The sequence below is a fragment of the Sedimenticola selenatireducens DSM 17993 genome, from assembly GCF_000428045.1.
Lineage (GTDB): Bacteria > Pseudomonadota > Gammaproteobacteria > Chromatiales > Chromatiaceae > Sedimenticola > Sedimenticola selenatireducens.
The window spans coordinates 109,064-166,734 of the sequence record NZ_ATZE01000013.1; the positions used below are offsets into that span (position 1 = coordinate 109,064).

Annotated in this window: 54 protein-coding genes (2 of these 54 running past the window's edge); 30 read left to right on the plus strand and 24 right to left on the minus strand. The window is 59.9% G+C overall.

The window, feature by feature from the left end:
• From A3GO_RS0112225 to A3GO_RS0112235, 3 genes are all read right to left on the minus strand, one after another.
• Positions 1-80, minus strand: the start of a protein-coding gene (locus tag A3GO_RS0112225; protein WP_029133628.1) for a cytochrome b. It extends 1,138 nt beyond the left edge of the window; only the first 80 of its 1,218 coding nucleotides appear in the window; its start codon is at positions 78-80; its stop codon lies beyond the left edge, outside the window.
• Entirely contained in the window at positions 80-664 is a 585-nt protein-coding gene (gene petA / locus A3GO_RS0112230) for a ubiquinol-cytochrome c reductase iron-sulfur subunit (protein WP_029133629.1), read from the minus strand. Before petA ends, A3GO_RS0112225 begins: the two co-directional genes overlap by 1 nt.
• Positions 665-861: 197 nt before the next feature.
• Complete coding sequence (locus tag A3GO_RS0112235; RefSeq protein WP_029133630.1) at positions 862-1,608, minus strand: Nif3-like dinuclear metal center hexameric protein; 747 nt, start codon at positions 1,606-1,608, stop codon at positions 862-864.
• Between the two features lie 82 nt (positions 1,609-1,690).
• Between A3GO_RS0112235 and A3GO_RS0112240 the strand changes: the two genes are divergently transcribed.
• Positions 1,691-2,836: a Do family serine endopeptidase gene (locus tag A3GO_RS0112240; RefSeq protein ID WP_029133631.1), complete on the plus strand. Its 1,146-nt coding sequence runs from the start codon at positions 1,691-1,693 to the stop codon at positions 2,834-2,836.
• Positions 2,837-2,922: 86 nt separating this feature from the next.
• Here A3GO_RS0112240 and hisD read toward each other — a convergent pair whose 3' ends face one another.
• From hisD to A3GO_RS0112290, 10 genes are all read right to left on the minus strand, one after another.
• Positions 2,923-4,221 carry a histidinol dehydrogenase gene (gene hisD / locus A3GO_RS0112245; protein WP_029133632.1) on the minus strand — a complete coding sequence of 433 codons (1,299 nt, stop codon included), beginning with the start codon at positions 4,219-4,221 and terminating at the stop codon, positions 2,923-2,925.
• Positions 4,222-4,267: 46 nt separating this feature from the next.
• Positions 4,268-4,912 (minus strand): ATP phosphoribosyltransferase, encoded by a 645-nt coding sequence (gene hisG / locus A3GO_RS0112250; RefSeq protein ID WP_029133633.1) that lies wholly within the window; start codon positions 4,910-4,912, stop codon positions 4,268-4,270.
• A gap of 38 nt (positions 4,913-4,950) precedes the next feature.
• Entirely contained in the window at positions 4,951-6,210 is a 1,260-nt protein-coding gene (gene murA, locus A3GO_RS0112255; protein WP_029133634.1) for a UDP-N-acetylglucosamine 1-carboxyvinyltransferase, read from the minus strand.
• A 142-nt stretch (positions 6,211-6,352) separates the two neighbouring features.
• Complete coding sequence (locus A3GO_RS0112260; protein ID WP_029133635.1) at positions 6,353-6,661, minus strand: STAS domain-containing protein; 309 nt, start codon at positions 6,659-6,661, stop codon at positions 6,353-6,355.
• A complete protein-coding gene (locus A3GO_RS0112265; protein ID WP_037375277.1) occupies positions 6,662-7,270 on the minus strand; it encodes an MlaC/ttg2D family ABC transporter substrate-binding protein in 609 nt (202 codons plus the stop codon). It abuts the gene before it with no gap.
• Positions 7,263-7,739 carry an outer membrane lipid asymmetry maintenance protein MlaD gene (gene mlaD / locus A3GO_RS0112270; RefSeq protein ID WP_029133637.1) on the minus strand — a complete coding sequence of 159 codons (477 nt, stop codon included), beginning with the start codon at positions 7,737-7,739 and terminating at the stop codon, positions 7,263-7,265. Before mlaD ends, A3GO_RS0112265 begins: the two co-directional genes overlap by 8 nt.
• A 3-nt stretch (positions 7,740-7,742) precedes the next feature.
• Complete coding sequence (mlaE, locus tag A3GO_RS0112275) at positions 7,743-8,522, minus strand: lipid asymmetry maintenance ABC transporter permease subunit MlaE (protein ID WP_029133638.1); 780 nt, start codon at positions 8,520-8,522, stop codon at positions 7,743-7,745.
• Entirely contained in the window at positions 8,516-9,337 is an 822-nt protein-coding gene (locus tag A3GO_RS0112280; protein ID WP_037375279.1) for an ABC transporter ATP-binding protein, read from the minus strand. Before A3GO_RS0112280 ends, mlaE begins: the two co-directional genes overlap by 7 nt.
• Positions 9,338-9,449: 112 nt before the next feature.
• Positions 9,450-10,076: a DUF72 domain-containing protein gene (locus A3GO_RS0112285; protein ID WP_029133640.1), complete on the minus strand. Its 627-nt coding sequence runs from the start codon at positions 10,074-10,076 to the stop codon at positions 9,450-9,452.
• A gap of 11 nt (positions 10,077-10,087) precedes the next feature.
• On the minus strand, positions 10,088-11,704 hold the full coding sequence (locus tag A3GO_RS0112290; protein ID WP_335340042.1) for an AmpG family muropeptide MFS transporter: 1,617 nt from the start codon (positions 11,702-11,704) through the stop codon (positions 10,088-10,090).
• 66 nt (positions 11,705-11,770) lie between these two features.
• On the opposite strand from A3GO_RS0112290, the gene pyrE reads away from it, so the two are divergent.
• Complete coding sequence (gene pyrE / locus A3GO_RS0112295) at positions 11,771-12,412, plus strand: orotate phosphoribosyltransferase (protein WP_029133642.1); 642 nt, start codon at positions 11,771-11,773, stop codon at positions 12,410-12,412.
• Positions 12,413-12,499: 87 nt separating this feature from the next.
• On the plus strand, positions 12,500-13,501 hold the full coding sequence (locus A3GO_RS0112300) for a DUF4124 domain-containing protein (protein WP_029133643.1): 1,002 nt from the start codon (positions 12,500-12,502) through the stop codon (positions 13,499-13,501).
• 144 nt (positions 13,502-13,645) lie between these two features.
• On the opposite strand, the gene slmA is transcribed toward A3GO_RS0112300, so the two are convergent.
• The 5 genes from slmA to coaBC form a co-directional block, all read right to left on the minus strand.
• Positions 13,646-14,236, minus strand: a complete 591-nt coding sequence (slmA, locus tag A3GO_RS0112305) for a nucleoid occlusion factor SlmA (protein ID WP_029133644.1) — start codon at positions 14,234-14,236, stop codon at positions 13,646-13,648.
• Between the two features lie 10 nt (positions 14,237-14,246).
• A complete protein-coding gene (gene argB / locus A3GO_RS0112310) occupies positions 14,247-15,143 on the minus strand; it encodes an acetylglutamate kinase (RefSeq protein WP_029133645.1) in 897 nt (298 codons plus the stop codon).
• 99 nt (positions 15,144-15,242) lie between these two features.
• Positions 15,243-17,762 (minus strand): phosphomannomutase/phosphoglucomutase, encoded by a 2,520-nt coding sequence (locus tag A3GO_RS26720; RefSeq protein ID WP_051302238.1) that lies wholly within the window; start codon positions 17,760-17,762, stop codon positions 15,243-15,245.
• Positions 17,763-17,888: 126 nt separating this feature from the next.
• Positions 17,889-18,347, minus strand: a complete 459-nt coding sequence (dut, locus tag A3GO_RS0112320; RefSeq protein ID WP_029133647.1) for a dUTP diphosphatase — start codon at positions 18,345-18,347, stop codon at positions 17,889-17,891.
• Complete coding sequence (gene coaBC / locus A3GO_RS0112325; protein WP_029133648.1) at positions 18,325-19,533, minus strand: bifunctional phosphopantothenoylcysteine decarboxylase/phosphopantothenate--cysteine ligase CoaBC; 1,209 nt, start codon at positions 19,531-19,533, stop codon at positions 18,325-18,327. The genes dut and coaBC overlap by 23 nt, the downstream gene beginning before the upstream one ends.
• Positions 19,534-19,659: 126 nt before the next feature.
• On the opposite strand from coaBC, the gene radC reads away from it, so the two are divergent.
• The 3 genes from radC to rpmG all read left to right on the plus strand — a co-directional run bounded on the left by radC (position 19,660) and on the right by rpmG (position 20,950).
• Complete coding sequence (gene radC / locus A3GO_RS0112330) at positions 19,660-20,334, plus strand: RadC family protein (protein WP_029133649.1); 675 nt, start codon at positions 19,660-19,662, stop codon at positions 20,332-20,334.
• Positions 20,335-20,546: 212 nt separating this feature from the next.
• Positions 20,547-20,783, plus strand: coding sequence for a 50S ribosomal protein L28 (gene rpmB, locus A3GO_RS0112335; RefSeq protein ID WP_029133650.1), 237 nt, complete (start codon positions 20,547-20,549; stop codon positions 20,781-20,783).
• 11 nt (positions 20,784-20,794) lie between these two features.
• Complete coding sequence (gene rpmG, locus A3GO_RS0112340; protein WP_029133651.1) at positions 20,795-20,950, plus strand: 50S ribosomal protein L33; 156 nt, start codon at positions 20,795-20,797, stop codon at positions 20,948-20,950.
• Between the two features lie 497 nt (positions 20,951-21,447).
• Here rpmG and A3GO_RS0112345 read toward each other — a convergent pair whose 3' ends face one another.
• A complete protein-coding gene (locus A3GO_RS0112345; protein ID WP_029133652.1) occupies positions 21,448-21,975 on the minus strand; it encodes a zinc ribbon-containing protein in 528 nt (175 codons plus the stop codon).
• Positions 21,976-22,227: 252 nt separating this feature from the next.
• Between A3GO_RS0112345 and leuS the strand changes: the two genes are divergently transcribed.
• From leuS to yihA, 22 genes are all read left to right on the plus strand, one after another.
• On the plus strand, positions 22,228-24,828 hold the full coding sequence (leuS, locus tag A3GO_RS0112350; protein ID WP_029133653.1) for a leucine--tRNA ligase: 2,601 nt from the start codon (positions 22,228-22,230) through the stop codon (positions 24,826-24,828).
• Between the two features lie 43 nt (positions 24,829-24,871).
• Positions 24,872-25,372 carry an LPS-assembly lipoprotein LptE gene (locus tag A3GO_RS0112355; protein ID WP_029133654.1) on the plus strand — a complete coding sequence of 167 codons (501 nt, stop codon included), beginning with the start codon at positions 24,872-24,874 and terminating at the stop codon, positions 25,370-25,372.
• 20 nt (positions 25,373-25,392) lie between these two features.
• Positions 25,393-26,418: a DNA polymerase III subunit delta gene (gene holA / locus A3GO_RS0112360; RefSeq protein WP_029133655.1), complete on the plus strand. Its 1,026-nt coding sequence runs from the start codon at positions 25,393-25,395 to the stop codon at positions 26,416-26,418.
• Between the two features lie 86 nt (positions 26,419-26,504).
• A complete protein-coding gene (locus tag A3GO_RS0112365) occupies positions 26,505-27,776 on the plus strand; it encodes a glutamate-5-semialdehyde dehydrogenase (RefSeq protein ID WP_029133656.1) in 1,272 nt (423 codons plus the stop codon).
• 39 nt (positions 27,777-27,815) lie between these two features.
• Complete coding sequence (gene nadD, locus A3GO_RS0112370; RefSeq protein ID WP_029133657.1) at positions 27,816-28,430, plus strand: nicotinate-nucleotide adenylyltransferase; 615 nt, start codon at positions 27,816-27,818, stop codon at positions 28,428-28,430.
• A 74-nt stretch (positions 28,431-28,504) separates the two neighbouring features.
• Positions 28,505-28,864, plus strand: a complete 360-nt coding sequence (gene rsfS / locus A3GO_RS0112375) for a ribosome silencing factor (RefSeq protein ID WP_029133658.1) — start codon at positions 28,505-28,507, stop codon at positions 28,862-28,864.
• Positions 28,865-28,892: 28 nt separating this feature from the next.
• Positions 28,893-29,864 (plus strand): helix-turn-helix transcriptional regulator, encoded by a 972-nt coding sequence (locus A3GO_RS0112380; RefSeq protein ID WP_029133659.1) that lies wholly within the window; start codon positions 28,893-28,895, stop codon positions 29,862-29,864.
• Between the two features lie 149 nt (positions 29,865-30,013).
• Entirely contained in the window at positions 30,014-30,241 is a 228-nt protein-coding gene (locus A3GO_RS0112385) for a hypothetical protein (protein WP_029133660.1), read from the plus strand.
• Between the two features lie 153 nt (positions 30,242-30,394).
• Positions 30,395-30,865, plus strand: a complete 471-nt coding sequence (gene rlmH, locus A3GO_RS0112390; RefSeq protein WP_029133661.1) for a 23S rRNA (pseudouridine(1915)-N(3))-methyltransferase RlmH — start codon at positions 30,395-30,397, stop codon at positions 30,863-30,865.
• Positions 30,866-31,063: 198 nt separating this feature from the next.
• Positions 31,064-31,651 (plus strand): Maf family protein, encoded by a 588-nt coding sequence (locus A3GO_RS0112395; RefSeq protein WP_029133662.1) that lies wholly within the window; start codon positions 31,064-31,066, stop codon positions 31,649-31,651.
• A gap of 9 nt (positions 31,652-31,660) precedes the next feature.
• The gene (gene rng / locus A3GO_RS0112400; RefSeq protein WP_029133663.1) at positions 31,661-33,115 is read left to right on the plus strand and encodes a ribonuclease G; all 1,455 of its coding nucleotides are present in this window, start codon (positions 31,661-31,663) and stop codon (positions 33,113-33,115) included.
• Positions 33,116-33,284: 169 nt separating this feature from the next.
• The gene (locus A3GO_RS0112405; RefSeq protein WP_029133664.1) at positions 33,285-37,643 is read left to right on the plus strand and encodes a YhdP family protein; all 4,359 of its coding nucleotides are present in this window, start codon (positions 33,285-33,287) and stop codon (positions 37,641-37,643) included.
• A 173-nt stretch (positions 37,644-37,816) separates the two neighbouring features.
• Positions 37,817-38,638, plus strand: coding sequence for a carbon-nitrogen hydrolase family protein (locus A3GO_RS0112410; protein WP_029133665.1), 822 nt, complete (start codon positions 37,817-37,819; stop codon positions 38,636-38,638).
• A gap of 144 nt (positions 38,639-38,782) precedes the next feature.
• Positions 38,783-40,225: a metalloprotease TldD gene (tldD, locus tag A3GO_RS0112415; protein WP_029133666.1), complete on the plus strand. Its 1,443-nt coding sequence runs from the start codon at positions 38,783-38,785 to the stop codon at positions 40,223-40,225.
• A 22-nt stretch (positions 40,226-40,247) separates the two neighbouring features.
• Positions 40,248-41,591, plus strand: a complete 1,344-nt coding sequence (gene pmbA, locus A3GO_RS0112420; protein WP_029133667.1) for a metalloprotease PmbA — start codon at positions 40,248-40,250, stop codon at positions 41,589-41,591.
• 477 nt (positions 41,592-42,068) lie between these two features.
• Positions 42,069-42,413 (plus strand): hypothetical protein, encoded by a 345-nt coding sequence (locus tag A3GO_RS0112425; protein WP_029133668.1) that lies wholly within the window; start codon positions 42,069-42,071, stop codon positions 42,411-42,413.
• Positions 42,414-42,478: 65 nt separating this feature from the next.
• Entirely contained in the window at positions 42,479-43,735 is a 1,257-nt protein-coding gene (locus A3GO_RS0112430; protein ID WP_029133669.1) for a 6-phosphofructokinase, read from the plus strand.
• 269 nt (positions 43,736-44,004) lie between these two features.
• A complete protein-coding gene (gene ppa, locus A3GO_RS0112435; protein WP_029133670.1) occupies positions 44,005-44,553 on the plus strand; it encodes an inorganic diphosphatase in 549 nt (182 codons plus the stop codon).
• A 270-nt stretch (positions 44,554-44,823) separates the two neighbouring features.
• On the plus strand, positions 44,824-45,357 hold the full coding sequence (locus A3GO_RS0112440; RefSeq protein WP_029133671.1) for a metallophosphoesterase family protein: 534 nt from the start codon (positions 44,824-44,826) through the stop codon (positions 45,355-45,357).
• Positions 45,354-45,836 carry a cyclic pyranopterin monophosphate synthase MoaC gene (moaC, locus tag A3GO_RS0112445; protein ID WP_029133672.1) on the plus strand — a complete coding sequence of 161 codons (483 nt, stop codon included), beginning with the start codon at positions 45,354-45,356 and terminating at the stop codon, positions 45,834-45,836. Before A3GO_RS0112440 ends, moaC begins: the two co-directional genes overlap by 4 nt.
• Before the next feature lie 137 nt (positions 45,837-45,973).
• A complete protein-coding gene (locus tag A3GO_RS0112450; protein WP_029133673.1) occupies positions 45,974-46,438 on the plus strand; it encodes a bacteriohemerythrin in 465 nt (154 codons plus the stop codon).
• A 70-nt stretch (positions 46,439-46,508) separates the two neighbouring features.
• Complete coding sequence (gene yihA, locus A3GO_RS0112455) at positions 46,509-47,135, plus strand: ribosome biogenesis GTP-binding protein YihA/YsxC (protein WP_029133674.1); 627 nt, start codon at positions 46,509-46,511, stop codon at positions 47,133-47,135.
• 289 nt (positions 47,136-47,424) lie between these two features.
• Here yihA and polA read toward each other — a convergent pair whose 3' ends face one another.
• Complete coding sequence (polA, locus tag A3GO_RS0112460) at positions 47,425-50,160, minus strand: DNA polymerase I (RefSeq protein WP_029133675.1); 2,736 nt, start codon at positions 50,158-50,160, stop codon at positions 47,425-47,427.
• A gap of 283 nt (positions 50,161-50,443) precedes the next feature.
• On the opposite strand from polA, the gene A3GO_RS0112465 reads away from it, so the two are divergent.
• Both A3GO_RS0112465 and A3GO_RS23735 read left to right on the plus strand, forming a co-directional pair.
• Positions 50,444-51,115: a haloacid dehalogenase type II gene (locus A3GO_RS0112465; RefSeq protein WP_029133676.1), complete on the plus strand. Its 672-nt coding sequence runs from the start codon at positions 50,444-50,446 to the stop codon at positions 51,113-51,115.
• A 15-nt stretch (positions 51,116-51,130) separates the two neighbouring features.
• Entirely contained in the window at positions 51,131-53,782 is a 2,652-nt protein-coding gene (locus A3GO_RS23735) for a bifunctional diguanylate cyclase/phosphodiesterase (protein ID WP_051302240.1), read from the plus strand.
• A gap of 20 nt (positions 53,783-53,802) precedes the next feature.
• Here A3GO_RS23735 and speA read toward each other — a convergent pair whose 3' ends face one another.
• From speA to A3GO_RS0112490, 4 genes are all read right to left on the minus strand, one after another.
• Positions 53,803-55,680 (minus strand): biosynthetic arginine decarboxylase, encoded by a 1,878-nt coding sequence (gene speA, locus A3GO_RS0112475; RefSeq protein WP_029133677.1) that lies wholly within the window; start codon positions 55,678-55,680, stop codon positions 53,803-53,805.
• A gap of 123 nt (positions 55,681-55,803) precedes the next feature.
• The gene (locus A3GO_RS0112480; RefSeq protein WP_029133678.1) at positions 55,804-56,337 is read right to left on the minus strand and encodes a DUF4124 domain-containing protein; all 534 of its coding nucleotides are present in this window, start codon (positions 56,335-56,337) and stop codon (positions 55,804-55,806) included.
• Positions 56,324-56,995: a GGDEF domain-containing protein gene (locus A3GO_RS0112485; RefSeq protein WP_157606803.1), complete on the minus strand. Its 672-nt coding sequence runs from the start codon at positions 56,993-56,995 to the stop codon at positions 56,324-56,326. The genes A3GO_RS0112480 and A3GO_RS0112485 overlap by 14 nt, the downstream gene beginning before the upstream one ends.
• A gap of 189 nt (positions 56,996-57,184) precedes the next feature.
• Positions 57,185-57,671 carry the 3' portion of an ammonium transporter gene (locus A3GO_RS0112490; protein WP_029133680.1) on the minus strand. The gene runs 791 nt beyond the window's last position, so the window shows 487 of its 1,278 coding nt (coding positions 792-1,278); its start codon lies off the right edge, out of view; it ends in the stop codon at positions 57,185-57,187.

The window sequence follows — 57,671 nt, forward strand, 5'->3', positions numbered from 1 at the left end:
GGCGCGTAATATTCCGCCAGGTGCTCATTCCACACCTTGGTGGCCGGGAAGCGCTCATCAATCCAGGTCATTAAGCTCATCAGGCAGCTCCTCCATCTTCACCCACCAGTATCTGGGTATCGGTCAGGAAGTAGTAAGGGGGTATTTCCAGGTTCAGGGGGGCGGGCACACCGCTGTAGACGCGGCCGGCCAGATCAAATCTTGAACCGTGACAGGGGCAGAAGAAACCACCCACCCAGTCCGCGCCCAGATCATGCGGCGCCACATCGGGGCGGTAAGTGGGAGAACAACCCAGATGGGTACAGATACCCACGGCCACCAGATACTTCGGTTTACGCGAACGGTAGGGATTCTGGCAGTACTCCGGTTGCTGCGGCTGCTCTGAATCAGGATCAAGCAGGACATCGACCAGCCCTTCCATATCCTTGAGATTCTTTTCTGTGCGATTGACCACCCAGACCGGTTTGCCACGCCACTTGACGCGCATCATCTGGCCAGGCTCCAGCTTGCTGACGTCGGCCTCAACCGGCGCACCTGCGGCCTTCGCCTTTTCACTTGGATTCCAAGACTTCAGAAAAGGTACTGCGACAAAGCCGGCGCCCACAGCACCGACCACACTGGTTGCAGCGGTAAGAAACCGCCGCTTTTTTAGATCCACACTCATTAGTATAAGACTCCCGGAGTAGCCGGACGCTGAAATTCCCGGCCGAATCTTAGCAGAATTGGCGCAGGAAAATCAGTATATGCTGATATTTACCCCAAAATAGACGGCGCATTCTCTTACATGCGCCGGCCGAGGTCAAGATTGGACTGTCGCGAGGGATGGCGATTGGCGCGGCGTCAGGGCCTTGGAATGCCCGATCAGACCGGGTTGTCATCATCAATAAACAGATGATCCAAGGCAAATTTTTCCGCCAGGTGCTGGCCCAACGCCTGTACTCCGAAACGCTCGGTGGCGTGATGACCCGCGGCAAAATAGTGAATCCCCAACTCCCGGGCCAAGTGAGTCGTGGACTCCGAAATCTCACCGCTGACAAAGGCATCGAGCCCGGCAGCGGCGGCCTCCACGATCGCCCCCTGGGCCGCTCCGGTACACCAGCCGATACGCCGGATCGGCCGGTCGCCGGCCGCAATCAGCAGTGGTGCCCGCCCGAGCAATCGGGTCATCCGACGGGCCAAAGCGGCCGGTAACTCATCCTCCAACTCCCCCTGCCAGACCAGGCCCTGCGCCAGGGCGCGGCCCTGCCTGATCCCCAACAGATCGCCCAGGGTACGATTGTTCCCCAGCTCCGGATGGGCATCCAGCGGCAGGTGATAGGCCATCAGGCCTATTTCCGCCCGGATCAGATGACGCACGCGCCGCCCCTTCACGCCGGTAAGCGGGGCAGGCTCCCCGCGCCAGAAATAGCCGTGATGAACCAGCAGCAGATCCGCCCCGGCCTGCTCCGCCGCCGCGATCACCGCCTGACTGGCGGTAACCCCTGTCACCAGGCGCCGGATCTCCCGTCGCCCGGCATCCAGCTGCAGGCCGTTGGGACAGTAATCTTCAAATCCACCGGCATCGAGCAGTCCGTTGCAGTACCGTTCTAGTTCAAAAATATCAATCATTGATCAGCCTCGCCCTCACCCTTTGTGTTGGGACATAATAGGTTATCCATTTTCAACTGCTGCAGTGTAACCTGACTCGACAATGAAAAGAGCCTTCACCTATATCGTCAGTTCCGCCGTCGCCGGCATGGCGGCCGCCTACCTTGCCGTCACCCTGTTCACCACACCGCCACCGGCAGACCTGCTCACGCCAGCCCCGTTACCCCCCATGGCACTCACCCAGGGTCCGGTCTCCTACGCCGGCGCGGTACAGTCGGCAGCCCCGGCGGTGGTCAACATCTTTACCGCAAAGGTAACGCTGCAGCGCGGCAGCTCCCTGTTTGACGACCCGTTTTTCCAGCGCTTTTTTGGAGATCGCTTCCAGTCCCCCCCGAGAAAAAAGCTGCAGACCAGCCTCGGTTCCGGCGTCATTATCAGTGGTAACGGTTACATCCTCACCAACAATCATGTCATTGAAGATGCCGACCAGATCCGTGTCGTGCTCTCCAGCGGCCGCACCCTTGACGCTCGGGTCGCCGGGGTGGACCCGGACACCGACCTGGCGGTCCTGAAGACCGACGCGGATGATCTTCCCACCATCACGGTAGGAGACTCCCAGGGACTGCAGGTGGGTGATGTGGTACTGGCGATCGGCAACCCGTTCGGCGTCGGCCAGACCGTCACCATGGGCATTGTCAGCGCCACCGGGCGCAATCAGCTCGGCATCAACACCTTCGAGAACTTTATCCAGACCGACGCCGCCATCAATCCCGGCAACTCCGGCGGCGCACTGATTAACGCCCACGGCCAGTTGGTGGGCATCAACACGGCTATCTTCTCAAAGAGCGGCGGCTCCCAGGGCATCGGTTTTGCCATTCCCGTGGCATTGGCCAAAGGCGTGATGGAGCAGATTCTGAAACAGGGTCGCGTGGTGCGTGGCTGGCTCGGTATCGCCGGCCAGGACATCACCCCGGAACTGGCCGAGTCGTTCAACTTGAAAGCGGGCAGCGGCGTGCTGATCTCGGGGGTGCTGGAGGGTGGGCCGGCCGACAAGGCCGGTCTGGCGCCGGGGGACGTGATCTCAACCATCAACAACCAGCCGTTGACCAACGCTCACGACATTCTCAACCTGATTGCCGCCGTCCCGCCGGGAGACAAGGTACGAATTAAAGGTTGGCGCAATCAGGAACCGTTCGACCTACAGGTCGAGGTGAGCGAACGTCCACTGATGGATCCGCGACAGCAGTAGGCCGGCGCCGATTCGCCACGTGGGGCGATGAGATAGCCCTTATGCGTTCCCACGCAGAGCGTGGAAACGAGGAATCGATCTTCTCGCTATTTCAATCGGTACTCAGCGGAGCGCGCGTGGGCCGTCAGTCCTTCGCCGCGGGCCAGTATGGAAGCGGTCCGGCCGAGGGTATCCGCGCCGGCATCCGACACCATGATCAGACTGGAGCGCTTCTGGAAATCATACACGCCCAAGGGTGATGAGAAACGCGCGGTCCGCGATGTGGGCAGAACATGGTTCGGGCCGGCACAGTAATCACCCAGCGGCTCGGACGTGTAACGCCCCATGAAGATGGCCCCGGCGTGCTGGATCTGCTCCACCAGGGTCAACGGATCAGCCACTGACAGCTCCAGATGCTCCGGCGCGATGTGGTTGGAGACCCGGCATGCCTCGTCCATATCGCGACAGACTATCAGTGCCCCGCGCTCTTTCAGGGCGGTGGCGATGATCGGCTCACGCTCCATGGTCGGCAGCAACCGGTCGATGCTCTGTTTGACCCGGGCCACGAAATCCGCGTCCGGTGAGATCAGGATCGACTGGGCATCCTCGTCGTGCTCCGCCTGGGAGAACAGGTCCATCGCCACCCAGTCGGGATCGGTCTGGCCGTCACATACCACGAGGATCTCCGAGGGCCCGGCCACCATGTCGATACCGACCTGCCCGAACACCGCCCGCTTGGCGGTGGCCACGTAGATATTGCCCGGCCCCACCACCTTGTCCACTGGCGGCACCAGGCCTGTTCCGTAGGCCAGCGCGGCCACCGCCTGGGCGCCGCCGATGGCGAACACCCGGTCAACACCACAGATGTGGGCTGCCGCCAGGACCAGTTCATTCAGTTCACCGCCCGGTGTCGGCACCACCATGATCAGCTCGCTGACTCCCGCCACCTTGGCCGGCAAGGCGTTCATCAGCACCGACGAGGGATAGGCTGCCTTGCCGCCGGGCACATAGAGCCCCACCCGCTCCAGCGGCGTCACCTTCTGGCCGAGCAGGGTGCCGTCGGCCTCCCGGTAGCTCCAGGACTCCCCTTTCTGTTTTTCATGATAAATCCGCACCCGCTCGGCGGCATGTTTGAGCGCCGTCTGCTGCGCCTCCGGAATGGTGTTCCAGGCCTGTTCCAGCCGTGCCAGCGGCACTTCCAGGTCGGCGGCGCCGGCGGCGTTCCAGCCATCGAACCTGTTGGTGTATTCCAGCAGCGCCTCATCCCCGCGCTGGCGGATATTGGCGATGATTTCATTGACGGTACTATTGACCGCACCGTCAGAGACCGATTCCCAGGCCAGCAACCGGTCCAACTGCTGCTGAAAATCGCTATCGGTGGTGGAGAGCTGACGTATTTCAGACATGATCAATCCTAAACTCAAAAAAACTCAGGGTGTGACGCGGAACAACTCAGGCCGCCCTGGCGATCGCCTCCTGCAGGGCGTCCAACAGCTGCATGACGGTGGCGTGCTTCATTTTCCAGGAGGCCTTGTTGACCACCAGGCGGGAGCTGATGTCGGCAATATGCTGCAGTGGCACCAGTCCGTTGGCTTTCAGGGTATTGCCGCTCTCGACCAGATCTACAATCAGGTCCGACAGTCCCACCAGCGGCGCCAGCTCCATGGAGCCGTACAGCTTGATGATCTCCACCTGCTGACCACGGGCAGCAAAGTAGCGCCGCGCCGATTCAACATACTTGGTGGCGATGCGCAGGCGGTTGCCTTCCAGACTGGCATCCGCCGCACCCGCCACCATCAGGCGGCAACGGGCAATCTGCAGATCCAGCGGTTCATACAGCCCCTCGCCGCCATGCTCCAGCAGCACATCCTTGCCGGCAACCCCCAGATCGGCGGCGCCCCACTGCACGTAGGTGGGCACATCGGTGGCGCGGATGATCACCAGCTTCACCTGGGGGTGATTGGTATCCATGATCAGCTTGCGGCTGGTTTCCGGGTCATCCGTGGGTACGATACCGGCGTGCGCCAGCAGTGGCAGCGTCTGCTCGAAAATCCGCCCCTTGGAGAGGGCGATGGTAATCGGGGTGTCAAAATTCATCTGCTCATTCCGGTCTGTCGCCCAGTATGCTCAAGCGGCTACTTGGGCACGCGGCGGATCTGGGCGCCCAGTCCCGCCAGCTTCTCCTCGATATTCTCGTAGCCCCGATCAATATGATAGATCCGATCGACGATAGTCTCGCCATCCGCCACCAGGCCGGCCAGCACCAGGCTGGCGGAGGCGCGCAGATCGGTGGCCATGACGGGCGCCCCGGTCAGCCGGTCGACTCCGGCAATAATGGCCGTATTGCCCTCCAGCTTGATGTTGGCACCCATGCGCTGCATCTCCTGCACATGCATGAAACGGTTTTCGAACACCGTTTCGGTAATGGTGCCCACTCCCTCGGCGATACAGTTCAACGCCGTAAACTGGGCCTGCATATCGGTGGGGAACGCCGGGTAGGGCGCCGTGTGGATATCCACCGCCCGGGGACGCCTGCCCTGCATATCCAGGGAGATCCAATCCTCTCCCTGTTCGATCTCGGCACCCGCCTCACGCAGCTTATGGGTGATTACTTCCACCAGCGCCGGCTGGGTATCCCTTACGCGGATCTTGCCGCCGGTTATCGCCGCGGCCACCAGATAGGTGCCGGTCTCGATACGATCCGGCAACACGTCGTAGTGGGTACCGATCAGCCGATCGACTCCCTCGATGACAATGGTATCGGTACCGGCACCGCTGATCTTGGCGCCCATCTTGTTGAGACAGTCGGCCAGATCCACCACTTCGGGTTCCCGGGCCGCATTCTCAATAACCGTCTCGCCCTCTGCCAGGGTAGCAGCCATCATCAGATTTTCCGTGCCTGTCACGGTCACCACATCCATAATCAGCCGGGCGCCGCGCAGTTTTTTTGCCGAGGCACGGATATAGCCATTCTCCACCTCGATCTTGGCACCCATGGCGCGCAGACCCTCAATATGAAGATTGACCGGCCGGGAACCGATGGCACAGCCGCCAGGCAGAGAGACATCTGCCCGTCCAAATCGCGCCAGCAGGGGACCGAGCACCAGAATGGAGGCGCGCATGGTCTTTACCAACTCGTAGGGGGCATGAAAATCCCGGATGCTGCTGGTATCGGTTTCGATGCAGAGTCGTTCGTCCACCACCAGTTGCACCCCCATGTAGCCAAGCAGCTCCATGGTGGTGGTGATGTCGTGCAGATGGGGCACATTGCCGATGGTTACCGGACCGTCAGCCAGCAGGGTCGCCGCAAGGATCGGCAGTGCGGCGTTCTTGGCACCGGCAATACGTACATCGCCGGACAACGGCGCGCCGCCAGTGATAATCAGTTTATCCATCTAAGAACCATTTTTCCGGGCACCGAAGTACACCGACTAGGAAGGACATAAGCCCAAAGGAACCGGTTATTCTATGAGAAAAAGCGCTAAATCGAAAGGCGTAGACAGAGGAGTCTCTTACCAGGCCCGGTTCGACACCCACTCAGCTCTCTAGCAACAACAGCTTTTCCACATTACTCAGCCGGGCAATGCCCAGCAGTGCTTCCGGCAGTGACCGGATCCGCAATGTCACTCCATGATGCCGGGCGCGCTCCAGAACTTCCAGCAGCAGCGCCAACCCGGAGCTGTCCACGTCACCCACCCGGGACAAGTCGATCACCAGCGATTCCTTCTTGACTCCGCCGAGCAGTCGCTCTATCTGGCCCAACAGCGCCGTCACATTGGCGAATACCAGATCACCGGATAACTGCATGACACCCTGATCGTCGATCGCGGCCTGCACGGAAGACATTCAGTTCCTCTGCTCATTGCGCTGCTCGAGCTTCTCGATCAACCCGGACAAATTATGTCGCCTGATCTGGGAAGCAAACGAGGAGCGGTAATTGGAGACCAGGCTGATGCCGTCGATGGAGACGTCGAAGACCTTCCATTCTTCGCCATTGAGATGAAGTCGATAGTCGATCGGTATCGGCAGTGCACCGGATGCCTGAACCTGGGTGTTCACCGTGGCCTCATTCCTATCCGTCCCCTGATGCGAAGGCAGATAGACAATCTCCTGGCCGGAGTAGTTGAGCAAGGCCGTGGCGTAGGTGCGCACCAGCAGTTGCCGGAACGCCTTCACAAAGGCCTCTTTCTCGCCGTCACTGGCACGCGGCCAGTACTTGCCCAGCACCAGCTGCGACATACGCTGAAAATCAAACCGGGGCAGTACGATATGCTCGACCAGGTCGTAAATTTTCCCCGGCGACGCCTGCAACTCCGGTTTGCGGTCGATCAGCTCGGCCAGCATCTGGTCAGATGTCTGGCGCACAATCTCTTCGGGCACCGCCGCCGAGAACGCGGGCGTGGCCAGAAACAACAGCAGCACCAGCCACAAACCGGTCAAGTATTGTTTATTCAAGTTTGCCACCCTCTTCCGCTTTGCTGAATAGGAACTGACCGATAATCTCCTCCAGCACCAGCGCTGACTGGGTCAGGGAGATTTCGGAACCGCCTTGCAGATACTTTTCACTGCCGCCCGGGTCCAGACCGATATACTGCTCACCCAGCAGTCCCGCCGTGAAAATCTTGGCGAAACTGTCCTCGGGAATCACATTGTACTGGGCATCGATGCGCAACGTGACCACCGCTTCGTAGGTTTTCCGGTCGAAGCCGATCGCGCTGACCCGGCCTATACGCACCCCGGCCATGGTGACAGGCGAGCGCACCTTCAGACTGCCGATATTATCAAACCGGGCGGTCACATCGTAACCTTCACCATTGCTGGAGGCGCTCAAATTGCTCACCTGCATCGCAAGGAAGAAGAAAGCGACCAGCCCCGCCGCCATAAAGGCACCGACAAGAATCTCTATCGTCCTGCTATGTATCATCAATCAATCCCCGAACATCAGTGCCGTTAATATGAAATCCAGTCCCAATACCGCCAGTGACGAGTGGACCACCGTCCTGGTTGTTGCCCGGCTCACGCCCTCAGAAGTCGGAACCGCGTCAAATCCCTGAAACAGGGCGATCCAGGTACAGACCAACCCGAAAACCACGCTCTTGATCGCGCCGTTGAACACATCTTCATGCAGATCGATTTTGGCCTGCATCTGTGCCCAGAAGGCGCCGTCGTCCACCCCCAGCAAGCCGACCCCGACAAAGTAGCCGCCGACCACACCCAGGGCGCTGAACAGGGCCGCCAGTAGTGGCATGGAGATAAAACCGGCAAAAAAACGCGGGGTCAGCACGCGCCGCACCGGATCCACTGCCATCATCTCCAGACCCGAAAGCTGTTCGGTTGCCTTCATCAGCCCGATCTCGGCCGTCAATGCCGAACCGGCGCGTCCGGCGAACAGCAACGCGGCCACCACCGGCCCCAGTTCACGCACCAGTGATGCGGCCACCATCACCCCCAGCGTCTGCTCGGCGCCAAACTGGGAGAGGATATAGTAGCCCTGCAGACCCAGCACCATGCCGACAAACAGACCGGACACACTGATAATCAGTATAGACAGCACACCGACGGAATAGATCTGTTTTACCAGCAGGCCCGGTCTGGGCAACAGGTCCGGCAATCCACGCAGGATACCCAATAACAGGAGATGTCCACGCCCCAGCCGCTCCAGCACGCCGATGCCGACTCGCCCCAACTGCGCCAGAACGTTCAACATGACTCCCCCAGCAGATCCTCGGCCAGTTCAGCGGCCGGATAGTGAAACGGCACCGGACCATCCGCCAGCCCCTGCATAAACTGGCGGGTCCAGGCCGACTCCGAGTTGATCATCGCTTCCGGTTGGCCTGACTCGATCACCTTGCCATTGGAGATAACATAGATAAGATCCGCGATAGCCGATGTCTCCTGAACATCGTGGGAGACGATAATGCTGCTCAGCCGGCTGGCGTCGTTCAGAGCGCGAATCAATTCCACCAGCACCCCCATGGAGATGGGATCCTGGCCGGTGAACGGCTCGTCATACATGATCATCATCGGATCCAGCACCATAGCGCGCGCCAGGGCCACCCGCCGGGCCATGCCGCCGGACAATTCGCTGGGCATCAGATCGCGCGCCCCGCGCAGACCTACCGCCTCAAGCTTCAACAGCACCAGTTTGCGGATCATCGAGGGGGATAGATTGGTATGCTCCCGCAACGGGTAGGCGACATTTTCGAACACATTAATATCGGTCAGCAGAGCGCCGCTCTGGAACAGCATGCCCATGCGCATGCGCAGTCGGTAGAGATCCCGGTTCCCCAGCCGATGGATATCCTGCCCATCCACATGGATGGTCCCGGCCGACGGACGCAATTGCCCGCCGATCAGTTTCAGCAGGGTGGTCTTACCGGTGCCGCTCGGCCCCATGATGGCCGTAATCTTGCCACGCGGGATATCGATATCCACGCCATCAAAAATGACCCGACTGCCGCGGGAAAACCGCAACCCCCGGATACTGACCAGCGGCACCTGCTTGTCAACCGAACCCACCATATCTGATCCACGCTCCAACTGCTCACTCCATTGAATATTTCCACCCGCACGGCAGGCAAAAGGAGCATTCTCACCTTTTGGAATCAACAGCGTCAAGCCCGATCAACAATCCCTAACGCTGCAATCCACTCAGCAGCTGCCACAAAATTGCCGCTTCCCGCATCACCTTGATTGGCGGCGGCCGCCCGGAGAAAAACAGCATGGGCGATACCGCCCCCCTGATCCGGACGGACAACGATTCCAGCACCGAGCGCAGCGACTTGAGGTCAGACACCGCCTCGCCGGCAACCAGGGCGCAGAGCGTAATCCCATCTTCAGCCACCTGCACAGCCGGCTCCTGTTCCAGCGAGCCCGTCACCGCCAGAAATCGCGCCTCTCCCAGCCGGCTTCGCACCCGTTCGCGTACAGGTTCGGTGAGCGGCATCCAGGAGACGGCACCGGCCAGCCGATCACCCAACGCCGCCTGACAGCGACCAAGCGGCCCCATTGCCTCCACATCGCCGGCTGCCATCCCGGTAATATCCAGAACAAAGTGGAATCGGTCGGACACATCCTCACGCCAGCCATCAAGCTGCTCATGATCACCCGCCAACCAGCATTCGAGTGGCAGCACTACCGTCTGAAATTCATTTGCGTAATAACTGAGCCGCCACTCAGGCGGCAGATCATCGGGGTAGAACTGTTCGCTCCAGGCGGAGTGATCCCAACCCACTGCCCCAATCGTCAATTCAGACACCATAACGGATTCCCTCACTCAGCAGCGGCATAACGACTTGCCAGATAAATCAACAGCAACACCGGCAGCCCCAGAACGGCGGTGAACAGAAAGAAGCGCTCATAGCCGAAGGCATCGACCAGGCTGCCCGAGTAACCGCCGAGCAGTTTCGGCACCAGCGTCATCAGGGAGCTGAACAGGGCATATTGAAAGGCGGTAAAGGCGACATGGGTCAGCCCCGAGAGATAGGCGACAAAGGCCGCACCGGCCAGTCCGGCGCTGAGATTATCGGCGGTGATGACCAGTATCAACAGGGAGACATCCGCGCCACTGCGCGCCAGCAGCAGAAACAGCAGATTGGTCCCGGCCGAGAGCAGCGCCCCGACAAACAGAATACGCATCACACCATAACGCAGTGTCAGCATGCCGCCGAGAAATCCACCCAGTATGGTCATTACCAGGCCGAAAGTCTTGGTAATGTCGGCGATCTGATCCTTGCTGAAGCCCATGTCCTGATAGAACACGTTGGAGATGACCCCCAACACGATATCCGACACCCGATAGAGGCCGACCAGCGCCAGCACCAACAGGGCCACTCGCCCATAACGGCGGAAAAAATCGGCCACCGGCTCCAGGTAGGTCTCACGCAGCACCGCGGCGCGGACCAGGCCCAGGGCAACACCCAGGCGGGCAGCCAGCCCGGCCAGAAGCATGGCCAGCAGCAGGCGCCCCCCTTCCAATCCAAAACCGATCAGCAGGGAATCCTGCGGCAAAGCGGCCGCCCAGTCGGCCTTGGCGGCAGCGACCCGATCAGCGCTGAGAAAAAAGACCGCCGCGAAAACCGATACCGCCAGCAGAAACAGCAACAGGAAGCGCAAATAGTCGAAGGCATCGTGGAACAGGACGGGACGCCCGGACTCGACCTTCGGCTCCGACACCAGCAGCGTAGTGATCAGGCCAATGGACATGACTGCCGCCATGCAGAGGTAGGTCCACTGCCAGGCACTGTAGTTGTAGCCCCCCTCGGCACCAAACCAGACCGCCAGTTTGAGCGAGCCGGCACCCGCTACCAGCATCCCCACCCGGTAACCGGCGATATACATGGAGGCCATCAGGGCCTGCAGCTCCCGTTCGGCCGACTCGATGCGATAGGCATCGATGACAATATCCTGGGTGGCGCCGGAAAATCCCAGCAGCACCGCGGCAAACGCCATCATGTGCAGATTTTCCGCCGGATCGGTAAAGGCCATCCAGGAAATAGCGCCGATTACCGACAGCTGCGCCAGCAGCAACCAGCCTCGACGACGTCCCAGCAGGGCAGTCAACAGCGGCAGCGGCAGCCGATCCACCAGCGGCGCCCAGATGAATTTGAACGAATAGCCCAGTGCCGCCCAGCTGAAATAGGTCACGGTAGAGCGGTCGATATCGGCTTCGCGCAGCCAGAGCGAGAGGGTGGAAAAAATCAGCAATAGTGGGAGACCGGCAGAAAACCCGAAAAACAGCATCACCAGCACCTTCGGGTGCCGGTACGCGCGCAGCGTAGCCGCCCAGTCTCTGCCCTCCTCTGTCACCATCGCCTGGAACACTCCGCCCTTGAAAGAGATTTCAGCGCGGGATTGTACCTGATAATAGTGACCGATCCGCACTACCACCCTTTCTCCCCTTGCATCACAACCGCAGGGAACGGACAATTTGCCCTCCCGTAATTGGAGTCAGACATGCAAAGCTATCAACGAGATTTCCTGGATTTTGCCCTTGACGTGGGGGTGTTGCGTTTCGGCGAGTTTACCCTCAAGTCCGGTCGGATCAGCCCTTACTTCTTCAACGCCGGCCTGTTCAACAGTGGCGCCAGCCTGGCTCGGCTGGGGAAATTCTACGCCCAGGCCATCGTCAACTCCGGCATCCGCTTTGACGTCCTCTACGGACCGGCCTACAAGGGCATTCCCCTGGCAGCCGTCACCGCCGCGGCACTGTATGATCACCACAACATCGACATCCCCTACGCCTTTAACAGAAAAGAGGCCAAGGATCACGGCGAGGGTGGCAGCATCGTCGGCCACCCGCTGGAGGGTCGCATCATGATTATCGATGATGTCATCACCGCCGGCACCGCCATCCGCGAGTCGATGGATATTATCAATGCCCAGGGCGCCACCCCGGCCGGGGTAGTGATCGCCCTGGACCGGCAAGAGCGGGGAACCGGGGAGTGCTCGGCCATTCAGGAGGTCGAAAAAGACTACCGGATGCCGGTAGCGGCGATCGTCCGGCTGGAGCATCTGGTAGAGTATCTGGCGGAACAGCCGGATGCTGAGGGGTCACTGCAACAGATCCGCGCTTATCGCGATCAATACGGTGTGTGACCGGATGGACTTTACATAGTCCCCAATCTATCTGATAGTGCACACAGCCCGCAAACAGACGACCGAGCACCAGCATCACCGATCTATATGAGCAGAACCTACAGACTACCCATTGGATTACTTACCGCGATCATGCTCCTCGCCCCAGCGGCCGAGGCGGGCAAAATCTATCGCTGGGTGGATGCGGAAGGGAATGTTCATCTCTCCGACCGGGTGCCCACGGAACACGCCCGCAGCGCCCGCAGCGAACTGAGCGAAACCGGCCGCGAAGTGGAACGCGTTCAGGCAGCCAAGACTGCGGAGGAGATCGCCAGGGAACAGGAGCTTGAGAAACTGCGTGCGGAGCAACAGCGGCTGATCGAGATACAGCACGCCAAGGACCAGGTGCTGCTGCGGACATTCCGCACGGAAGACGATCTGCTCATGGCCCGCAACGGCAAGCTGGCCGCCATCGATTCCAATATCCAGGTGATCCGCAGCAATATCCGCCGCATGAAAAACCGCCTGGCCGAAATGCAGCAGAACGCAGCCTCCATGGAACGGCAAGGCCAGCGGCTCTCTGATAATCTGCTCAAGGATATCGAAAACACCCGCGCCCAACTGCGCGACAGCTATACCACGATCATTCAGAAAGAGCAGGAGAAGGAGGCAATCCGCAACAGTGCGTCCAAGGACCTGGCCCGTTTCCGCAGTCTGAAAAACCTGCGTGAAGAGAACGCCGACCCGCAACTCAACCAGGAGAAGACCGCTTCGCTACTGGATACCGTGGTGGTGTGTGAGGATGACCGCGCCTGCGACCAGGCCTGGATCAAGGTTGAAGAGTACGTGCGTAAATTTGCCACCACCCGGCTGCAGATGCTCAGCGACAGCATTATCATGTCCGCCGCCCCGCTGAAGGATGACGACATCAGCCTGACCGCCTCGCGCATTGTCTACAAGGACAGACCCGGCGCGGAGCTGTTCATGGACTTGCAGTGCAAACCCTCGCCGCGCGGAATCGACCTGTGCAACACCGAAGCGGTGGAGAAGATCCGCACCGGCTTCCGCGACTATCTGGCTGAATCCAAGCGCGTTCAATCCGCGAACTGAGGCAGGCGGCCCGATGGAGAGGCCGCACCTGTCAACCCCATCATGTAGGAGCGGCGCCCCGCCGCGATAATCGTTCGATGACCGATGCCCCGGCCAATTGGCCCGGGGCGGGCCTCCTGCAGGGACCCGGGTCGGCGGCGGATCTCAGGCCGCCGATTGAAACAGCGCGCGCTCCAGAATCGTCCATTGCGACTCCCAGCCAGTGGCCGGTGACACCTTGAAGCGGGTACGCAGGAACTGGTGCATGCGCCCCTCGATCAAGGACAACATCAGCGCGGCACCGCTCTCCGCATCCACACAGAGGTCGTCATCGCGCATCCGCGACTCGCGCAGCACCTGTCGCAGCTGGGTCTCCAGACGGGCGAAAAACTGCTCCACCCGCTGATGCAGCCGCTCGGTCTCGCCGACCAGGGCATCGCCCAGCAGCACCCGGGTGATGCCCGGATTGCGCTCGGAAAAGACCAGCAGCAGATAGAGCAGCCGGGCACAGCGGCTACGCGTCTCCTTTTCACCTTCGAGGATCTGGTTAATACGGGCAAATACCGACTCCTCGGCAAACCCGATCAACCCTTCGAACATCTTCGCCTTGCTGGCAAAGTGCCGGTACAGGGCCGCCTCGGAGACCCCCACCGAGCGTGCCAACACCGCCGTGGTGATGCGCTCACCCGGACTGCGTTCCAGTTCTGCCGCCAGTGATTCAAGAATCTGCTGCTTGCGGGATACTTTCTGATTCATCCGGACAGTCTCACCGGCACTTGATCAGGGTGCCGATACCCTGGTCGGTGAACAACTCCAGCAGCACCGCGTGCTTCACCCGGCCATCCACAATTACCGAGGAGTTGACCCCGGCATTGACCGCGTCCAGGGCACAGCGAATCTTCGGCAGCATGCCGCCATGGATGGTGCCATCCGCAATCAGTTCGTCGACCCGGCCGGCGGTGAGGCCGGTCAGCAGACCGCCCTGCTTGTCCAGCAGCCCCGCGGTGTTGGTCAGGAGGATCAGCTTCTCCGCCTGCAGCACCTCCGCCATCTTGCCGGCAACCAGGTCCGCGTTGATGTTATAGGAGCGGCCGTCTTCACCGACACCGATGGGTGCGATCACCGGGATAAAATTACCGCTGACCAGCATATCCACCACCGCTTTGTTGATACTGGCCACCTCGCCCACGTGCCCCACATCGATAATCTCCGGCGCCTGCAGTTCGGGCGAAGTCCGTTTCAACATCAGTTTGCGGGCATGAATCAGCCCGCCATCCTTGCCGGTCAGGCCAACGGCTGAACCGCCGTGCTGGTTCAGGAGATTGACAATCTCCTTGTTGACCTGGCCGCCCAGCACCATCTCCACCACATCCATGGTCTCGCTGTCGGTGACCCGCATGCCCTGCACAAACTCACTCTCTTTGCCGAGACGGCCCAGCAGATTGCCGATCTGCGGCCCGCCACCATGCACCACCACCGGGTTGATACCCACCAGCTTCATCAGCACCACGTCACGGGCAAAGCCGTCCTTGAGGTCGGCCTCGGTCATGGCGTTCCCACCGTATTTAATCACCACGGTCTTGCCGCGAAAGCGCTGAATATAGGGCAGCGCCTCGGTCAGTACATGGGCCACGTTGTGTGCCGATTCGGGGGTTAAACTCATGCTAGGTTCCGTCTCTCTCTCAAATAACAAATATGCCGGAGCATATACTGATCCGACCATACCTGGCTGTCTGCCTGATGCACTGCGGTAATAGCCGGATCAAAAAGGAAGGTTCAGTCCGGGGTCCACACGCAACAGCCACTGCTGGAACTGCTGCTGTATCCGCGCCAACGCCGCCTCGCTGTCCGCCTCGAACCGAAACACCACCGAGGGAGTTGTATTGGAGGGCCGGACCAACCCCCAGCCATCCTCGAATTCGACCCGCAGACCATCGATGGTCGTTATCTTGGCATCGGTGAAATCCGCCTGCCCGGCCAAACTCTCCATCAGCGCGAAATTCGCCCCTTCCTGGTCAAAAGCCAGATTCAGTTCAGGCGTCGACACGCTTTCCGGCAAGCTGTCGAATATCTCGGTGACCGGCACCGGCTCACTCGACAGCAGCTCCAGCAATCTGGCGCAGGAGTATAACCCATCGTCAAATCCGTACCAGCGCTCCTGAATAAAGATATGGCCGCTCATTTCACCCGCCAGCAGCGCACCGGTTTCACGCATCTTCGCCTTGATCAGCGAGTGTCCCGTCTTCCACATAATCGGACGGCCGCCATAGGAGAGAATCTCATCAGCCAGATGACGACTCGATTTCACATCGTAAATCACGTCTCCACCAGGCTGACGGCTCAACACGTCCCGTGCCAGGAGCATCAGCAAACGATCCGGCCAGATAACCTTGCCGTTGCCATCGACAACACCCAACCGGTCACCATCACCATCAAACGCCACACCCAGATCGGCCTTGCGCTCCCGCACGGCCACGATCAGGTCCGCCAGATTCTCCGGCTTGCCCGGGTCCGGGTGATGATTGGGAAAATCGCCATCCACCTTGCAGTAGAGCGCCGTGACCTCACAGCCAAGGGCCTGAAACAGGGCCGGTGCCACCACGCTGGCAACACCGTTGCCGCAATCCACCACCAGCTTTAGCGGACGACTCAACTGCACATCCCCCACCACCCGTTCAATATAGTCGGGCAGCAGATCCTGCTCATGCAGCGAGCCCCGGCCTTGCTGATAATCCTGTCGCTCGATGCGTTGCTTCAGGCCGCTGATCGCATCACCAGAGAGGGCCGCGCCATTAATGACGATCTTCAGTCCATTGTAATTCGGCGGGTTGTGACTACCGGTAATCATTACGCCCGTCTTGCTGCCGAGAAAGTGCGTGGCGAAATAGAGCACCGGTGTCGGCACCATGCCGATATCCAGTACATCCCGCCCACTGGCCATCAGCCCTTCGCTCAGCGCCTTGCTGAAGGCGGCGCCGGAGTGGCGGCCATCGCGGGCAACAATCACCGTCTGTTCACCCTGCTCATAGGCTTCGCTGCCGATGGCCCGGCCCAACTCATAAACGATCTGTTCAGTCAGGGTTTCACCCACCACACCCCGGATATCATAGGCGCGGAAGATTGAGTCCGGCAGTGATTCCAGCACCTCGGCAAAACCGGATCCGGATTCGTCCGGATCATCATCAAACGCCTCCAGCCCGGGCATGAGCATTTCATCCGCAGCGGCTTTCACCGCCGGTTCGGCCGGGGCCGCCTTTCTGCCCGCCTGATGCCACACCTGCCTGATCAGTCCGAACACATGGCCGAACTCTTCCAGCCTGGGCTGACTGACCCGGCCAACAGAACCGCTTTTAAGGACCTCCACCAGACTGAACATTGACTCCAGGTCAGTGCGCAACGCCTGCTTGAGGTGGCGCGCCTGGAACCAGAGCACTGCCGCGATAAGCAGGGCGGCAATCAGCAGTATGCCCAGTAGCTGTATTTGCGCCTCATCACCCAGGAACACCACTGTCGGCGCGGCATAGGCAACGCGCCAGATTGTGCCATCGATTGCCTGCATACCGGCCACCTCCGCCACCGACAATCCTGCGGCGGAGAGTACCACCGGGGTGCCCTTGACCACCTGCTGCAACTCAACCCGGCCGGCCAAAACAGGTAATTCCGCCAGCGTCTGCTGCAAGCTATTGAATGGATAAGCCACATGCAGCACACCGATCACGGGGCCCCCGTCCGCGGAAAACACAGGAACGGCCATCGCCACATGCTGTTGAGGCGTACCGAACAGATGCACCTCGGCCGGTGAAGGCGCACCGCTACGCTCCGCGCCACGAAGAATATCCAGCGAGGCGTAACTGAAGGGTGGAGTGGCATCCGGATCCAGTTCGTCCCAGCCCTTGGGCAGCAGCCGAACCCGCAAGGCGTCCGGCAACAGCTGCAGCAGTCTGCGCTCCTGCTCGTGCATCCGCGGTACATCCTCGCCCAGCAGCGGTTCCCGGACATCCTGGCTTCTGCTCAGTCCCAGCAACAGGGTCCGCCGGTTTTCCACCCGCTCCGAAACCCGCCTGGCGATACTGGCGGTGATCTGTTGCAGTTGGCTAAGTCCCAGCTGCTGGTCTCGCTGAGCCTGCAGAAACAGAATAGCAGCAGCAGCCACCGCGATAATCGCCAGCGACATCAGCAAGGCAATATTGAAATAGCGGCCGGCACTGCCGACTCCTGCCACAACACCGGTTTTAGCCGCCGCATCATCCCCTGCCGGGTTATTATTTTTTCGTTTTAACATAAACAGATCCCTGAACTTCCCCCACCGCAGGCCTTATTGACTGCGCAGCCCCTGAGTCGTGTACTTTTAATTGGCCGCATTACACATCGGCATGCCATCAGGCAATCCCCTACCGCCTGAATCAGCTCAATGTCTCCCGGAATGACCGAAACCACCACTGCCCCGGTCAGACTGCTGAAATTCCTCAACGATCTCAAACTCTGCCCTGACCACCGGAATGATGACCAGCTGGGCAATACGCTCACCCACTTCGATCAGAAAGCTGTCACTGCCCCGGTTCCAACAGGAGACAAACAGCTGGCCCTGATAATCGGAGTCGATCAGCCCCACCAGATTACCCAGCACAATGCCGTGTTTGTGACCCAGACCGGAGCGCGGCAAAATCACAGCCGCCAGCTTGGGATCCTCCACATGAATAGCCATGCCGGTGGGGATCAGGTGTGTCTCGCCTGGCGCAATCGTCAATGGCCGCTCCAGCATGGCGCGCAGATCCATTCCGGCCGACCCCTCGGTAGCATAGGCCGGCAATGGAAAGGAGTCCCCCAGACGGGAGTCGAGAATCTTAAGCTGAATGTCTGTTTTCATAATGTTCCGCAATCAGTGATACCAGTTTTTCCGCCAGACTCACCTTGTCAGTCATGGGCAACTGTTCACGCCCCCCGTCCCAGATCAGAGTCAGCGCATTTTCATCCCGCTCGAAACCACCCTGTCGGGCACCCACCAGGTTGGCCGCGATCATGTTCACCCGCTTGGCGATCCGTTTCTTCTCGGCATACTCCTCCGGATCCTGGGTCTCGGCGGCAAAACCGACCGTGAAGGGCGCATCAGGCAGGGCCGCCACGCCCGCCAGAATATCCGCATTGCGTACCAGCCGGATCTCCATCCGATCACTGTTTTTCTTGATCTTCTGGTCGGCGACGGCGTCCGGACGGTAATCCGCCACGGCGGCGCAGCCGACAAAGATGTCACACCCCTTCACCCTTGCCATTACCGCCTGCTCCATCTCACCGGCAGTCTCCACATCGACCCTTTCCACCCCGGCTGGCGTGTCGAGTGTTACCGGGCCGGCAATCAACTCCACCCGGGCTCCTGCCCCGGTGAAAGCCCTCGCCAGGGCGAAACCCATCTTACCCGAGCTGCGATTGCCGATGAACCGCACCGGATCCAGTGGTTCCCGGGTCGGCCCCGCCGTCAACAATACCCGGACTCCCGCCAATGGGCCTTGTGTAAACCGGGAGCACAATTGACTCAACAGCGCCTCCGGCTCAAGCATCCGCCCCGGACCCACCTCGCCGCAAGCCTGATCACCGGATGCCGGCCCCCACAATTCGACACCCCGCCGCACCAGCAACGAGGCATTGTCACGGGTGGCGGCGTTTTGCCACATCTGCTGGTTCATCGCCGGCGCCAGAACGATCGGTGCCGCGGTGGCCAGGCAGAGCGTAGAGAGCAGGTTGTCGGCAAAACCATTCGCCAGCCGGGCCATGAAACTGGCACTGGCCGGTGCCACCAGCACCAGATCGGCCCAGCGGGCCAGCTCAATATGCCCCATGGCCGCTTCATGGGCCGGGTCGAACAAATCCTGCCGGACTGGGCGGCCGGATACCGCCTGCAAAGTCATGGGCGTGACAAACTGACTGGCCGCCCCGGTCAACACCACCTGCACCTCGGCGGCAGACTTGCGTAACAGGCGGACCAGTTCAACCGATTTATAGGCCGCAATACCCCCGGTAACCCCGAGTAACAGTTTTTTTCCAGCCAGTACATTCATAGGGCGATCTGTCTCAACCTGCTTATATGGAATATTCAGCGCCAAGGTTAACTGAATGAACGACCATCTGGAACCCGCATCGTATACTTGATACTCTTTTATTGCCTAAACTACATGGAGGTATGTATGGCGATTACAGACTGGCCGGCGGATGAGCGGCCACGGGAAAAACTGCTGCAACGGGGACCCTGCGCCCTGTCCGACGCGGAGCTGCTGGCCATCTTCCTGCGCACCGGGGTACGCGGCAAGAGCGCGGTGGATCTGGCGCGTGAACTGCTCGACCAGCACAAGGGGCTGGGCAATCTGCTTGCTGCCGATCGAGCCAGCTTCTGCAGCAGCCATGGCCTCGGCAGCGCAAAATTCGCCCAGCTACAGGCGGTCCTGGAGATGGGCCGGCGCCACCTGCGGGAACAGATCCACCGCGCAGACGTGCTGACCAGCCCGCAGCAGACGCGCGACTATCTGCGCGCCCGCCTCGCAGGCTACCCTTATGAGGTGTTTGCCTGCCTGTTTCTGGATAACCGGCATCGGGTGATCGAATACGAGGAGCTGTTCCGGGGTACCATTGATGGCGCCAGCGTGCACCCCCGCGAAGTGGTACGACAATCCCTGAGCCACAATGCGGCCGCGCTGATCCTGGCCCACAACCACCCCTCCGGGGTCGCGGAACCGAGCCAGGCCGACCGGGCGATTACCCGCCGGCTGAAGTCGGCGCTGGAGCTGGTGGATATCCGCCTGCTGGATCACATTATTATTGGCAGCGGCGAAATCTGTTCTCTGGCGGAATTGGGCGAGATATAGAAAATAGAACACAACTGATTGAATTAATTAAATATATCAACCTAACCATGATACCCCGCCAAGCCGGCATGAGAAAAAACAGGTGAAGAAAAACTTGTCAGCCAAAAATCTTTTTGCTATAAATCCGCCTCTTCACCCCGACGGGGTGTAACAGATTTCACAGCACCCTGGTATTCAGGGTCGCAAAAACCAGGTTTTTCGAGGATTTAACCATGTCCAGAGTGTGTCAGGTTACGGGCAAGCGTCCTGTGACAGGGAACAATGTTTCCCACGCCCACAACAAGACCCGTCGCCGCTTCTTGCCCAATCTGCATCAGCACCGCTTCTGGGTTGAGAGCGAGAATCGCTGGGTTCGCCTGCGCGTCTCCGCGAGCGGCATGCGCATCATTGACAAGAAGGGTATCGACGCGGTTCTGGTTGATCTGCGCGCCCGTGGCGAGAAGGTCTAGGGAGAACAGTCATGCGTGATAAAATCAGACTCGTATCCAGTGCCGGTACCGGGCACTTCTATACTACTACCAAGAACAAGCGCAACATGCCTGGAAAGATGGAGATCAAGAAATTTGACCCGAAAATCCGCAAGCATGTGATGTACAAGGAAGCCAAGATCAAGTAGTCCGGCTTCTCCCAGCATCAAAAACCCGCCCCTCGCCGGCGGGTTTTTTGTCCAATGCATAAATGCTTGCGAGAGAGGATCTGACTGCTTGATTGACGAGCGTCCGCGCCATGGGCGAGGTAAGCGTTTGGCTGTGCTGCGAGGGCGAAACGGCCGTGGCAAGCCCCCGGGCATGAGCTGCGCAGCGGCTAACGCCCACCCAGGTTGGTCCGGGGCTGTATGACTGTCAGTCATTTCGTGGGGCGGGCTTGTTCTAAAACCTGATTTCAACCGCCAAGAACACGAAGAAAAACACCGATATGTGTTACTTCGATTCTTCACCTGCCGAATGGGCCCGGAAGAGTGGCGCAGGGATGCACCGTTTACGGACCTAAGGACGGATATGAAGGTTAGCTATTATACCTCTTTGCGCACTTCGCGTTCTTCGCGGTTGATTCGAGAAATTCAAGTTCATTCAGGCCATGGATCGGTGGAAGCGCCCACCGCCCTATTCGCGCTCAGCTTCTCTCCGCGCCGCGCCGATAGATCGTGCCATGACACTTGGAGCAGGGGGGAATATGTCCCGCCTTGTGGAAATGGAGCTCCTTGCCACACTGGTCACACACCAGGGTACCCGGCCCGGTGATCTCGCCGGTCCGATAAACAGCCGCCTCACGCGCCTGATTGGCGAAGCGCTCCAACTCCAACCGGGTTCGGTCGGCGACCGACGCGAACATCTCCATGAGACGCCCCTCAATCAACTTCACATCGAAACGAAACCACTCCCTGAACTCATCGCCGGTTTCTACCAGATAATGGGCCGCCTCCTTCATGTCACGCTCAACGTAGGCGGCAATCTTTTCCGCCTCTTCCCGGGTCAGCTCATTCAGCTCCACCGCCTTCTCCCGGGCGGCATCGAGGCTCTTCTTCAGGGTCGGCAGGGTGGTTTTTTCCGCCTTGCCGATGACATCATCCACATACTCCAGCATGCGCTCATAGGCATCCACCATGCGCTCAACCGGATCTTTCTCGTCTTTATTGGTCATATCATATCCCTTACTTCTGCCTGCCAAATCACTACAAAATTCACACTTCCTAATCTACTTTGTACACCAAGTTCGGCAGAACTCAAGATGGCAGAGGTTGTTTGCTCCCTCAAATTGATCATTTCCGGGCCGCAGGAGCGGAAAGATCCGCTTCCCACCACTGAAGACGACGATATGCCTTCATGTCTACCCTGCCGTAGGGTATCCTTGCCTGTTTAATCCATGCTATCAACCGGCAAGCCCACCCTGACAATGAAAGAGACCTACACCCCAGCATCCATCGAGGCTGAAGCCCAGCAATACTGGACCGAGAACCGTAGCTTCCAGGCCACCGAAGACCCCTCCAGAGAGAAGTATTACTGCCTCTCCATGTTCCCCTATCCCAGCGGCAAGCTGCACATGGGACATGTGCGCAACTACACCATCGGGGATGTGATTGCCCGCTATCAGCGCATGCTGGGAAAAAACGTGTTGCAGCCAATGGGCTGGGACGCCTTCGGCCTGCCTGCCGAGGGAGCCGCTATCAAGAACCGCATGGCCCCGGCCAAGTGGACCTATGCCAATATCGACTACATGAAGAATCAGCTGCAACAGCTGGGCTTCGGTTACGACTGGAACCGGGAGCTGGCCACCTGCAAGCCGGAATATTACAAGTGGGAGCAGTGGCTGTTCACCGAGCTGTACAAGAAGGGGCTGGTGTATCGCAAGAACTCGGTGGTGAACTGGGACCCGGTGGACCAGACGGTGCTGGCCAATGAACAGGTGATCGACGGCCGCGGCTGGCGCTCCGGCGCCCTGGTGGAACGGCGCGAGATTCCGCAGTGGTTTGTCAAGATCACCGACTACGCCGATGAACTGCTGGATGAACTGGACCGTATGGAGGAGTGGCCGGAGCAGGTGCGCACCATGCAGCGCAACTGGATCGGCAAGAGTTACGGTGTACGCTTCGCCTTCCCCTATACCCTGGACGGCAAGGATGATCTGTTGTGGGTCTACACCACCCGTGTCGACACCATCATGGGCATCACCTTCTGTGCCGTGGCGGCGGAGCACCCGCTGGCCCAACATGCCGCCCGTAGCAATCCTGAACTGAGCGCCTTCATCGAGCAGTGCCGCCAGGGTGGGGTGGCCGAAGCCGATCTCGCCACCATGGAGAAAAAGGGCGTACCGACCGGCCTGTCGGTAACCCACCCGCTCACCGGCGAACAGATACCGGTATGGGTCGGCAACTATGTGCTCTGGGGTTATGGCGAAGGCGCGGTAATGGCCGTGCCTGCCCATGACGAGCGGGATTTCCATTTTGCCAAGACCTATGATCTGGAGATTCGCCAGGTGATCCAGGTACCGGGGGAGACTTTTTCCACTGACGCCTGGCAGGAGTGGTATGCGGACAAGGAACGGGGCGTCTGCGTGAACTCAGAGCACTATGACGGCCTGGGTTACAGCGAAGCGGTGGACGCCATCGCCACCGACCTCAATGCCAAGGACCTGGGTGAGAAGCAGGTGCAGTACCGGCTGCGCGACTGGGGCATATCGCGCCAGCGCTACTGGGGGGCGCCGATTCCGATGGTGCACTGCGACCAGTGCGGCATTGTGCCGGTGCCAAAGGAACAGCTGCCGGTGGTGCTGCCGGAGGACATCGAGTTTGACGCCACCGGTGGTTCGCCGATCAAGAAGATGCCGGAGTGGTACCAGACCAGCTGCCCGGAGTGCGGCGGCGCGGCCGAGCGCGAGACCGACACCTTCGATACCTTCATGGAGTCCTCCTGGTATTTCGCCCGTTACGCCTGCCCGGATGCGGAGGACCGCATGCTGGACGAGCGGGCGCGCTACTGGCTGCCGGTGGATCACTATATCGGCGGCATCGAGCACGCCATCCTGCATCTGCTCTACGCCCGCTTCTATAACAAGTTGATGCGCGATGTCGGGCTGATAGACAACAGCGAGCCGTTCACCAAACTGCTGACCCAGGGCATGGTGGTAGCCGAGACCTACTACCGCGACGACAGTGACGGCGGCAAGAGCTGGTTCAATCCGGCAGATGTGGTCACCGAAACCGACGACAAGGGCCGGGTGATTCGCGCCACCCTGGCGGCGGACGGCCAACCGGTGTCCATCGGCGGCGTGGAGAAGATGTCCAAATCGAAGAATAACGGGGTGGACCCACAGTCCCTGGTAGACCGCTTCGGTGCCGATACCGTGCGTCTCTACACCATGTTCACCTCGCCACCGGACCAGTCACTGGAGTGGTCGGACGAGGGCGTCGAAGGGGCCAACCGCTTCCTGCGCCGCCTCTGGGCGCTGGCCTATAACCAGCAGACCCGGATCAGCGAGGCCGATAACACCCCCGACCAGCTGAACGACGACCAGAAGGCCGCCCGGCGCGAGATCCACACGGCCCTGAAGCAGGCCGGCTTCGACTATGACCGGCAGCAGTTCAACACCGTCGTCTCGGCCGCCATGAAGATCACCAATACCCTGTACAAGCTGGGCGACAGCCCGGCTGACGGCGCCCTGCTGCGCGAAGGTATCAGCATCGTGCTGCGCCTGCTCGGTCCGATCGCCCCCCATGTCACTCATCAGCTGTGGCGCGAACTGGGTCTTGGTAAAGAGATTCTCGATTCGCCCTGGCCACAAGCGGACGAGGCGGCGCTGGTGCAGGAGCACATCCAGTACGTGGTACAGGTGAATGGCAAGGTGCGGGCCAAGATCGAGGTACCCGCCGACGCCGAACGGAGCACTATTGAACAGCAGGCCGTGGCGGACCCCAATGCCCGCAAGTTCATCGGGGATGCGCAGATCCGCAAGATTATCGTGGTGCCCAACAAACTGGTTAACATTGTCGCAAAATAAGCATGAAGGGAGCAGACCGCGTCTGCGGAACCGGGAGAACAACATGATCGGCAAAAAGATTTTCGGCCTCGCACTGCTGTCACTGACGCTGCTTTTGCTGCAGGGCTGCGGCTTCCAGCTCCGGGGTAGCGTTGCGCTCCCGAGTAACATTGGTCCAGTCTACATCCAGGGCCTGGGAGAGTACGACGAACTGCGCAGGGAGCTGTCACAGATCCTCAGCTTCAGTGATATTGCGCTGGCGACCGAATCGAAGGGCGCCGCCAGCACCCTGAAGATCGATAACCGCTCCAGCGACCGGCGCGTGCTGTCGGTGGATGGCAACGGCAATGTGGCGGAATACGAACTGCATGAGGGGGCGCGGTTTGCCTTGATCGCCGCCGATGGCACTGCCCTGGTCGAGCCGCAGATGGTGAACACCATTACCACCTACCTGAATAGCGAAACCCAGGTACTGGGCAAGCAGCAGGAAGAGGGCACCCTGCGCAAGGATCTGCAACGTGACCTGGCGTCCCAGATCATGCGGCGGCTGCAAGCCCAGTTGTAACCGGAACACAGCCTGCCACCATGCGCGTCCGCCCTCACGAACTGACCAGCCATATCCAGCGTCAGGGGATCGCCCCGATCTATCTGATCAGCGGCGATGAGCCGCTACAGATGAACGACACCGCCGATAGCATCCGTGCCCTCGCCCGCGCCCAGGGCTACAGCGGCCGGGATGTGCTGGAGGCCGGTGCCCGGTTCGACTGGAACGAACTGATTGCCGAAGCGAACAGCCTGTCGCTGTTCGCCGAGAAGCGGATCATCGACCTGCGTATCCCGTCCGGCAAGCCGGGCCGGGAGGGCGGCAAGGCGCTCAGCGAGTATGCCGCCCGTCCGCCCGAGGACACCCTGCTGCTGATCACCCTGCCGAAGCTGGACAAGGGCCAGATCAGCAGCAAGTGGCTCAAGGCACTGGAGGCCCGGGGCGTGTTCATCCAAATCTGGCCGATTGAGGGAAACCGCCTGCACCCCTGGATTGAGCAGCGCATGCGCCAAGCCGGTCTCACCCCCGGCCCCGAAGTGGTTGCCATGCTGACCGAGCGGATCGAGGGCAACCTGCTGGCGGCCGCCCAGGAAATTGACAAGCTGAAGCTGCTGCACGGCAGTGGCGTGATCACCCTGGAAAATCTGCAGGAGTCGGTGGCGGACAGCGCCCGTTACGATGTCTATGCCCTGGTGGACGCCGCACTGGAGGGCAAGGTCGGCCGTGTCGTGCGCATGCTCAACGGTCTGAAGGCGGAAGGTACGGCGGCCCCGGTGGTACTCTGGGCCCTGGCACGCGAGATCCGCATGCTCTGCTCGCTGGCCCAGCAAGTGGCCCAGGGCCGCTCACCACAGCAGGTGGTCGCCGGGGCCCGGGAGGTCTGGGACAAGCGCAAACCACTGGTCGGCAAGGGACTGCAGCGCCTGAACATCGGCCAGTGGCGGCAACTCATGCAGCTCTGCAGCCTCACCGACCGTGCGATCAAGGGCCAGGACCGGCAGGACCCCTGGCTGCTGTTGCAACGCATTGGCAGCGGGATGGCCGGCGCCCAGCTGTTCAGCGGCTAACCGTCCACCACAGATTGCTCACCCAAGCGCGGCACAATTTGCTAGACTGCACCCATTTCCAGAGAACACCGACCAGCGTGACCCTCATGTCCAGTGAAATCATCGACATCTCCGCCTATATGGCCGACCTTGGGCGACGCGCCCGGGCCGCCTCGCGCCGCCTCGCCGCAGCCTCCACCGCCAGCAAAAACGCCGCACTGCAGGCGATCGCGGCTGACATTCAGGCCAATCGTGAGGCGCTGATGAGCGAAAACAGGCGAGACCTGGAAGCCGGCGCAGCCAAGGGCCTGGACAGCGCCCTGCTGGACCGCCTGGAGCTGACACCGGCGCGTATAGACAGCATGATTGAGGGGATACAGCAGATCATCGCCCTGGCCGATCCGATTGGTGAAATCTTTGATATGAACTACCGTCCCAGCGGTATCCAGGTGGGGCGCATGCGGGTGCCCCTGGGCGTGGTCGGCATCATTTACGAATCACGACCCAATGTCACCGCGGACGCAGCCGCTCTGTGCCTGAAATCGGGTAATGCCACCGTATTGCGGGGCGGTTCCGAGGCCTTCCATTCAAACCAGGCAATCGCCGCCAGCATCCAGCGCGGCCTGGAGCAGGCCGGCCTGCCGGGCGATTCTGTGCAGGTGGTTGCCACCACCGACCGGGCGGCAGTCGGCGCCATGATCACCATGCCAGAGGCCATCGATGTGATCATCCCCCGCGGCGGCAAGGGACTGATTGAGCGCATTGCAAAAGACGCCCGGGTACCGGTCATCAAACACCTGGACGGCATCTGCCATGTCTATATCGATGATCAGGCCGATACTGCCAAGGCGTTCGATATCGCCATCAATGCCAAGACCCAGCGTTATGGCACCTGCAACACCATGGAGACCCTGCTGGTGGCCGACGCCATTGCCGAGGATGTCCTGCCGATGCTGGCGGCGGCCTATACCGAGCAGGCGGTCGAGCTGCGTGGTTGCGCACGCTGCCGGGAGATCCTGGAAGAGTGTAACGAAGCCACCGATAGCGACTGGGATACCGAGTACCTGGGACCGATCCTGTCAATTCGGGTGGTCCGGGATCTGGACGAGGCAATCGAGCATATCAACACCCACAGCTCCGGGCATACCGAATCCATCGTTACCGAGAACTACACCCGGGCACGCCGCTTCCTCACCGAAGTGGATTCCAGTTCGGTGATGGTCAACGCATCCACCCGCTTTGCCGATGGCTTCGAGTATGGCCTGGGCGCCGAGATCGGTATCTCAACCGACAAGTTCCATGCCCGCGGTCCGGTGGGACTGGAGGGACTGACCTCGGTCAAATACATCGTCCTTGGCGATGGTCACATTCGCACCTGACGGCCGGCCCCCCGCCTCCGGGGAGCCAACGGACCAACCATGATCGGGATACTCGGCGGCACCTTTGACCCCATCCACTACGGCCACCTGCGAACTGCACTGGATGTACAGCAGACCCTGGGGCTGGAAGAGATCAGGCTGGTCCCGTTGCGTGACCCGCCACATCGCGCCCATCCGACCCTCTCACCAGCCGACCGGCTGGCCCTGTTGCATGCCGCCGTGGACGACAACCCCCTGTTCAGGGTCGACACCCGGGAGCTGGAGCGCAGCGGCAAATCCTACACCCTGGATACCCTGCGGTCACTTAGATCCGAGCAGCCGGGTGATACCTTCTGCCTGCTGCTGGGTAGCGACGCCTTCAACGGCTTCCACACCTGGCACCGGCCGGATGAAATCCTCGAACTGGCCCATCTGGTGGTAATGCAGCGCCCCGGGGAAGCCGAACCCGCACACTACCACGAACACCTCACCCACAACCCGGCGGCGCTGAAGCAGCAAGCGGCCGGGCTGATTCTGCCGTTACCGGTCACCCAGCTGGAAATCTCGGCGACCGGGATCAGGGAGATGCTGGGCCAGGGCAATTCCCCCCGCTACCTGCTGCCGGATGCGGTACTGGAACTGATCCGGCAGAAACGACTTTATCGGTCCGGGTAAAATTCTGTGGCGGCGGCCGTTTTAATATAAAATTGATTCAGCAGTATTCATTATCAACCACAGCGTAGAGAGACATGCAGACAGACGAACTTCGCGACCTCATATTGAAAATTCTTGACGACATGAAGGCACTCGATGTCAAAGTCCTTGATGTCAGGGGCAAGACCAGCATCACCGATCTGATGATCATTGCCAGCGGCACCTCCAACCGACACGTCACTTCCATCGCGGAAACCATCGCCTTCCAGGCCAAAGATGCCGGTGAGACGCCCCTGGGCGTTGAGGGACTGAAAGAGGGCGAATGGGTGCTGGTGGACCTCAACGGCGTGGTGGTTCATGTCATGCAGACCAAGGTCAGGGACTTCTACCAGCTGGAGCGGCTGTGGGATCTCGATGTACCGGCGGACAGCGCGCAGAAAGCGACCCGGCACTGACACCCCATCTACCCACCAACCCTCACCGATGGATCGATTCGACCGCATTTTTGATCTGCATAAACTGCTCAGCGCCGCCCGCTACCCGGTCCCCAGACAGCGCATAGAACAGGAGCTGGAGTGTTCGCGCGCCACCGCCAAGCGGATCATCGAAGCCATGCGGCTCTACCTCAATGCGCCGATCAAATATGACCGGGAGCTGAACGGCTATTTCTACGATCCCAATGAAGGGGAGATGTACGAATTACCGGGCGTCTGGTTCAACAGCAGCGAACTGCATGCCCTGCTGAGCGCGCAACAATTGCTGGAGAATGTCCAGCCGGGCCTGCTTGAACAGCAGCTTGCGCCGCTGAAGAGCCGTATCGAAGCGCTGCTCAATGCGCAGGGGATGGGCGGGGCATCGCTGTGCCAGCGGGTCCGCATCCTGCGGGCCGCCTCGCGCCCGGCGGGTGACCAATTCCAGACCATCAGCACCGCATTGGCACAGCAAAAGCGCTTGCAGATCAACTACTACCAGCGCAGCAGCGACCAGACCAGCAGCAGAAACCTGTCACCCCAGCGCCTCACCTACTACCGCGACAACTGGTATCTGGATGCCTGGTGCCATCTCCGGGAGGGGCTGCGGACCTTCGCACTGGACGCCATCGAAAGCGCACGGATCATCCCGGAGGCGGCCGTACAACAGACCGATGAGGAGCTGAACGAACACTTCAACGCCAGCTACGGCATCTTCTCCGGCCGGGCGGCACAGACTGCCCACCTGCGCTTCCATCCGCTGCGGGCGCGTTGGGTTGCAAAGGAGACATGGCACCCCCAACAGGAGGGATTCTTCTCCGGCACCGGCCACTATGAGTTGAAGTTTCCTTATGGAAACGACCGGGAACTGCTGATGGACATCCTCAAATATGGCGCCGATGTGGAGGTGCTAGCCCCCGACCCACTGCGCCAGAAGGTACAGGAACAACTCTCCGCCACCCTGGCGCAGTACCAGAAAAAATAGACTACACATTCCGAATTCAGTTCTTTATAATGAACGGGATTCCCCTGGTAGATGGACTACCCTGCGGGACAGACCGGGCCAGTGTGACCCGCAAATCATTAAAGGTCCCCTACCCCCCGGACCCGACAAAACTTGCATGGAATGCCGACATGTCGACCCCGGAAAACCTGTCAAAACTGGTTCAGCGACTCAGCCTGCTGTTTGTGCTGTGGTTATGTCTGTGGCTTATCCTGTTGGGCCTGCTGCCCCGTGACTGTTACACCACCGGTTTCTTCCTGCTGGGCATACTGCCGGTGGTTGGCTGGTTCATGATACAGCCACGGCGGATCACCTGGTTCCTGGCCATCCTGTTCGGTGTCAACCGACTGGGAGAGTGAACCGGCTGATTTCAGCCGCCACATCGCAGACAGGTCACTTCGGCGAAAACCCGCTCAACAGGGTCTGGAACCGCAAACCACCCTGCCGCTTTCCCTGTTACAATGCCCGCGGCAGCCCCATCGCAAGCAACTATGGTGAGACCTCCCCAGCCCATGATCATCCACCTCATCTCCGTCGGAAACAAAATGCCCCGCTGGGTACAGGAGGGGTATCAGGAGTATGCCAAACGCCTGCCGCTGGAGTGCGGCCTTAAACTGGTCGAGATCGCCCCCGGCCACAGGGGCAAAAGCGCCGATGTGGCGCGCACCGTCAGGGAGGAGGGGGAGCGGATGCTGAAAGCGATCCCCAAGGGATGCCGTATCATTGCCCTGGATGTCCGGGGAAAGGCCTGGAGCACCGAACAGCTCTCTGCACAGATCGGCGACTGGATGGCCGCCGGCCCGGACATCGCGCTTCTGGTGGGTGGTCCGGAGGGGTTGGCCGAGACCTGCCTGCAGCAGGCGGACGGTCGCTGGTCCCTGTCGCCACTGACCCTGCCCCACCCACTGGTACGGGTGGTGGTGGCGGAACAGCTCTATCGGGCCTGGAGCCTGTTGCGCAATCACCCCTATCACCGCGCCTGAAGCGCGATCCCTCTCCCATCCCGCAGATCCATAGGACATTCTTTACTGTCTTTCATTTTCTCACTGGTGTAGGGTTAGCGGTTAAGGTCAATGGGAGCTCCGGGCAGGACAGGAAGCCATCCCGGGACCTGATAATAATTAATGACGCGCTGTTAGAATAACTACCGGTTCATCCAGAAGCAGAAACACAGGCTTATCATGCAGCCGCTGATCTATCTTGCCTCCCATTCACCGCGACGGCGTGAACTCCTGTTGCAGATAGGGGTCCACCACACAGTAGTGGGCATCACCATCGATGAGACCCCGTTGCCGGGAGAAGCGCCATCCGAGTATGTCATTCGCATGGCCCTGGAGAAGGCCCGGGCCGGCCGACAGGCGACCAACCAGAAAACACCAATGCCAGTGCTGGGGGCCGATACCGCGGTCGTGGTAAACCGACGGATTCTGGGTAAGCCACGGGATCGGGATGACGCCATCGCGATGCTGGAACTGCTCTCCGACACCACCCACAAGGTCCTTACCGGAGTCGCCCTGATCGATCAACGGGAAGAGACGCGGCTGAGCGTCAGTAAGGTCAGTTTCCGCCCCATTCAGCCGCAGGAGGCCGCGGCCTACTGGGACAGCAATGAACCGGCGGACAAGGCAGGTGGCTATGCAATCCAGGGCATGGGGGCGCTGTTCATCTCCCGGCTGGAAGGGAGTTTCTCCGGCGTCATGGGGCTGCCACTGTTCGAAACCGGCGAGCTACTGCAGCGGGCGGGAATCACCCCACTCGATTACCAATAGAGATAGTCCATGAGTGAAGAGATACTGGTCAACGTCACACCGCCCGAAACCCGGGTCGCAGTTATTGAGAACGGCGTGGTGCAGGAGATCATTATTGAACGCACCCAGCGCAAGGGGCTGGTCGGTAACATATACAAAGGCAAGGTGTGCCGGGTGTTGCCCGGCATGCAGGCGGCCTTTGTTGACATCGGTCTGGAACGTGCCGCCTTCCTGCATGCCTCAGACATCAGCAATGGCGATTCGGTCAACAGTGACAGCAACATCAACTCACTGGTTCGCGAAGGCGCCGAGGTGATTGTCCAGGTAGTGAAGGACCCACTGGGCACCAAGGGCGCCCGACTGACCACCCACATCTCCATTCCCTCCCGCTATCTGGTCTTTATGCCGGAACTGACAAACCTCGGGGTATCACAGAAAATCGAGGACGAGGCCGAGCGCAACCGGCTGCGCGAGATCGTCACCGGGTTCTTTGGTGACTCCTCACTGAGCGGTAATTTCATCATTCGTACCGCCGCCGAAGGGGTGGATGAAGAGACGCTGAAATCGGATATCCGCTTTCTCACACGGCTCTGGCACGCCATCCAGGACCGGCTGCAGACCTCACCGGTACGACAACTGATCCATGAAGACCTGCCCCTCTATCTGCGTTCCCTGCGTGATCTGATCACGGCCGATGTGGAACGCCTGCGCATCGACTCGCGGGAGAGCTGGCAGCGACTGACCCAGTTTGCCGAAAAACTGATCCCCGACAGTGCGGTGAAGATCGAATACTATCCCGGCGAACGGCCCATTTTCGACCTGTACGGCGTAGAAGACGAGATCCAGAAGGCGCTGGAGCAGAAGGTGGTGCTCAAGTCCGGCGGCTATCTGATTATCGACCAGACCGAGGCGATGACCACGATCGACGTCAACACCGGCGCCTTTGTCGGACACCGCAATCAGGAAGAGACCATTTTCAAGACCAACATGGAGGCGGCCCAGGCGATCTGCCGGCAGCTGCGCCTGCGCAATCTCGGCGGCATCATTATTATTGACTTCATCGATATGGTGGAGGATGAGCACAAGCGCCAGGTGCTGCGGGCACTGGAGAAATGCCTGGCGCGTGATCATGCCAAGACCCACATCACCGAAGTCTCATCACTCGGTCTGGTGGAGATGACCCGCAAACGCACCCGGGAATCTCTGGAGCATATCCTTTGCGAGCCCTGCCCCTGCTGTGGCGGTCGTGGTTCACTGAAAACCGCCGAAACCACCTGCTATGAGATTTTCCGCGAAATCCTTCGCGAGGCCAGGCAGTTTGATGTGGAATCACTGCTGGTGCTAGCCTCCCAGGAAGTGGTGGACCGGCTGCTGGATGAAGAATCCGCCACCCTGGCGGAACTCGGCAGCTTTATCGGTAAAACCATACGGTTGCAGGCAGAGTCGCTGTACAGCCAGGAACACTATGATGTGGTGCTGATCTAGGGTCTGCTGACGCTATGCTGATACAGAGCGACAAAGGCCATTTTTTTGCCGGATATGGCGCATCGAGCGCCCTGGCCTTACCGTGTCTGAGCGAAACAGCACTACAGTCATGGGAAAAATTGACCCTGTTCCCGAGGGTTGGCACCGTGCATTTGTTTAACAGGACCAGATGAAGCGCCTCTACCATTTTTCACTCAGAACCGCCCGACGGCTGCTGATCCTGCTGATAATCCTGACCGGACTACTGGTCATCTCCGGCCGACTGCTGGCCCCCCTGGCAGCGCAATATCGTGCCGACGTGGCCGACTGGGCCAGCGAACTGCTGGGACAGCCAGTCGAAGTGGGCAGGCTCCGGGGCAACTGGCGGGGCGTGGGTCCGGAGCTGATCCTCTACGACCTGCAGCTGATCAATCCCGAGAGCCATAAGCCCACCCTCTATCTGGAAGAGGTGCGCATTACCATTGGACTGATTGACTCATTGCGTCAATTGACCCCGGTGGTGCGCAAGGTCTCCTTCATTTCACCCAGGCTCAGGGTCATACGTCGGCAGAACGGTTCCATCACCGTCGGCAATCTGGATGAACTGAATGAGATCAACCCCGGCGACGGAAGTTCGGCATTTCTCCTGCCGACCCATCTGAGCCTGGAAAAAGGCGAGCTCATCTGGGAGGACCAGATGATCAACGTCCCGCCGCTGCGACTGACTGACGTCAACCTGAGACTGCGTAACAGCGGCGCGCGGCATCAACTGAACGGCAGCATCACCCTGCCGGGGGAACGTCCTGGCCAGATAGAACTGGCCATCGACCTGCGCGGCCAGCTGGACAAGATCAACACCTGGAGCGCCAGCAGCTACATGCAGAGCAGCGGCATCGACCTGGCCTTCCTGCTCAATCGCCGGGTAGCGGAAAAGTATCGTTTCAGCAACCGTCAGGCGGAGATAAAACTTTGGGGCGAGTGGGACCACAAGGGCCTGATCAACCTGGAAGGAACCACCCGCTGGGAACAGGTTGCCATTACCCGACAGGCCAGTAAGCCGGAGCAAACTGCCAGCACACTGAACCTGGACAAGGCTGCGGGAGCCCTCCGTCTGCAGCGCCAAACCGACGGCTGGCAGCTGGACCTGGTCGACCTGCAGATCCAGCGCAATGGCCGCGACTGGCCAAGGTCACAGGTGGGTGTCACCGCCTTGCAGGATAAGCAGGGCGATTGGCGTATCCGCGCCGGCAGCAGTCGACTGCGCGTGGAAGATATTCATGCCATCAGCACACTCTTCCCACTGCCCAACAGCGGCCTTGAGCAGATGCTGAAGCAGGTAAAGGCAAACGGCAGCCTGAACAACCTGCGGCTGGACTTCCAGCAGCGGGAGCAGGGCGACCGCTGGTCGGCCAGTGGCGAAGTCACAGAATTCACCTCCCAGCCCTGGGAAGGCCTGCCAGGGGTTCATAACCTGCCGCTGGCCTTCTGGATGGATGCCCGGCAAGGCACCATTGCCCTCGACGCAACAGATGTCTCCCTGGACTTTGCCGACCTGTTCCGGGACCCCCTGGTGCTGCGGCGTCTGCAGGGCGATCTGACCTGGCAATACGGGCAGGAGGGTGATCTGGTCATTTCAACCGATAAGCTGCTGGCGGAAAACGACGATATTCACACCCTGAGCCGAATACACATGACCCTTCCCGGCGCTGATCAGGCATCACCAATCCTGGATCTGCAGGGCGATTTCTGGGATGGCGACGCCAGCACCACCCACCGCTATCTGCCCGCGGGCATCATGGGCGACAACGTGGTCGCCTGGGTGGATCGCAGCATCGGCAGCGGCCATGTCACCGAAGGGAGCGTGGTGGTACGGGGTCCACTGGCGGACTTTCCCTTCGAAAAGACCCAGAGCGGACGCTTCGAGGTATTTTTTAAGGTAGAGAATCTGCAACTAGACTACTGGCCGGAATGGCCGGCGCTGAGAAGTCTGAATGCCGATGTGCGCTTCCTCAACAACAGCTTTGATGCCTGGGCCAGCAGTGGCGAGATCCTCGACAGCCGGCTCAGCGCCGCCCACGCCAGGATCTCCGAGCTGGCGCTCACCTCACCATTGGAACTCAACGGCAGCGTAGAGGGGCCGTTCACCGATCACCTCCGCCTGCTCCTGGAGTCTCCCCTCAAGACCGATTTCGCTCCCCTGGTAAAAGACCTGGAAGGCGACGGCATGACCCGACTCGACCTCGCCTTCAGCCTACCCATCGATGATGGTTCGGATTTCAAGCTGGACGGCCGGCTCGGCTTTCTTGACTCCACGCTACGACTGAGCCAGTGGCAGATGGCGCTGAGCGATATCCGCGGTGATCTGCAGTTCGATCAGGATCACATCTTTGCCAAAGGCATCACCGGCAAGGTGTTTGACCAACCGATCCGTGTCGATGTCTCGACCCCCAAGTCAAACCGTAACGCCACCCGCATTACTGCCACGGGGGCGGTCCCCGTCAGCACCCTGCAGCGGCAGCTCCCGTCGATCGATCTGGGTACGTTTGTCTCGGGCAGCAGCCACTGGCAGTTGGACCTGGATATACCCCATATCGCCGCCGGGCCGGATGCCCCGGTAGCGGTGCGCGCCAGCACGGATCTGGTTGGCATCCGCATCGACCAGCCAGCGCCGCTGGGCAAGGAGGCGGATACATCACAGCCACTGCTGCTGGAGACCCGGCTCGGCGGCAAATCGGAGCAACAACTGCACATCCGCTATGACAACCGCATCGACATGGCGCTGGCCATCGATCGCAGCCGACCTGACCAGCCCCAACTCCAGCGCGGCGGCATTGTACTGGGCGGTGAGCTGGCAAAACTGCCAAAATCCGCGGGGCTTGAGCTGACCGGACGACTGGAGCGACTCCAACTGCTGCCCTGGCTTGACCGCCTCAAGTCAACGGAATCCGCCCCGCGGCTGCCACCGCTCAATCGTCTGGCACTGGAGATAGATAAACTGGAGATAGGCCCACAACAGACAGACCAGGTAGGTCTCACGCTGAACCGGGGAGGCACTCACTGGGAAGGAAATATCATCAGCGACTGGGCCGAGGGCGCTATCCTGCTACCGCATAAACCCTCCCGCTCAACTGCAGTTACCGCCCGACTCAAGCGCCTGCGACTGGATCCCTGGCTGGGTATGCTCGACAGCCCCGCAAGCGACACCGAAACGGCCATGCCGCAACGCCTCCTGCTGACTGCCGATCAGTTGCAGTACAAACAGATGGCGGTGACCGACTTTAATCTTGATCTGGCGCGTGATCAGCGGGAACGGAAGGGGCAATTCAGCAGCAGCCACTTTGCCGGCGAAGTCGTGGTGCCGCTGCGTCTGCTGGAGGCTCCCATCAGACTGACCCTCGATCACCTGGACCTGACCATTGATGACAACCTGTTCAACACCCAGGACACGACGCCGCGGAAGGCACAGGAACAACTGGATCCAAACCGGATACCAGCCATCGAGGCACAGGTGTCCAAGGTCAACATCAACGGCAAACCGTTTGGCAAACTGCAGCTGATTACCCAACGTCGTGACAATGGCCTGACACTGCAGACCCTGTCGCTCAATTCGGATCGCCTGCAACTCTCGGCCACCGGAAACTGGCAGCTGGATCAGGCCCCGGAGTCCAGCTCCCGGATTGATATCGCACTCTCCAGCCGCAACCTCGGTGCCGCACTCAGGGACATGCAGCTGTCAGACAACATCGATGGCGCACCGGTTGAGCTCGACAGCCGCCTTAACTGGCAGGGATCACCCGTCGACTTCAGTACCCGGCGACTGAGTGGCCAGTTGGGGATACAGGTTGGCAAGGGCCGTTTTCTGAAGGTCGACCCCGGCGTAGGGCGGCTGTTCGGTCTGTTCAACCTGGGGGCTCTCAGACGCCGCCTGACTCTCGATTTCAGCGACATCTTCAAAAAGGGTTTCGCCTTCGACAGTATCGAAGGCGAATTCCTGCTGGATACCGGTGATGCCTACACCAACAACTTCCGTATGAAAGGCCCCTCAGCCAACATTGAGCTCTCGGGTCGGATTGGCCTGGGCGATGAAGACTTTGACGCTCTGGTGACCATTACCCCGAAAATCTCCTCCAGCATCCCCCTGGCCGGCGCCATCGCCGGTGGACCGGCGGTCGGTGCCGCCCTGTTCCTGGCCCAGCAACTGATGGGCGACTCCATCGACCGGGTCACCCGGCTGGAATACATGGCAACCGGCAGTTGGGACGAGCCGATACTGACACCGAAAACACGGGACAATCAGGAAGGCGGCAACCAGGCACAGCAAGGACAGGAGCCCACCGCTACTGCCGAAGAACCAGATCCCACCGAGGGTTTAGTTGGTGAGGAACCCCCCTCGGCAACACCCGACACCTCGGGCACGGAAACTGCCGGCACACGCACAGCACCGGCGGAGGAAAACACGGACAAACCCTCCGGGTTCTTCTCCCGCCTGCTGGAGAAGATCAAACCCACCGGCCCCACCTATCCACAGTCCACGCCGGACAAGCCGTGAACAAAAGTTTCGTGCTGCAACGCCCCTCAACTATTCCGGGATGCGTCATGCACCGTTAGGGCAGGCCCCCGTGCCTGCCCCTACTTGGTCCGAAGTCAGGGTTAATGCTATGCTCCGGACAGACCGCAGCAGCGGTCGTTGTCTTTGAACCCCAGGGAAAATACGCGTCCAACATGAGCAGAGAGAAAAACAGAGTTTGCGCCATACAGATGGCAACCGGACCCAATGTCAGCGCCAACCTGCTGGAGGTGGAACGGCTGGTCACCGAGGCGGTGGAGAATGGTGCCGGGCTGGTGGTATTGCCGGAAAACTTCGCCTTCATGGGCAAACGGGACCGGGATCTCTGCGCCCTGCGGGAAATCGACCATGACGGCCCGCTGCAGGAGTTTCTCCGCCAGCTGGCCAAGCGTCATGAGATCTGGGTGGTAGGCGGCACTATCCCGCTGGAAGCGCACGACAACAGCAAGGTGCGCGCCGCCTGCATCGTCTACGACGACCAGGGCAGACGGGTCGGCCGTTATGACAAGATTCACCTGTTCGATGTCAACCTGGTCGAGGCCAACGAACGCTACGCGGAATCCGAAACCATTGAGGCGGGCGAGCAGATCGTGGTGCTCGACTCGCCCTTCGGCAAGCTGGGTATCGCGGTCTGCTACGACCTGCGTTTTCCCGAATTGTTTCGCAAACTGCTGGACAAGGGCATGGAGATCGCCTGCATGCCTTCCTCCTTTACCGCCATTACCGGCAAGGCTCACTGGGATACGCTGGTGCGGGCCCGGGCGATTGAAAACCTCTCCTACGTGGTCGCCGCCGCCCAGGGTGGATTTCACATCAACGGCCGTGAAACCCACGGCCACAGCATGATCGTGGACCCCTGGGGAAACATCCTGGCCCAGGTGCCCCGAGGAACCGGTTCGGTCAGTTGTAAACTCGACCTCGGCTACCTCGCCTCGCTGCGACGCAACTTTCCAACCATCAATCACCGAAAACTCTAGCAACCCGGCGCGGTCTACCCTAACAGACAACGACAGCACCGGACGAAGCGACCCTGTAGGGGTTCATGGACTATATTCATTGATTCAACCTTAAGCCTGAGGCCTCCTCGGCTTCAGCAACAGCAGGATTCAGCAAACATCAGCATGTCAGACGCCATTCAAATCGCACATAACACCCTCCTTGCGCCCGCCTCACTGAGCGACAGCGACCTCGATCGGGTGATGGATCAGTTGCTCACCTCACAGATCGACGCCGCCGATATCTATTTTCAGGCCAGCCGGCTTGAATCCTGGGTGCTGGAGGACGGCATTATCCGGGACGGTAACTACAACATCGAGCAGGGCGTCGGGGTGCGCGCCATCAGTGGCGAAAAGACCGGGTTCGCCTATACCGATGAGATTGCCCTGCCGAGCCTGATGGAGGCCGGCCGCACCGCCCGTGCGATTGCCCGCGCCGGCAGCCAGGGCCAGACCCGGCTGAGTCGCACCACCCCGCAACGCCAGCTCTACGCCCCGCTCAATCCCCTGGAGACCATGACCGAGGATGAGAAGATCGGCCTGCTGCGCAAGCTGGACGCCGAGGCACGGCGTCAGGACCCACGGGTGCAGCAGGTGATCGCCAGTCTGGTGGCGGCCCATGACGTGGTGATGGTAGCTGCCAGTGATGGCACCCTGTGCGGCGATGTGCGCCCGCTGGTGCGCTGCAATGTGCACGTGATTGTCGAGGCGGATGGACGCCGTGAACAGGGTTCCAGCGGCGGTGGTGCGCGTGAGAGCTTCCAGTTCTTTGTCGACGAGGAGCGCGCCCTGGGCTATGCCCGGGAGGCGGTGCGTCAGGCGCTGGTGAACCTGGAGGCGGAAGACGCGCCGGCCGGCGGCATGACCGTGGTGCTGGGAGCCGGCTGGCCGGGCATCCTGCTGCACGAGGCGATCGGCCACGGACTGGAAGGCGACTTCAACCGCAAGGGCACCTCCGCCTTCTCCGGCCGTATCGGGGAAAAGGTCGCGGCGGACGGCTGTACCGTAGTGGACGACGGTACCCTGCCGGGTCGGCGCGGCTCACTCAACATGGACGACGAGGGCACCCCCTCCCAATGTACGGTACTGATTGAGAACGGCCGCCTCAAGGGCTACATGCAGGACAAGCACAATGCCCATCTGATGGGGGTCAACTCCACCGGCAACGGCCGCCGTGAGTCCTATGCCCACCTGCCCATGCCGCGCATGACCAACACCTATATGCTGCCTGGCCAGCACGATCCCGGGGAGATCATCGCCTCGGTCAAACAGGGCCTCTACGCCGTCAATTTCGGCGGCGGCCAGGTGGACATCACCTCGGGCAAGTTCGTCTTCTCCGCCAGCGAGGCTTACCTGATCGAAAACGGCAAGGTGACCCGGCCAGTGCGGGGCGCCACCCTGATCGGCAGCGGTCCGGAGGTGCTCACCCGGGTCAGCATGATCGGCAATGACCTGGAACTGGATGCCGGCGTCGGCACCTGCGGCAAGGACGGCCAGAGCGTGCCGGTTGGGGTCGGCCAGCCCACCCTGAAAATAGACAACCTCACCGTCGGCGGCACCAGCGCCTGAACCCTTGCAGCGAGACAGATCCATGAGTGAGCAGTATCAGATATCAGCGCGCCAGGCGCAGCTTGAACAGATGGTTAACGACCTGCTGAATGAGGCCCGGCAACAGGGTGCCAGCGCCGCGGAGGCTGCCGTCTCCAGCGACAGCGGCCTCGCCATCAACGTACGCAAGGGCGAGGTGGAAACCATCGAACATACCCGTGACCAGGGGTTGGGGATCACCGTCTACTTCGGACAGCGCAAGGGCACCGCCAGCACCTCGGACTTCAAACCGGAGGCCATCAGGGACACGGTACGGGCCGCCTGCAACATCGCCCGTTTTACCAATGACGACCCCTGCAGCGGCCTGGCCGATGCCGACCGCATGGCCACCGATATCCCCGACCTGGACCTCTACCACCCCTGGGATATCACCCCGGAAACCGCAATCGAACTGGGCAAGCGTTGCGAGAGCGCCGCACTGGAGCTGGACCCGCGCATCAGCAACACCGAAGGGGCCAGCGTCAACAGCCACAGCGGCCTGCATGTCTACGGCAACAGTCACGGCTTCATCGGCGGTTATCCCAGCAGCCGCCACAGCCTCAGCTGTTCGGTGATCGGCCAGCAGAACGGCAGCATGCAGCGGGACTACTGGTATACCGTCAGCCGTGACGCCAAAGACCTGGAATCGGAGTTTGATGTGGGCAGAAAAGCCGGCGAGCGTACCCTGGCCCGCCTGGGCGCGCGCAAGCTCAGCACCCGGCAGGCACCGGTCATTTTTCGCGCCGACATCGCCGGCAGCCTGTTGCGCAGCCTGATCAGCGCCATCAGCGGCTCCAGCCTGTACCGCAAGGCCAGCTTCCTGCTCGATCATCTGGGTGAACCGATTTTTCCCGCCCATATCCAGATTCAGGAGCAACCCCGGATACCAGGAGGACTGGGCAGCGCCTCGTTCGACAGCGAGGGGGTCGCCACCTATGACAAGTCGATCATTCAGGACGGCGTTCTACAGACCTATCTACTGGGCAGTTACTCGGCGAGAAAACTGGGATTGCAGTCCACCGCCAACGCCGGCGGCGTGCACAATCTCAGTATCACACCGGGTGAACAGGACCTGGATGGACTGTTGCGGGAAATGGGCACCGGCCTGCTGGTCACGGAGATGATGGGCCACGGCGTCAACATGGTCACCGGCGACTACTCACGGGGTGCTGCCGGGTTCTGGGTGGAGCAGGGTGAAATCCAGTTTCCGGTGGAAGAGATCACCATCGCCGGCAACCTGAAACAGATGTTCAGCCAGCTGCTGGCGGTTGGCAACGACGAAGAGCGACGCAGCAGCATCCGCACCGGTTCTCTGCTGATCGAGCAGATGACCATTGCCGGTGAGTGAAATCAATCGGGTCGGAAATTCCAGGTGCTGAAAAAAGAAACGGGACCAACAGGTCCCAATTAGCACTCCTCCAGGCTTATATGCAGATACGTCCAGGACGTTCTTATTTTTCTTTGCCTGTTGTTATCAGACCGGCCACTCTATGATTAACGGCGGCTTGAGTCTGTACGGCGCCTTACGGCAACGGTCCGACAGGACCGGTCCCCCTCCTACTATCCATTAAGTTCGGCCAAACATAACTCGCGGCCAACCTTTTACCAATTTCTAATTCTTTGATATTAAAAATGAATTAGCTTTTTCCATGCCCACATCCAACATTTGCATTGGCGGCAGTGCAAAGCGTTCGCTACAGTAAACGGATCATTCCCACTAAGTCAATAGCAATTTTTTACCCGGATTCACACGCCACTGGGCAAGGATACTCTGGATAGGTTATCCTTATGCATCATCAATAAGACATAAGATAACCGGATAACCATGCAAACCATTCCTGATATCACCGACAACGAAACCTGGATTATTCGCACCACCCTGCGCGAACGCTACAATCAGGAGGTTGAGCTGCAACTGGCCGATTCAGAGATCCGTCTGCGCCCCTCCGACCGGGAGCTGAGCGCCTGTCCGGTCTGGTACTGGCAGTGGGACGGCTGTCATTTTGTCATTTTCAAGACCGGCGACAAAAATTACCGCAGCCAGTTCTTCTACAAGCCCTATCGTCAATACGGCACCGGGGTCTACGAATATACCGATATCGCCGAGTGTGCGGTTTCGCTGTTGCAGGCCCAGGCCGACTTTGAAGCGAAGGAGCGGGGCGACATCTAAGTCGGCAACCGCCCGCCCGGCAGAAAAAATCATTACTAAAACCTACTGAGAGGAAGATTGAAAGCATGACCAAGAAAAACGCTTTCTATGCACAATCGGGCGGCGTCACCGCCGTCATCAACAGTTCGGCCTGTGGTGTAATCGAGACCGCTCGCAAACACGCCGACAAGATCGGTACTGTCTATGCGGGCCGCAACGGCATTATTGGCGCCCTGACTGAGGAGCTGATCGACACCAGCCAGGAATCCGATGAGGCGATCAGCGCGCTGCGCAACACCCCGTCCGGCGCATTCGGCTCCTGCCGTTTCAAACTGAAAAGCCTGGAGCAGAACCGACGCGAATATGAGCGGCTGATCGAGGTATTCAAGGCCCACAACATCGGCTACTTCTTCTATAACGGTGGCGGCGACTCCGCAGACACCTGTTACAAGGTCTCCCAGCTGTCGGAAAAGATGGGCTTTCCGGTCCAGGCCATCCATGTCCCCAAGACTGTGGACAACGACCTGCCGATCACCGACAACTGCCCCGGCTTCGGTTCGGTGGCCAAATACATCGCCGTCTCCACCCTGGAGGCCAGTTTCGATGTGCGCTCCATGGCCGCCACCTCCACCAAGATTTTCGTTATCGAGGTAATGGGGCGACACGCCGGCTGGATCGCCGCCGCCGGAGCATTGGTCGAGGATTACGGCATCCCGGTCATCACCCTGTTCCCCGAGGTGGAGTTCGACCAGGAGAAGTTCCTGGCGGCGGTCGATGCCAAGGTCAAGGAGCACGGCTACTGCTCCATCGTGGTCTCCGAAGGCTGCCACTGGCCGGACGGCAAATTTCTCGCCGAGCAGGGCACCCGGGACTCCTTCGGCCACGCCCAGCTGGGTGGGGCGGCACCGGTAGTCGCCAACATCGTCAAGGATGCGCTGGGCTACAAATACCACTGGGCGGTGGCCGACTACCTGCAGCGAGCCGCCCGTCACCTTGCCTCCGCCTCTGATGTGGAGCAGGCCTATGCACTGGGTGTGGCCGCCGTTGAAAAGGCACTGGAGGGCAAGAACTCCATCATGCCCACCGTGGTACGGGAATCTTCCACGCCCTACAAATGGCATATCGGTGAGGCCCCACTGAGCGAGGTTGCCAATGTGGAGAAGATGATGCCGATGGATTTCATCTCCGAAGACGGTTACGGCATTACCGACAAGTGCAAGGAGTATCTCTATCCCTTGATCAAGGGCGAGGCCTATCCGGAGTACGACGATAACGGCATGCCCCGCTATGTGACCCTGAAAAACGCTATCGTGGAGAAAAAGCTACCCGGATTTGAACTCTGAACCGGTATAAATCCGTGAATCCATAGGATGTGGTGAGTAGAGCGACCCGCGTCAATCGCGACCGATACGCATCGTTGTGCTCAGCACATCCTATCCCCGGATTCCGGGATAACTAGCCTCACGGCACCTCTGCAACCACCGCCATCCGGGCCAAATCCATTAAGTAACTTATGGGAATATCACCTAGAATTATAAGATCTTTTGAAAAAAAGCCTTAGGTCAGGTCTAATAGTCGGCTCTTTTTCACTTTATTAGTACGGCGAGAACCCATGAATCTGGATAGAGTTAGCTCGGGTAGCGATGTACCCAACGAGATCAACGTCATCATCGAAATTCCAGCACAGTCCGATCCGGTCAAATATGAGCTGGACAAGGAGACCGGGGCCATGTTTGTGGATCGCTTCATGTCCACCTCCATGCGCTATCCATGCAATTATGGTTACGTCCCCCACACCCTCTCCGCCGACGGCGACCCGGTCGACGTGCTGGTGGTAACAAAATACCCGCTGATCCCGGGCTCGGTGATCAAGTGTCGCCCGATCGGCGTACTGAAGATGGCCGACGAGGCCGGCGATGACGCAAAGGTCCTGGCGGTGCCAATCGACAAGCTCTCCAAGCGCTATCGCAAGGTGGAGAGCTTCCGTGATATCAGTGAAGACACCCTGAACCAGATCTCCCACTTCTTCGAGCATTACAAGGATCTTGAGGAAGGCAAATGGGTGCGCGTGCAGGGCTGGGGCGGCGTTGACGAGGCCAAAAAAGAGATCCAAGATAGCATCAAAATGTTTAACGACGCACCGGAAAAACCAAACTTCTAACCCATTCGGAGCCTGTTGGGCTCTTGGCAGGATAGGAACGACATCATTGAATGGTGACCAGGCGCTGCCCGGACGGGCAGCGTCATCGCGCCAGCGATGGCGCTCCAACGGGAACCCAATGAAAAATTTGCAGGAAAGACAATTTTCACAGCCGAAGGCCGCCCGCCAGGGTGCGGCACAGGGATGTGCCTGCCGCATGAAAAATTGGCACGACAGACAATTTTCACGGCCGCAGGCCGCCCGTCAGGGTGCGGCACAGGGATGTGCCGCATGAAAATCTGCATACTGTCCGACAGTCACGACCACATACCCCTGCTCGATTACGCCGTCGCCGAGGCCCGCACCCGCGGCGCCGAGGCTGTGGTTCATTGTGGCGATGTGGTGGCCCCCAGCACGCTGAAATGCCTGAAAAAACATCACCTTCCTACCCACGTGATCCACGGTAACAACACCGGTGACCTGTTCACCCTCGGCCAGATGGCCAATGATCCGGAAAACATCATCCGCTACTACGGTATGGATGCCGGGCTTGAGCTGGGCGGCAAAAAAATCTTCCTGGTCCACTATCCGCACTATGCCCGGGCCATGGCGGCCACCGGTGACTGGGACCTTGTCTGTTGCGGTCACAGCCACAAGGTCAAGGTGCAGGAGATCCCCAATATTCGTGGCGGCGTTACCCTGCTGGTCAATCCCGGTACCGTCGGTGGTGTAGGCGGCTCCCCGGCTACCTACATCATGGCCGATCTTGCTACCATGAGCTTTGAATTCCACGAAATCCCCAAGAGCATTGAGCACCAGTCATGAGCGAGCTGACACACTTCAATCAATCCGGCGAGGCACACATGGTGGATGTGGGCGAGAAGCAGGAGACCCAGCGCACCGCTATCACGGAAGGCCGTATTTTCATGCGCGCCGAAACACTGGCGCTGATCCAGCGGGGCGATCACAAGAAAGGCGACGTACTGGGCATTGCCCGGGTAGCCGGCATCATGGCGGCCAAAAAGACCGCCGACCTGGTTCCGCTCTGTCATCCCCTGGCGCTGACCCATGTCAACATCGATCTGACACCAGAGCCTGACCAGTCCGCCGTCCACTGCGTCGCCACCGTCAAGACCCGGGGGCAGACAGGCGTGGAGATGGAGGCGCTGTGCGCGACCCAGGTGGCCCTGCTTACCATTTACGACATGTGCAAGGCGGTTGACCGGGGCATGTCGATCGAACAGGTTCGCCTGTTGGAAAAGGCCGGCGGCAAATCGGGCCATTGGCAGAGAAGCACTGAGTAATATCAGCGATTTTCCTGACATCCATCAACACAACACCCATCCAGCGTTTTCTTTAGCCGCCGTTACCCACTAATATCCATGCATTATTTATGGGTATTGGCGTAGCGCCAAAGCCCCCGTTTATCTGGGAGCGATCAATGAGAAACTTCATAACCTGGACCGATGACCTGAGCGTCGGAATTGAAGAGATCGATGAACAGCATAAGGTGTTGGTCGGACTGATCAACCGTATGCATGACGCCATCCACCAGCGTCACGGCAGTGCTGTGGTGGAAGGCATCCTGGCTGAACTGGCCGAATACACCCGCATCCATTTCGCGGTGGAAGAGAGCCTGATGCGCATCCTCAACTTCCCCGGTTACGCGGAACACCACGATCTGCATGAAGAGCTGACCGAACAGATGGTCGACCTGCAGAACAAGATCGCCACCGGCAAGCATGCCATCGGTTTTGAGCTGATGCATTTTCTCAAGGTATGGCTCTCCAAACACATCATGGAAGAGGATATGCAGTACAGCGGTTTTTTCCTCGCCGCCGGGGCCAACCCAAAACTCGGCAATCGCTCCTGGGTCGAGCGGCTCTGGTCCAATATTCGCGGTTAGGAGGGCAGATTGCTGGCGGTGGCGCAATAATTGGGGTAAGTTCGCAACCTTTCCCACATAGACCAATGCAATGAACAGCTTTTACCACCGGGCAAAATTTCTCACCAGCGCCGCCAAACTGGAACAATCTCCACCCGATACCGGTGCCGAAGTGGCTTTTGCCGGGCGTTCCAATGCCGGGAAATCCAGCGCCATCAACGCCCTGTGCCAACAAAAAAGCCTGGCCAGGACCAGCAAGACGCCGGGACGTACCCAGCTGCTCAATTTTTTCGCCCTGGACCAGGAGCACCGGCTGGTGGACCTGCCGGGCTATGGCTATGCCAAGGTCGCGGAGAAGATCAAACTGCAGTGGCAGGCGGAGTTGGCCGCCTACCTGGAGCAACGCAAATCCCTGCGCGGGGTAATCCTGCTGGCGGACGTGCGTCACCCCCTGAAGGAGTTTGACCTGCAGATGCTGGAGTGGAGCGGCAAGATCCAGTTGCCCGTACACATTTTGCTCACCAAGGCGGATAAGCTGAAGCGGGGTGCGGCAGCGAAAAGCCTGCTACAGGTGAAGAAGGCCCTGAAAGAGATCAACGGCATCCATTCGGCGCAACTCTTCTCCGCCCTCAAGCACCAGGGTATTGACCAGGCTCACGCCATGCTCGACAAGTGGCTGGGCCTGGATAAAGCACCTGCTCCATCGGAGCAGCCATAAGTGGGCCGTGCCCACCGCCAGCCACAGGCAGATACCTCCACAGCGGGCCCAGCCCGCCCTCTAACGCCCTCTCCACGACTTCAGCCCATCCCGGTACAAAGCCGCTCCCGGCCATCCCAGGGCAAAAAAAGACCCTGTCACCCAAGGGGAGTCAAGGTGATCAGGGTCCTAGATCCCGACATGGGGTCGTCGGGGACAGGTCACTTGGGGAGAAGTGACCGCGCCAGCTGGCGCTATCTAATGAGATAGCATAAATTCCAAATAGTTCAATGCCGACTGTTTTACTGGGTCAATGCGCCTCGTCCCAATTATTGCCGATGCCGATATCCACCAGCAGCGGCACCGCCAGGCTGGCGGCTGATTCCATATAGCCGCGAATCCGCTCACAGACCGGCTGCAGATCGGCCTCGGCCACCTCGAATACCAGCTCATCATGCACCTGCATGATCATCTTCACCGGCGGCCGCTCTGTTTCAATCCAACCATCGACCTCGAGCATCGCGCGCTTGATAATATCCGAGGCGGTGCCCTGCATCGGCGCATTGATGGCCGTCCGTTCCGCGGCTGCCTGGCGCATCTTGTTGCGGGCATTGATCTCCGGCAGGTGCAGCCGGCGACCGAACACCGTCTCCACAAAACCCCTGGCATGGGCCACCTCGCGCATCCGCTCCATGTAGGCGCGCACCCCGGGATAACGGTCAAAATAGAGGTCCACATACTGCTGGGCGGCTCCCCGCTCGATACCCAGCTGCCGCGCCAGACCGAATGCCGACATGCCGTAGATCAGGCCGAAATTGATCGCCTTGGCGGAACGGCGCTGATCCGGCGTGACCTGGTCGGCACCGCCGGTATCGAATACCTCGGCCGCGGTCGCCCGGTGGATATCCACGCCGGCGGCAAACGCCTTCAGCAGGCCGGCATCACCGGAGAGGTGGGCCATGATGCGCAACTCGATCTGCGAGTAGTCGGCCGCCACGATGCGACACCCCTCTTCGGCGATAAAGGCCTGACGAATCCGCCGCCCCTGCTCGCTGCGCACCGGGATATTCTGCAGATTGGGATCCGATGAGCTGAGGCGACCGGTGGCTGCCACCGCCTGATGATAGGAGGTGTGCACCCGACCGGTCTCCGGATTGACCATCTGCGGCAACTTGTCGGTATAGGTGGATTTGAGCTTGGCGCAGCCGCGGTGCTCCAGGATCAGCGCCGGCAGCTCGTAGCCCTGGTCGGCCAGCTCCTGCAACACCGACTCGGCGGTGGAGGGTGCCCCTTTCGGGGTCTTGGCCACCACCGGCAGCTCCAGCTCTTCGAAAAAGATCTGCCCGATCTGCTTGGGTGAACTGAGATTAAAACTGCGCCCGGCCACGGCATAGGCCTGTTGTTCCAGTTCGTGCATTCTGCCGGCCAGCTCGTGACTCTGCTTGCGTAGCAGCGCCCCATCGATGCGCACCCCGCAACGCTCCATGCGCGACAACACCGGGACCAACGGCACTTCCAGCTCCCGCAACAGGCCGGACAGACTGCCCTCCGCCTCCAGGGCCGGCCACAGCGCCTGGTGCAGCCGCAGGGTGATATCGGCATCTTCCGCCGCATAGGGAGTCGCCTGCTCCAGCGGCACCTGATCAAAGCGCAGCTGCTTGCTACCCTTGCCCGCCACATCCTCATATTTAATAGTCTTGAGGCCAAGGTATTTTTGCGCCAGCGAGTCCATATCGTGGCGCGTAGCGGTGGAGTCCAGCACATAGGACTCCAGCATGGTGTCGTAGGCAATGCCCTGCATGCCGATACCGTAGCGGGCCAGCACGCTCATGTCATATTTCAGGTTCTGACCGATCTTGCGGCATTGCGGATCTTCCAGCAGCGGCTTGAGCTGTTCCAACACCCAGTCCCGTTCCAGCTGCTGCGGCACCCCAGGATAACAGTGCGCCACCGGCACATAGGCCGCCTCACCCGGCTGCAGGGCAAACGAGACGCCGACCAGCTCCGCCTGCATATAGTCCAGGCTGGTGGTTTCGGTATCAAAGGCGAACTCGCCCGCCACGCGCAACCGCTCGAGCCAGCCGTTGAACGCCGCCTGATCCAGCAACTGCTGATAATCGGCATCACCCCGGCCATTCGGGGTGTCATCCGCGGGAGCGGCGATATCGGTAGTGGCAGTCGCTTCTCCGGCCTCCTGCTCCAGCGCCTCGAGCAGCCGCCGCGCCTCAATCCGGCCATACCATTCACGCAACGCCGGCAGGTCCGGCGCAGTAGGCCGCAGGTCGTCCGGCCCCAGCGCCAGCTCGATATCCAGTTTGATCGTGGTGAGTTGCCGGGAGAGATCCAGCTGGTCCAGGTGCTCCCGCAGGTACTCCCCCACCTTACCCTTGATCTCCGCAGCATGCTGCTTGATCCCCTCGACCGAGCCATACTCGCTGAGCCACTTGACCGCTGTCTTCGGCCCACACTTGGGAATGCCGGGTATGTTGTCCGAGGAGTCGCCCACCAGCGCCAGGTAGTCGATAATCTGCTCCGGTGTGACGCCGAACTTGTCCATCACACCCTGTCGGTCCATGCGGCTGTCGGTCATGGTGTTGATCAGGGTAACGTGGCCATCCACCAGCTGGGCCAGATCCTTGTCACCCGTTGAGATCAGGGTATGCATGCCGACCTGCGATGCCCGGGTGGCGAGGGTACCGATGACATCATCCGCCTCCACTCCCGGCACCACCAGCAACGGCAACCCCATCGCCTCTACAATCCGGTGCAACGGCTCGATCTGTTCCCTCAGTTCCTCCGGCATGGCTGGACGGTTGGCCTTGTACTGGTCATACATCTGATTGCGGAAACTGCCGCCCGGGGCATCGAATACCACCGCCATGTGGGTCGGCCGGTACTCGCTGATCAGCTTGCGCAGCATATTCACCACCCCCACGATGGCGCCTGTCGCCTCGCCACGGGAGTTGGTCAATGGCGGCAATGCGTGGTAGGCGCGAAACAGGTAGGAGGAGCCATCCACCAGGACAAACGGGGTTTCTGAAGTCATCTTCTCTCTTCTATTCCGAGTCTCAACAATGAAGCCGCAGGATACCCTATCGCGCCCCTGCGCTGATACCCACCGACCGCAAGAGCGGCCATCCAGCCTGCACCACCGGCTACTCCAATACGTATAAAAAATACCGGTTACCGGGACGCGCCCTATACTAGGTTCATACCCGAAGCTCACACCCTGATAGGATCGACTACCGGATAACTCCGTGAGAATAAAAGCTTTTATCCACAACAGCAGTGTGCTAAATAGATACTAATTTAGTGGACAAGGAGTCCGCATGCCATTGACATTCGCCTTCGATGTATATGGAACCCTGATCGATACCGCCGGCATCACCCAGAGCCTGAACCGGCTGGTAGGAGACCAGGCGTCTCTGTTTTCCAGCCGCTGGCGCGACAAGCAGCTGGAGTACTCGTTCCGCCGCGGGCTGATGCGGGACTATGTGGACTTTTCCGTCTGTACCCGACAGGCGCTGAAGTATACCTCGGCACAACTGGAGTTGCCGATCAGCGACGCGGCGGCACAGACATTACTGGACGAGTACCGGCGCTTGCCCGCATTCCCGGATGTCCCGACGGCCCTGGAGCAACTCAAGTCCGCCGGTCACCGCCTCTATGCCTTCTCCAACGGCCTGCCGGATGACCTGGAGGCGCTACTCGACTCCGCCGGCATCCGCCACGCCTTTATCGATATCATCAGCGTCCATGAGATCCGCACCTTCAAGCCGGATCCGGCGGTTTATCGCCATTTCCTGGCCAGAAGCAGTGCCACAGCCGACAACAGCTGCCTGGTCTCCAGCAACCCGTTCGATCTATTGGGCGGGATGGCAGTCTCCATGCGCACGGCATGGATCAGGCGCAGCAGTGCCAATCATTTTGACCCCTGGGACAGGCAACCGGACCTGACCCTCACATCGCTGACTGAACTACAACAGGCTTTCAACGGGTAACAAGGCATCGCCAGGATGGAACGGACCGCCGAGACCATGAACCAGGAAGTGAACAGAAACATCCGCATCCCCCCCTGGCTGATCTACGGCCTGGTCTATTTCCTCGCGGCGCAGATCAGCCTGCTGTTTACTTCACTGGAAGGCAACGTTTCCCCAATCTGGTTTGCCTCGGGCATCGCCCTCGGCGGCATCCTCCTCCACGGTTATGCGGTACTCCCCGGCATCCTGCTGGGCGCGCTGGCCACTGCGCTGCTGAATGATCATAGCTGGATGGTAAGCGGTGGTTTGTCCATCGGCATTCTGTTGGAAGCGATCATCGGTTACTGGCTGATGGTCCAGTTTTCCGCCCCCCGTAAACTGCTCATCAAACCGGTACACTTCGCCCGCTTCCTGCTGTTCTGCGTGGCCATTGCCCCGTTGTTCAGCGCCATTATCGGTAGTCTTATACTGTGGCGTACCGGCACCCTTTCCACCGCCACTCTTCCCAGCTCCATCGGGACCTGGTGGGTGGGCGACTCGGTCGGCATACTGATCCTGACTCCGCTACTGATGACCTGGCGGTCACAGCACGTGGCAGGCACAACACGCCCGGTTGTTGAATGGCTCGCTCTGGCTATCGCCACGTTGCTGGTTTGTGGGCTGTTGTTCGGGGGCTATCTGCCCGAGCATCTGCAGCACTCACCCATCACTTTTATGCTGGCACCGCTGGTGGTCTGGTGTGTCCTGCGATTCGACATTCGCACCACCTCGCTGCTCACCCTGTTTATGGCCGTGTCCGCACTCGCCGGCACCACCCTGGGCTACGGCCCGTTCAGCGGCGGCGAGGACCGCTTCGCAGTGGTGTTTCTACAGATCTACTTCGGCACCATCTGCGCCACGGCACTGATCGGCAAGGTCATTCTGGATGAACGCCAAATCAGCCAGCATGAACTGAAGCTGGCGGCCAAGGTGATTCAGCACTCACCCGATGCCATTGTCGTTACCGACAAGGACGGACGCATAGTCTCAGCCAACCCGGCGTTCATTAACAACACCGGTTATTCCCCGGGCGAGCTGCTGGGCAAGAACATCAGCCTGCTGGATTCCGGTTATCACGACAGCCGCTTCTTTACGGATATGTGGAATCACATCAATCAGCAGGGCGAATGGTCGGGAGAGATCTGGAACAGGAACAAGAGCGGCACCATCCTGCCCGAATGGCTCAACATTATCGCCCTGGAAAACGGTGACAATAAGCCCGGGCACTATCTCGGTATCTATTCCGACGTGGCACGCCAACAACAAGTGATGGACCGCATTCACCGGTTGGCCTATTACGACATACTGACCAAGCTGCCCAACCGTCAACTGTTCAATGACCGGTTGGATCAGGCATTGAAATATGCCGGACGCAACAACCAGTTGCTTGGCCTGCTGTTTATCGATCTTGACCGGTTCAAGAATATCAATGACACCCTGGGACACTCCAGCGGCGACAAGGCCCTGGCCCTGGCCGCCAAGCGCATGCAGGAGTGCGTCCGCCAGACCGACACCCTGGCCCGCCTGGGTGGAGATGAATTCACCGTGATACTGCAGGACGTCAACGAAGATTTTGATACGGTGCTGGTAGCCGAGAAGATCCTGCAGGTTTTCAAATCCCCAATCCAGCTGGACCAGCATGAGCTCTATCTCACCCCCAGTATCGGTATCGCCCTGTTCCCGGATAATGGCTCCACGGTGGATGATCTGATCAAATTCGCCGACACCGCCATGTACCGGGCCAAGGAGCTGGGAGGCAATAACTATCAGCTGTTTGACTCCAACATGAGTGAGCCATTCCACTGGAATCTGGAGGTGGAGACCGCCCTGCGGCGAGCCATCGAAAACAGCGCCCTCAAGCTGCTGTATCAACCCCAGTTCGACCTGCACACCGGCGCTATCGTCGGTCTGGAGGGACTGGCCCGCTGGAATGACCCGGAGCTGGGCATAATCTCACCCGGTACCTTTATCCGGGTGGCGGAAAATACCGGACTGATTCACCAGCTCGGGGAGCAGGTATTGACTATCGCCACCCAACAGGCGATTCAATGGGGCAAGCAGGGGATCACCGGGCTGCGCATCTCGGTCAACGTATCGACCCTGCAGCTGAAGCAGCAGGAGTTTTTTGACCGGGTCAAGGCAATCACCGGGTGTTGTAGGAACTGCGGCAACAGTATCGAGCTGGAGATCACCGAGACCAGTCTGATGGAGAACGCCGAATTCATGGAGGAGGTACTGGTCAGGCTCGCCGATATCGGGCTGGAAGTGGCGGTGGATGACTTCGGTACCGGCTACTCCTCGCTGAGTTATCTGAAACGGCTGCCAATCGACCTGCTGAAAATCGACCAGTCGTTCGTGCGCGATCTGCCAAGCAACAGCAACGACACCGCCATCTGCCGGGCCATTATTGCCATGGCCCACAGTCTCAATCTGCGGGTACTGGCTGAAGGGGTGGAGACCGAGGAACAGATGCAGTTCCTGCGCAAGGAAAACTGTGACGAAATGCAGGGCTTCCTCTACAGCAAGCCGATCTCCGCTGATGAGATATCAGAAATGATCCGCCAGGGTTTCTGGCATACCAGCGTCACCCAGGACGACATTTCGTCGACTCAACCGAAACGTCCCGCCCCCCCGCGAAACAGTACCTGAGGTGACACCAACACCCGGAATCACTCCTCGAAGTAGGTATAACCGTGCAGGCCGGCCTCCAGTTCACTGAACAGGGATTCCGTCTCTTCGTTGCCAAGCCCCGCTGCGGCCATCTTCTCCCGGTACTTCTCCAGCATCACCTCGGGTGAGAAATGGACATAACGCAACAGCTCGTCGACGGAGTCACCCTGCTCCGGCTGGGTCAGCTGATAACCGCCTTTCTCATCCAGCTCCAGATTCACGGCGTCGGTATCACCGAACAGGTTGTGCATATCGCCCAGGATCTCCTGATAGGCCCCGACCAGGAAGATACCCAGCAGATAGGGCTCGCTGGGGATCAGGTGATGCACCGGCAGGGTGCTCTCCACGCCATCCTGGTCGACATAGTTCTCGATACAGCCATCCGAGTCACAGGTCAGGTCGTGCAGGACGGCGCTGCGCTTCGGCTCCTCGTTCAGGCGATGCAGCGGCATCACCGGGAACACCTGGTCGATTGCCCAGACGTCCGGTAGCGACTGAAACAGGGAGAAGTTACAGAACAACCGGTCGGAGAGCTGCTCGCGCAACTGGTCCAGCAGTTCACGGTGACGGCGCGAACTGCTGCTCAGGCGCGGCATCAACTGGCTGCAGATGGTGTTGAATATCCCCTCGGCGAGAGCCCGCTGCTCCAGATCCAGCACACCTCTCTCGAACATGTCGTGCGCCTCTTCCAGCCCATGACGTGCCTCCTGGTAGAGTTCAGAGACCGAGTAGTCATCCAGCCCCACCAGTTCGGCCAGCGAACAGAGCACTTCCGGTGCATCCGCCGGCAAATTGATCTTGTCCAGGGTCTCCGGCGAGGGGTCGCTGTCAATCACGTTCACCATCAGCATGGCGTGATGCGCCGTCATGGCGCGGCCGGACTCGCTGAAGATATTGGGGTGCGGCAGCTCCTGCTCACCACAGATGCGCGCTATAGCCTTCACTACCTCACGCGCATAACTTTCCATACTGTAATTCATAGAGCAGTCGTGTCGTGAGCTGGTCCCCTCATAATCCACGCCCAGGCCGCCGCCCACATCGACCACCTTGATCGAAGCGCCGAGACGGTGCAGTTCACCGAAAAACCGCGCCACCTCGCCCATGCCACGGCGGATATCCCGCAGATTGGGAATCTGTGAACCGATATGGGAGTGCAGCAGCTGCAGCCGGTCCAGCTTGCCCACCGAGTCGAGCCGTTTGACCAGTTTCAGAACCTGCATGGCGGTGAGGCCGAATTTTGATTTCTGGCCACCCGAGTCCTGCCAATAACCAGTGCCGGATGATGAGAGCCGCACCCGCACACCCAACAGCGGCTCCACGCCCAGCTCCTCGGCTGCCGCCAGCACCAGCTCCAGCTCGGAGAGTTTCTCAATAACGATATAGACCCGGTGTCCCAGCTTGAGACCGATCAGGGCGAGGCGGATATACTCGCTGTCCTTGTAGCCGTTACAGACGATCACCCCGCCCAGCGGGGCATGCGCCAGCACTGCCGACAGCTCCGGCTTACTGCCGGCCTCCAGCCCGACACTCCCCTCCTCCTTGGCCAACACCTCTTCCACCACGCTGCGCTGCTGGTTGACCTTGATCGGGTAGATGGCCATGTAGTGTCCGGTGAAATCGAACTCATCCATGGCGCTGGCAAATGCACCGCACAGAGCCGACACCCGTTCGTGCAGAATATCGGTAAAGCGCACCAGTACCGGCCACGACAACCCCGTCTTCTTCACTTCATGGGCCAGTCGGTAGAGATCAATCTCAACATCACCGGAGCGGATCGGCCGGGCCACTACATGCCCCTGCTCGTTGATACCGAAGAATCCGTCCCCCCAGCGGTGGATGCCATAATCTTGGGGAACGATGTGTATCTTGTGTTTCATAGGTAGGCTACGTGGCGGCGAAAAGATGGGCGTATGATAACCGATCAGGACGGATGATATAGAGACATCATATAAGGAAATAGTAAAAAACCTGTCCGCCGGTCAGGATTTGGATGGGCGGAATCAGTCACCTTGGCGACAGTTCCTTTTTACCTCGTCCCGCGCCCTCCGCAGGGAGGCGCGAAACTCCTCGTCCGAAAGATAACGGCGCGACCCGTCCGGCTGCAACTCATACAGTCCGGCCGCGGTCTCGTATTCCCGCACGCGGTCTTTCGCCCTGGCGCAGGCCATCTTGCGCCTGGCCTCTTCCGCAACCCGTTGCTCCCGCGCCTGCCGTTTCTCCTCGCGCTCTTCCCGGTAGGCGTCCAGCATCTTCTGTCGCAACTCCCGCCTCTGCTGGTCACTCATCGGCGCACCGGCCTCATCCGGCACCGGTTGCTGCCTGATCTGCACCTGCTCGGCAGACCGGTCTGGCGGGGGCCGGTCGCCGAACTGGGTACGGCCATCCGCATCGACCCAGCGATACACCGCCGCATGGGCTGAATCCAGCCACACGACGCTCATCAGCAGTAACAGCAGAAAGATAGCTCGCCGGTTCATCCCTGACAGCGCCTCATCGTGCGATCCATTTTCAGCCTGCCGCTTAATCGGGCCCATAGAGCGCGGCCTTCTCATCGGCACCCACCTGCCCCTTGGGCTTCATGCTCTCCAGGTCAGGATGGGCCACCCGGTTACGCCCCTGGGTCTTGGCCACATAGAGCAGGGCGTCCACTTGCTTCACAAAAGAGTCCGCAGACAAATTGCTGCTGCGCTGGTAGACGCTCACGCCCATGCTGGCAGTTACCAGCAGGGGCTTCTCTTCCAGCATCACCGGAGTCTCCTCAATAGCCGTCCGCAGCCGCTCGGCCGCATTGACCGCCCGGGGCAGTGGCGTACCCGGCAGGATCAGGGCAAACTCCTCACCACCATAGCGACACGGAATATCAATCTTGCGCAACAGGGTAACCATCAGTTCCCCCACATGGCGCAGGACCCGATTCCCCGCCTCGTGGCCCCAGGTGTCATTGACCCGCTTGAAGTGATCGAGATCGAGCATGATCAAGGCCGTCGGCTGACCGGTGCGGTGTGTTCGCTCCAGTTCCTGCTCCAGCGCCTGGGAAAAATGGCGATAATTGAACAACCGCGTCATTGGATCGGTCAGCACCAGATCCGCAAGCGTCTCCACTTCTTCACGCAGCGCCATCAGGGAATCAATATGCTCACAGCGGGGCTCGCCAACGGGACATTGCGGTTTTTTATGGTCTTTATCGCGCATGCAAATCATAACAGTGGATCCGTGGAAACACTGATTCTACGGATTAGGCGGCCAAGTTGCAGCATTTAACCACAGGTCCGTCAGAATATGCCCCTTACTTCCCACGACCATGCGGTTGTCCGCGAACCTCCCCAATCACAAAAAAGGGGCGCCACATGGGCGCCCCAAACATCGCATTGAGCTCGTGACTCAGATACCGGAGCCGCGTGACCCGACAAACTCGGGGTAGGCTTCAAGCCCACACTCGCTGAGATCCACACCGTTGTACTCCTCCTCCTCAGAGACCCGAATACCGACAGTCATTTTAAGAACCAGCCAGACCAGGAAGCTGGCCACAAAGGTCCAGCCGAAGATCACCAGCAGACCGGTAATCTGGGCGCCAAAAGAGGCGTCGCTATTGGAGAAAGGAACAGCCAGCAGACCCCACATGCCCACCACCCCGTGGACCGAGATGGCACCGACCGGATCATCGATCTTCAGCTTGTCCAGCGACAGGATGGCAAACACGACCAGCACGCCGCCAACCATACCCACCGCCGTGGCCCAGACAGGACTGGGAGCCAACGGCTCGGCGGTAATCGCCACCAGACCAGCCAGCGCGCCGTTCAGGGTCATGGTCAGATCGGCCTTGCCGAAGATGGCGCGCGCCGTCAGCAGGGCCGCCACCACACCACCG

Bases quoted from the DNA above. Each gene is read 5' to 3' on its own strand.
- mlaD (WP_029133637.1), bottom strand. From the start codon at position 7,739: ATGATACATAGCAGGACGATAGAGATTCTTGTCGGTGCCTTTATGGCG.
- ppa (WP_029133670.1), top strand. From the start codon at position 44,005: ATGAATCTGGATAGAGTTAGCTCGGGTAGCGATGTACCCAACGAGATC.
- A3GO_RS0112300 (WP_029133643.1), top strand. From the start codon at position 12,500: ATGAGCAGAACCTACAGACTACCCATTGGATTACTTACCGCGATCATG.
- mlaE (WP_029133638.1), bottom strand. From the start codon at position 8,522: ATGTTGAACGTTCTGGCGCAGTTGGGGCGAGTCGGCATCGGCGTGCTG.
- pyrE (WP_029133642.1), top strand. From the start codon at position 11,771: ATGCAAAGCTATCAACGAGATTTCCTGGATTTTGCCCTTGACGTGGGG.
- A3GO_RS0112410 (WP_029133665.1), top strand. From the start codon at position 37,817: ATGAGCAGAGAGAAAAACAGAGTTTGCGCCATACAGATGGCAACCGGA.
- polA (WP_029133675.1), bottom strand. From the start codon at position 50,160: ATGACTTCAGAAACCCCGTTTGTCCTGGTGGATGGCTCCTCCTACCTG.
- dut (WP_029133647.1), bottom strand. From the start codon at position 18,347: ATGAAAACAGACATTCAGCTTAAGATTCTCGACTCCCGTCTGGGGGAC.
- A3GO_RS0112365 (WP_029133656.1), top strand. From the start codon at position 26,505: ATGTCCAGTGAAATCATCGACATCTCCGCCTATATGGCCGACCTTGGG.
- tldD (WP_029133666.1), top strand. From the start codon at position 38,783: ATGTCAGACGCCATTCAAATCGCACATAACACCCTCCTTGCGCCCGCC.
- A3GO_RS0112285 (WP_029133640.1), bottom strand. From the start codon at position 10,076: ATGGTGTCTGAATTGACGATTGGGGCAGTGGGTTGGGATCACTCCGCC.
- A3GO_RS0112480 (WP_029133678.1), bottom strand. From the start codon at position 56,337: ATGGGCCCGATTAAGCGGCAGGCTGAAAATGGATCGCACGATGAGGCG.
- hisG (WP_029133633.1), bottom strand. From the start codon at position 4,912: ATGAATTTTGACACCCCGATTACCATCGCCCTCTCCAAGGGGCGGATT.
- A3GO_RS0112235 (WP_029133630.1), bottom strand. From the start codon at position 1,608: ATGATTGATATTTTTGAACTAGAACGGTACTGCAACGGACTGCTCGAT.
- slmA (WP_029133644.1), bottom strand. From the start codon at position 14,236: ATGAATCAGAAAGTATCCCGCAAGCAGCAGATTCTTGAATCACTGGCG.
- A3GO_RS0112280 (WP_037375279.1), bottom strand. From the start codon at position 9,337: ATGGTGGGTTCGGTTGACAAGCAGGTGCCGCTGGTCAGTATCCGGGGG.
- petA (WP_029133629.1), bottom strand. From the start codon at position 664: ATGAGTGTGGATCTAAAAAAGCGGCGGTTTCTTACCGCTGCAACCAGT.
- A3GO_RS0112385 (WP_029133660.1), top strand. From the start codon at position 30,014: ATGTCGACCCCGGAAAACCTGTCAAAACTGGTTCAGCGACTCAGCCTG.
- A3GO_RS0112485 (WP_157606803.1), bottom strand. From the start codon at position 56,995: ATGCGCGATAAAGACCATAAAAAACCGCAATGTCCCGTTGGCGAGCCC.
- A3GO_RS0112405 (WP_029133664.1), top strand. From the start codon at position 33,285: ATGAAGCGCCTCTACCATTTTTCACTCAGAACCGCCCGACGGCTGCTG.
- A3GO_RS0112440 (WP_029133671.1), top strand. From the start codon at position 44,824: ATGAAAATCTGCATACTGTCCGACAGTCACGACCACATACCCCTGCTC.
- A3GO_RS0112380 (WP_029133659.1), top strand. From the start codon at position 28,893: ATGGATCGATTCGACCGCATTTTTGATCTGCATAAACTGCTCAGCGCC.
- A3GO_RS0112430 (WP_029133669.1), top strand. From the start codon at position 42,479: ATGACCAAGAAAAACGCTTTCTATGCACAATCGGGCGGCGTCACCGCC.
- A3GO_RS0112260 (WP_029133635.1), bottom strand. From the start codon at position 6,661: ATGTCTTCCGTGCAGGCCGCGATCGACGATCAGGGTGTCATGCAGTTA.
- A3GO_RS23735 (WP_051302240.1), top strand. From the start codon at position 51,131: ATGGAACGGACCGCCGAGACCATGAACCAGGAAGTGAACAGAAACATC.
- A3GO_RS0112345 (WP_029133652.1), bottom strand. From the start codon at position 21,975: ATGACCAATAAAGACGAGAAAGATCCGGTTGAGCGCATGGTGGATGCC.
- A3GO_RS0112355 (WP_029133654.1), top strand. From the start codon at position 24,872: ATGATCGGCAAAAAGATTTTCGGCCTCGCACTGCTGTCACTGACGCTG.
- A3GO_RS0112425 (WP_029133668.1), top strand. From the start codon at position 42,069: ATGCAAACCATTCCTGATATCACCGACAACGAAACCTGGATTATTCGC.
- rng (WP_029133663.1), top strand. From the start codon at position 31,661: ATGAGTGAAGAGATACTGGTCAACGTCACACCGCCCGAAACCCGGGTC.
- argB (WP_029133645.1), bottom strand. From the start codon at position 15,143: ATGAGTTTAACCCCCGAATCGGCACACAACGTGGCCCATGTACTGACC.
- leuS (WP_029133653.1), top strand. From the start codon at position 22,228: ATGAAAGAGACCTACACCCCAGCATCCATCGAGGCTGAAGCCCAGCAA.
- murA (WP_029133634.1), bottom strand. From the start codon at position 6,210: ATGGATAAACTGATTATCACTGGCGGCGCGCCGTTGTCCGGCGATGTA.
- A3GO_RS0112450 (WP_029133673.1), top strand. From the start codon at position 45,974: ATGAGAAACTTCATAACCTGGACCGATGACCTGAGCGTCGGAATTGAA.
- coaBC (WP_029133648.1), bottom strand. From the start codon at position 19,533: ATGAATGTACTGGCTGGAAAAAAACTGTTACTCGGGGTTACCGGGGGT.
- rpmG (WP_029133651.1), top strand. From the start codon at position 20,795: ATGCGTGATAAAATCAGACTCGTATCCAGTGCCGGTACCGGGCACTTC.
- moaC (WP_029133672.1), top strand. From the start codon at position 45,354: ATGAGCGAGCTGACACACTTCAATCAATCCGGCGAGGCACACATGGTG.
- yihA (WP_029133674.1), top strand. From the start codon at position 46,509: ATGAACAGCTTTTACCACCGGGCAAAATTTCTCACCAGCGCCGCCAAA.
- rpmB (WP_029133650.1), top strand. From the start codon at position 20,547: ATGTCCAGAGTGTGTCAGGTTACGGGCAAGCGTCCTGTGACAGGGAAC.
- pmbA (WP_029133667.1), top strand. From the start codon at position 40,248: ATGAGTGAGCAGTATCAGATATCAGCGCGCCAGGCGCAGCTTGAACAG.
- A3GO_RS26720 (WP_051302238.1), bottom strand. From the start codon at position 17,762: ATGTTAAAACGAAAAAATAATAACCCGGCAGGGGATGATGCGGCGGCT.
- speA (WP_029133677.1), bottom strand. From the start codon at position 55,680: ATGAAACACAAGATACACATCGTTCCCCAAGATTATGGCATCCACCGC.
- holA (WP_029133655.1), top strand. From the start codon at position 25,393: ATGCGCGTCCGCCCTCACGAACTGACCAGCCATATCCAGCGTCAGGGG.
- A3GO_RS0112240 (WP_029133631.1), top strand. From the start codon at position 1,691: ATGAAAAGAGCCTTCACCTATATCGTCAGTTCCGCCGTCGCCGGCATG.
- rlmH (WP_029133661.1), top strand. From the start codon at position 30,395: ATGATCATCCACCTCATCTCCGTCGGAAACAAAATGCCCCGCTGGGTA.
- A3GO_RS0112395 (WP_029133662.1), top strand. From the start codon at position 31,064: ATGCAGCCGCTGATCTATCTTGCCTCCCATTCACCGCGACGGCGTGAA.
- rsfS (WP_029133658.1), top strand. From the start codon at position 28,505: ATGCAGACAGACGAACTTCGCGACCTCATATTGAAAATTCTTGACGAC.
- hisD (WP_029133632.1), bottom strand. From the start codon at position 4,221: ATGTCTGAAATACGTCAGCTCTCCACCACCGATAGCGATTTTCAGCAG.
- radC (WP_029133649.1), top strand. From the start codon at position 19,660: ATGGCGATTACAGACTGGCCGGCGGATGAGCGGCCACGGGAAAAACTG.
- A3GO_RS0112465 (WP_029133676.1), top strand. From the start codon at position 50,444: ATGCCATTGACATTCGCCTTCGATGTATATGGAACCCTGATCGATACC.
- nadD (WP_029133657.1), top strand. From the start codon at position 27,816: ATGATCGGGATACTCGGCGGCACCTTTGACCCCATCCACTACGGCCAC.